The sequence below is a fragment of the Paenibacillus radicis (ex Xue et al. 2023) genome, from assembly GCF_024722015.1.
Classification (GTDB): domain Bacteria; phylum Bacillota; class Bacilli; order Paenibacillales; family NBRC-103111; genus Paenibacillus_S.
The window spans coordinates 230,686-273,936 of record NZ_JANQBD010000010.1 but is presented as its reverse complement, the minus strand read 5'-3'; the positions used below and the strand labels follow the sequence as shown (position 1 = coordinate 273,936).

Annotated in this window: 24 protein-coding genes; 5 read left to right on the top strand and 19 right to left on the bottom strand. The window is 46.4% G+C overall.

Annotation, left to right across the window (positions count from 1 at the left end):
- The first annotated feature begins 759 nt into the window (after nt 1-759).
- A complete protein-coding gene (locus tag NV381_RS15885) occupies nt 760-1,203 on the top strand; it encodes a collagen-like protein (RefSeq protein ID WP_419182270.1) in 444 nt (147 codons plus the stop codon).
- Nucleotides 1,204-1,408: 205 nt separating this feature from the next.
- Here the strand turns inward: NV381_RS15885 and NV381_RS15880 are convergent, their stop codons facing one another.
- The gene (locus NV381_RS15880; RefSeq protein ID WP_258214261.1) at nt 1,409-1,738 is read right to left on the bottom strand and encodes a hypothetical protein; all 330 of its coding nucleotides are present in this window, start codon (nt 1,736-1,738) and stop codon (nt 1,409-1,411) included.
- A 212-nt stretch (nt 1,739-1,950) separates the two neighbouring features.
- Between NV381_RS15880 and NV381_RS15875 the strand changes: the two genes are divergently transcribed.
- Nucleotides 1,951-3,024 carry an acyltransferase family protein gene (locus NV381_RS15875; RefSeq protein WP_258214260.1) on the top strand — a complete coding sequence of 358 codons (1,074 nt, stop codon included), beginning with the start codon at nt 1,951-1,953 and terminating at the stop codon, nt 3,022-3,024.
- A 153-nt stretch (nt 3,025-3,177) separates the two neighbouring features.
- On the opposite strand, the gene NV381_RS15870 is transcribed toward NV381_RS15875, so the two are convergent.
- On the bottom strand, nt 3,178-4,494 hold the full coding sequence (locus NV381_RS15870; RefSeq protein WP_258214259.1) for a deoxyguanosinetriphosphate triphosphohydrolase family protein: 1,317 nt from the start codon (nt 4,492-4,494) through the stop codon (nt 3,178-3,180).
- A gap of 956 nt (nt 4,495-5,450) precedes the next feature.
- On the opposite strand from NV381_RS15870, the gene hisA reads away from it, so the two are divergent.
- Complete coding sequence (hisA, locus tag NV381_RS15865) at nt 5,451-6,212, top strand: phosphoribosylformimino-5-aminoimidazole carboxamide ribotide isomerase (RefSeq protein WP_258214258.1); 762 nt, start codon at nt 5,451-5,453, stop codon at nt 6,210-6,212.
- Between the two features lie 744 nt (nt 6,213-6,956).
- On the opposite strand, the gene NV381_RS15860 is transcribed toward hisA, so the two are convergent.
- The 5 genes from NV381_RS15860 to NV381_RS15840 all read right to left on the bottom strand — a co-directional run bounded on the left by NV381_RS15860 (nt 6,957) and on the right by NV381_RS15840 (nt 14,079).
- Complete coding sequence (locus NV381_RS15860; protein ID WP_258214257.1) at nt 6,957-8,558, bottom strand: response regulator transcription factor; 1,602 nt, start codon at nt 8,556-8,558, stop codon at nt 6,957-6,959.
- 19 nt (nt 8,559-8,577) lie between these two features.
- Nucleotides 8,578-10,302 carry a cache domain-containing sensor histidine kinase gene (locus NV381_RS15855; protein WP_258214256.1) on the bottom strand — a complete coding sequence of 575 codons (1,725 nt, stop codon included), beginning with the start codon at nt 10,300-10,302 and terminating at the stop codon, nt 8,578-8,580.
- A gap of 136 nt (nt 10,303-10,438) precedes the next feature.
- On the bottom strand, nt 10,439-12,085 hold the full coding sequence (locus NV381_RS15850) for an extracellular solute-binding protein (protein WP_258214255.1): 1,647 nt from the start codon (nt 12,083-12,085) through the stop codon (nt 10,439-10,441).
- Between the two features lie 107 nt (nt 12,086-12,192).
- Complete coding sequence (locus NV381_RS15845; protein WP_258214254.1) at nt 12,193-13,065, bottom strand: carbohydrate ABC transporter permease; 873 nt, start codon at nt 13,063-13,065, stop codon at nt 12,193-12,195.
- A gap of 51 nt (nt 13,066-13,116) precedes the next feature.
- Nucleotides 13,117-14,079 carry an ABC transporter permease gene (locus NV381_RS15840; RefSeq protein ID WP_258214253.1) on the bottom strand — a complete coding sequence of 321 codons (963 nt, stop codon included), beginning with the start codon at nt 14,077-14,079 and terminating at the stop codon, nt 13,117-13,119.
- Between the two features lie 216 nt (nt 14,080-14,295).
- On the opposite strand from NV381_RS15840, the gene NV381_RS15835 reads away from it, so the two are divergent.
- A complete protein-coding gene (locus tag NV381_RS15835; RefSeq protein ID WP_258214252.1) occupies nt 14,296-14,892 on the top strand; it encodes a sigma-70 family RNA polymerase sigma factor in 597 nt (198 codons plus the stop codon).
- Nucleotides 14,870-15,880 (top strand): hypothetical protein, encoded by a 1,011-nt coding sequence (locus tag NV381_RS15830; protein WP_258214251.1) that lies wholly within the window; start codon nt 14,870-14,872, stop codon nt 15,878-15,880. Before NV381_RS15835 ends, NV381_RS15830 begins: the two co-directional genes overlap by 23 nt.
- 633 nt (nt 15,881-16,513) lie before the next feature.
- Here NV381_RS15830 and NV381_RS15825 read toward each other — a convergent pair.
- From NV381_RS15825 to NV381_RS15770, 12 genes are all read right to left on the bottom strand, one after another.
- Nucleotides 16,514-23,902, bottom strand: coding sequence for an S-layer homology domain-containing protein (locus NV381_RS15825; RefSeq protein WP_258214250.1), 7,389 nt, complete (start codon nt 23,900-23,902; stop codon nt 16,514-16,516).
- Between the two features lie 312 nt (nt 23,903-24,214).
- Nucleotides 24,215-24,409, bottom strand: coding sequence for a GyrI-like domain-containing protein (locus NV381_RS15820; RefSeq protein WP_258214249.1), 195 nt, complete (start codon nt 24,407-24,409; stop codon nt 24,215-24,217).
- A gap of 49 nt (nt 24,410-24,458) precedes the next feature.
- On the bottom strand, nt 24,459-24,851 hold the full coding sequence (locus tag NV381_RS15815; protein WP_258214248.1) for a hypothetical protein: 393 nt from the start codon (nt 24,849-24,851) through the stop codon (nt 24,459-24,461).
- A 121-nt stretch (nt 24,852-24,972) separates the two neighbouring features.
- Nucleotides 24,973-27,981: a glycoside hydrolase family 2 TIM barrel-domain containing protein gene (locus NV381_RS15810; RefSeq protein WP_258214247.1), complete on the bottom strand. Its 3,009-nt coding sequence runs from the start codon at nt 27,979-27,981 to the stop codon at nt 24,973-24,975.
- 753 nt (nt 27,982-28,734) lie between these two features.
- Complete coding sequence (locus tag NV381_RS15805; protein ID WP_258214246.1) at nt 28,735-33,471, bottom strand: S-layer homology domain-containing protein; 4,737 nt, start codon at nt 33,469-33,471, stop codon at nt 28,735-28,737.
- Between the two features lie 297 nt (nt 33,472-33,768).
- Entirely contained in the window at nt 33,769-35,103 is a 1,335-nt protein-coding gene (locus NV381_RS15800) for an AraC family transcriptional regulator (protein ID WP_258214276.1), read from the bottom strand.
- A 29-nt stretch (nt 35,104-35,132) separates the two neighbouring features.
- Nucleotides 35,133-36,836 carry a methyl-accepting chemotaxis protein gene (locus NV381_RS15795; protein WP_258214245.1) on the bottom strand — a complete coding sequence of 568 codons (1,704 nt, stop codon included), beginning with the start codon at nt 36,834-36,836 and terminating at the stop codon, nt 35,133-35,135.
- Nucleotides 36,837-36,881: 45 nt separating this feature from the next.
- Nucleotides 36,882-37,712, bottom strand: coding sequence for an inositol monophosphatase family protein (locus tag NV381_RS15790; RefSeq protein ID WP_258214244.1), 831 nt, complete (start codon nt 37,710-37,712; stop codon nt 36,882-36,884).
- A gap of 47 nt (nt 37,713-37,759) precedes the next feature.
- A complete protein-coding gene (locus NV381_RS15785; RefSeq protein ID WP_258214243.1) occupies nt 37,760-38,869 on the bottom strand; it encodes an ABC transporter ATP-binding protein in 1,110 nt (369 codons plus the stop codon).
- A 4-nt stretch (nt 38,870-38,873) separates the two neighbouring features.
- Nucleotides 38,874-40,568: an ABC transporter permease gene (locus tag NV381_RS15780; RefSeq protein ID WP_258214275.1), complete on the bottom strand. Its 1,695-nt coding sequence runs from the start codon at nt 40,566-40,568 to the stop codon at nt 38,874-38,876.
- Between the two features lie 99 nt (nt 40,569-40,667).
- Nucleotides 40,668-41,774, bottom strand: a complete 1,107-nt coding sequence (locus NV381_RS15775) for an ABC transporter substrate-binding protein (protein ID WP_258214242.1) — start codon at nt 41,772-41,774, stop codon at nt 40,668-40,670.
- 79 nt (nt 41,775-41,853) lie between these two features.
- Nucleotides 41,854-42,864, bottom strand: a complete 1,011-nt coding sequence (locus tag NV381_RS15770; protein WP_258214241.1) for a LacI family DNA-binding transcriptional regulator — start codon at nt 42,862-42,864, stop codon at nt 41,854-41,856.
- Between the last annotated feature and the right edge of the window lie 387 nt (nt 42,865-43,251).

The following is a 43,251-nucleotide window of genomic DNA, read 5'->3' as shown; positions in this document are numbered from 1 at the left end:
TTGTTTCGTGTATAGTTGCCATGAGTAGGGTTCCTTTCTTGGTGACTTCACTAATCCCGAGAATACCCTACTTTTTTGTTGCCTGACTAGGCTCCAAATTGTGGTACACAAACAATTTTACACCGTCTCATATCAGCCAAAATCCGTAAAATTAGCATGAGAAATTCCAGCTATAGGGCTTGGAATGCGATTTTTCGGAACAATTAACCCGACATTTTCCTGTTATTTGGGAGAGTGGAATTCACCAAGCTGCCTTGCAATGCCTTAACCCGCCCCCCAACCCCCGAACCCCGATACCCGCGAATGGCACGTGTTGGAAGTGACCCCACCATCTTTGCATTCGCTGATAATACCCAAGATCGCTATCTCACAAGACGATACCCTAGTGAGTGAATCCCATAAATGTGCAAAAGAACCCTCACCACAAGAAAAGCTTCTATCCGAAACCCTCTCGATGCGAATTGTACGTTCCCACTCTCCCCCATGCGATGCTCTGTTGCAGCGGCTGCAGCCTAAGCTTAAGTTAACTTAGCGATTCGTATTGTACAATTCACATTTTTCTACCTGCATCACAATTATTTACCAAAACTCCGTAACGAAGGAAGCTCACATATTTTGCCTACCGCACATTTTTTTGTTTTGGCCTTCATGAGTAAAATATTTTATGCAGTCAGGGGCATCCGCCCATATGGGATGGGCATCTGTAACATATATTGTAGGCAAAAGCTTATAGGCAACTTACAGAAGGAGATGTTAACATTGACTCAAAAACAAAAGCAAAAACAGTCCACTGAAAAAAATAACAATCAAAGAGGACTTACTCCTGGCATACCCGGATTTCCAGGCGGGCAGCCTGGTGGCCCTCCGGGTCCTGGACCTGGCGGATTTCCGCCTATGCCGGGTGGCGGCGGGCCCGGTGGACCTGGAGGAGGCCAAGGACCTGGAGCGCCGCAATCGCCTCCACCGTCCTTCATCCCTCAGCAATCGGCTTCCCTTTTTGCAGTGGATCCCGGCAGTATTAGCAGATGTCTCTTCCGTAACGTCTATATTTGGCAGGATAACGGAGATCAATATTGGATGTATTTAACTCATGTAGGAAGGAATTCGATCTCCGGTTACCGCTGGTATGGTTTCGGCCCTACGGGCTTCTGGCTCTATTTTGGATTGGATCTTAGACGCATCAATCAATTTACTTGTTTTTAAATAAATAAAAAATGAGCCTATCCATCACTGAACTACCTAGTGAGTGAGATAGGCTCTATTCTATAGGCAATAGATCTGCGGGGGTGTGCCGTTGCGTTTAACCCTAGCTGACACTACGCCATAAAAATCGCGAAGAGGTCGTCTTCCAACAGCTGGGACATAGTCTCAAAGCTCAAGCCCCAACCCAAGCATCTGCTACACAAGATTATTGGATTTGCAGCAGCAGCCGGGCGATAAGCTGTGTATTTTCCAATTTATTTTTCATGTAATCATATTCTACTTTTGTTTGATCCACGGCCATTTTCGCTTTAAGAAGCGCTCTTCTCAGCTCATGAGAGTGCTGCCAAATCTCAGCGTCCCGCATTTGTTCATTTTTCCCCGTAATCAAGCCTTGACTGAATAATTCACATTCCTTCGCATGCAGTGCCAATTTGGTATCCTCCAACCGGCTTAAAGCGCCATAGTAATCATATTCCACTTCCTTAAGCTGCTCCGGCAATGCCTGTAGAAGCTCCGATACTTCCGTTTTATTCATTCTTCAGCCTCCCTCTTAATGGAGTTACACCCACTTTCTAATCTATGCAGTCCCAGCTTGCAGCATGGCGATTTTTTACAGCTTACATAATTCCCCAAATTTTCAGCATACTTTCAGCTTGCTTTCAGCTTGCTGTCATATAGTTGTCATGAACCTGTGAGATGATAATAACTAAAAGACCCGAGAGATTAGAGAGAAGTGGAGAGAATCCTATGGAACAACGTTTTTCGATCCCTTATATTCAAGCTGCGAGGGGTATAGCGGTCGTGCTGGTCATGCTGTTTCATACGTCCCAATTGGCGACTAAATATTATCCCATTAACTTTCTGGGCGTAAACAGTATGGACCGATCTGGCGGCTATGCGTACTTTTTTGTGCTGACCGGATTTTTGATGGTAACGATATACCGCCGGCACTTCGGCCATATCCAAATGTGGAGAACCTTCATCACCAAACGTCTGATTCGCATTTATCCGATTTATTGGCTCGTCAACGCTGCTGTAATACCTATTTATTTCCTGGTCCCCTCCTTCGGCAACGGTTACGAAACAAAGCCCAAAGAAATCGTGACCTCGCTGCTGCTGCTGCCTTATAGTGAAGTACCCATTCTTGGAGTCGCATGGTCATTGGTTTATATTATGTTCTTCTACCTTGTATTTTCCCTGCTGTTCGTATTGAACAAGAAGACGATGCTATCGTTATTTGCTTTGTGGCTGCTTATTGTCGGCTTACATAGTATGGAATGGATTAAGCTTACGGATAACGTGCTTATCCGCTTTTTATTTGATGCTATGCATTTGGAATTTGTACTCGGTATGCTTATCGCCTATGCAGTACCCCACCTGAAAAGAGGAAGCGGCTGGTGGCTTGCCGCAGGCATGATCGTCTTCCCGGTGGTATGGGTGGCCCGGTATATAAACCCGGCATTCGTTTATTCCAATTTGCTGTACACGGTTGGCTCATCGCTTGTGCTGCTAGGTATCGGATCACTCCGTATCGCTGCTCCGATTTGGCTAAAGCCCCTACAGTTCCTTGGCGACGCATCCTACTCAATCCTTCTCACCAGTCTCGGATTTTTATCAATTTCGCTCAAGCTTTCAAGAGCCATTCATCTTAGCGATTGGTTTGGTCCGACCGTGGTAACCGCTCTTTGTTTTGCGACCGCTCTTGCGCTGTGCTGCTTGTTCTATCATTTCATAGAAAAGCCGCTTATAACGCGCATCAAATCTATTACCACGGCCAAAGGCACAGGCCCATTCATACAACCGCAGACCAAAGCAAGGTGAAGAAGTTAGACTGGCTTTGATTGGGCTGTACATAACAAAAAGACGCGTCAACCAATGCCGTTACAGGCTTCGGAACGCGTCTTTTTTTGTTCCCTGAATGGGGGGGGACTTCGAATCAATTGCACCAATAAATATTAGGCATCGCCCTACAGTTTAATCCATCTCATAAATCGATCCGGATTTACTGGCGAACAGCTCCGCATACACCTTTTCTGCGTAAGCATCCGTCATTCCCGATATATAATCGGCGACCATTCGTTCCCAGCTCCATCTGCTCTTATGCTGCTTATAGCTTTCAATCCAGTCCGGAGGCAAAATGAGCTTGCCTGTTTCATATACCTTGAAGCTGTCCCACAGCCGGTGGATCATGATCTCACTGCGCTTTTGCAGCCTTTGTACCCGAAAATCCTTGATCAATGTAACCCAGGCCAGCTTCTTCAAAATTTCCATCGTGCGCAGCAGCTGTAAATCCTGCTCGCCGTCCTCTACGAAGGTGACCTTCTTCCAGCCCTTTTTCGGATCATCAATGATGCCTACCCGGTTGGCGAACCGGCTTACCCACCGCGCCTTCATTTCCCTTCGCGTTCGTGAGGCTTCACGATTGCATTCCGCGTAGATGGTCTCCCACTGTTCCAAATAATCGGCCAGCACCTGCCGGACCATCGCCTCCATGTCGACCTGCTCCCAGCCCACATCCACGTTGCCCTGGTCATCTACGATCTCTTGAATTAAATTCTCCACAAGCCAATTTTCATCGAAAAAGCTGTGATTCATTTGAATTTTTCCAGCGCGAATCCCATCTTCAATATCGTGGGTGGAGTAAGCAATGTCATCGCATAAGTCCATCAGCTGCGCTTCCAGCGTTGGACAGCCTATTGGCATCTGCCAAGCTTCCCGAAGGTAATTTATCCCTTCCCACTCCATCGCGTATGCCCCTTTGAGCCTTCCTTCTTCCTCCAAGGAATATGGATATTTATTGATGCCGAGCAGCGATGCGGCGCTTAAATCCAACCCGCTCCCGCTTCCCGCACGCTTCTCAAGGAACATTAGAATGCGAAAGTTTTGGGCATTCCCTTCATAGGCAAGACCATGCTCATCCGACAGCAGCTTGTTCAGCACTTCCTCTCCCTTATGACCGAACGGGGGATGCCCCAGATCATGCGCCAAGGATGCTACTTCCACAACAGCCGGGTCTAACATAAGCCCCGGATGCTCCCTGCGCGCCAAGAAGGGATATGTCTTTTCCATCCGCCGCGCAACCTCACGGGCAATCTGTGAAACTTCCAACGAATGAGTCAGCCGCGTTCGATAGTAGTCGCCGGAGCCGGCGCCAAACACCTGCGATTTTCCCTGCAAGCGGCGGAAAGCGGGTGATTGGATAAGCCGAGCATAGTCCTTTTCGTATTCGTCGCGTTCCTCGCTAGAATTTGTATTGGTTGTGTCGAATAGCCGCATTTTTCGTAAATCCATAATAAATCCCCATCTCTTTCGCTCCACCGAGGTTTTTTTATCTACTTTAAATATTGTATGAAAAAACAGCGTCCATAAGGAACGCCGTTTGAGTTCCACCGCCGTCCTGCCGCGTCTATACATCTTCTTCTTATCTCTTCATATTCCGCATATTATCGAGTTTTATTGTATCATTGCATCGTAACGGTTTGCAAAGCCTTCCCAACATTTGCACAGCATTCATCTCTGAAAATCTGAAATTCCCTACAATATATGCTATTCTAGAAGAAAAGCTTCTGATTGATAGCCTTTTGACGAAGATTAGACGGAACTTGGGTACGCTTTTTACTGATATCGGCTTATACTGGTGCGGGAGCGGAACTACAGTGCGTTACTGGCTAAAATCAGCTAATACTGGCGAGAGCGGAACTATAGTGCGTTATTTGGCTAAAATCAGCTGATGCTGGCGGGTGGCGGAACTACAGTGCGTTATTTGGCTAGAATCGGCTGATATGGGTGAGTGGCGGAACTATAGTGCGTTATTTGGCTAAGATCAGCTGATACTGGCGGGAGCGGAACTACAGTGCGTTATTTTACTAAAATCGGCTGATACTGATGCGGGAGCGGAACTACAGTGCGCTATTTTGCTAAAATCAGCTAATACTGGCGGGAGCGGAACTACAGTGCGTTATTTGGCTAAAATCGGTTGATACTGATACGGGAGCGGAACTACAGTGCGTTATTTGGCTAAAATCAGCTGATACTGTTGCGGGAGCGGAACTACAGTGCGTTATTTCATCTCAAACCTGCCTATAAGAAACTTTTGGTGAGAATAAGTGATCGTAGTTCCGTTTAGGTGGATTGATAACGTGTGCAGTCTTAAATAGCGTATCCACGTTCCGCTCCATGATGTTAAACATCCAAATGCTTAATATATTAAAACCTTAACCATATCAAATAACAGGAGAGCTATTATTATGAAATTCAGACCATGCATCGATCTTCACCAAGGCAAAGTTAAACAAATTGTAGGTGAATCGCTTAATGTAGATAATGACAAAGAAGTGATCGAAAACTTCGTATCGGAACAAGAACCCGCTTACTACGCTGACATGTTCAAGCGAGACCACTTGCTGGGCGGGCATGTCATTATGCTTGGCGGAGGCAACGAGGAGGCCGCTCATCAAGCTTTGCAGGCTTACCCCCGCGGGCTTCACATTGGTGGAGGTATTACTGCGGAGAATGCGGCTTCTTATCTCGCAAAGGGAGCATCCCATGTCATCGTTACCTCCTACATTTTCCGTGATGGAGAGCTTAACACCGCAAACCTGGACAAAATTGTGTCCGAGGTTGGAGCCGACAAGCTGGTCATCGACCTTAGCTGCAAAGAACATAACGGCAAATGGGTTGTAGCTACCAATCAGTGGAAAACGATCAGTAATTTCGAGGTTACCGCCCAGAGCTTGCGTTATTTGGAAGCCTACTGTGATGAATTCCTTGTACACGCCGTCGATGTTGAGGGCAAACGAGCCGGTATTCAAGAAAGCCTCGTTAAGCATTTGGCTCAATCCGTTACTATTCCAACTACCTATGCAGGCGGTGCCAGATCGATAGCAGACCTTGAGCTATTTCACAAGCTCACCGATGGAAAGCTGGATATTACGATAGGGAGTGCCTTGGATATTTTTGGCGGGAGCCTCCCATATAAGGACGTCATTACTTATTGCAGCAACCTGTAGCTGATAGACATATATCTGTAAAATAATGGCGCTACAGACAAGAAAGTATTTACGTCTGCACATAAAACCTAGAGAATAGCCGCGAGCCAGAGGTCTTGAAGGATTTGAACGGAACAGAAATTTCCGTTATTCCACCTTTCACCTCCAACTAATGGCTTTAACGGAAGTAGGAATTCCGTTATTGGGGTTAATATGAGCACTAATGGGCAAAAACAGACAGATAACGGAACTGCGAGCTCCGTTATCTGTCTGTTTTTTGTGCTTTTCAAGTGATAAAGGAATAAGGACTTCCGCTATTGTATTCCAATTCCGTGGATGTGAGAGACTTGAGTATGAATACCGGAAGAAAAAGGGAAGCAATACAAAACTCAAATTAAAACAAATGCGGGCGTGGATTTGGGGTGGGGGAACGCCAGCGTCCTCCTGGTTTTCATCTCCGGTGACAACTCGGATATGCAACCTACCTTTGAAGCTAGTTGCCCCCATCTTTCCAACGCGCACGAATCCCGGGCGCACATTGCGGCGTTGGTTGCATAGCGGTCGGTCGAACCCCATGCTGCAAGCCTGTAACTCAAGGAACGTCGCTTCAACAATGGCTGTAACCCTACCCCCATCCTCCCAACGCACAAGCTTAGATCGTGGCGCGCCTTTTGGCATTGCATGGAGGTCGGCCGAACCCCATGTGGGCACCAAAGGCCCGTGAGGTGCTTTTGCCCTCCTTAACTTCCATATAACTCCACGCGTTTACAAATAGGTTTTTCTGAACTTTTGCGGGGGAAGTCCGAAGAAATGCTTGAATAGCGTGCAGAAGTAACGTTCATTCTGAATTCCGACCAGCTGGCTAAGCTGCAGATTGGAATAATCCTTCTCTTTGAGCAAAGCAACGGCCTTCTCTATCTTGCGGCGATTTACATAATCTACGAAGTTTTCGTTTTCGACCTTCTTAAACAAGGTGCTGAAATAAGAAGGAACCAGACTCACGTATTCAGCAACCTCATCAAGGGTAAGCCTCAAAGCGATATTTTCCTCAATGTATTGCTTAGCCTTAGAAATTTCCGACCGGGCCGGTGCTTGCCTTTGCGATAAACATTCATCCATGTAAGCAATCACTCTTTTCCATTGCCCATCAAACTTTATCCGGTCTTCATGTAAAATAAGCAATGGTTCCGGCAGCAGCTTCCAAACTGACACCTTTTGTTTGATATCGCCCATAAATTGGTTAATCAACCCCGTCATTTTCTGCTCCGGAATCCGGTGTTCCAGAGCTTGAAAAGCTATTCGGCTCAAAATCCCCTTCAGTTCCTCGGACTTTGTTTCCGGAGCGAGCCTGCGGATGATTTCCTGAAACCATTCCTTAATCTGCGCTTCGCCTTCGCCAGGTTTAGCCGCCGAGTGGGGCCCACTTACAAAAACCTGTCCCTCTCCTGCAAAATAATAGGCGTCCTGCAGCTGCAGCAATGCTTTCCGGTACGCTGACACCATCGTATCCCAGCTCTGGTGCTTAAGGCTGAAGCTTACATGAACAATTTGCTTCATATACTTTTGAATATTATCAATAAGCTCGCGCCCCAGCTCCATGCATTGCGCATTTAATCGGGAAGCGCTCTCCATGAATGGCAAGGTTACAATACCAAATATGAGATTATCCTTCACTTCACACACGAACCCGCTTCCTCTAGACCCGAGCGTCTCCTCTGCCACATTCAACATACCGTAACGGATCACGCTTTGGTCCGCTTGGTCATACCGCTTCTTAAAGCCCGCATAATCATCCAATTCTATGAGAACACAGCAGTATTCCTTTAAATCAGGAGCCACCTTCAAATCATCGCAATGCCGCGACAGCTGGTTCGGATGCATATCACCCTGCAGCAGCTCCGTAACAATCTGCCTGCGGAACCGGTACATGTTCTCTAGTCGTGAAGTATTGAGCTTCCGCAGCTCAGCTTCTTTAACTTCAATTTCATGAAGCGTTTGGGCTGCCCGATCCAAGGCTTGAAAAATATCATCCTCCGAAAGCGGAACCTTAACTATATAATCCTTTACATTCATTCGTATGGCTTGCTTGGCATAATCAAAATCAGAATAAGCCGTTAAAATAATAAATACAGTGCTGGGAAGCTTGCCCTTTAGCGTATCAATCATTTCTATACCATTCATCCCAGGCATAACAATGTCAGTCAGAATAATATCCGGTTTCAGCTGCAGCGCCGCATCTATCGCTTCTTTGCCGGAATATGCTTTTCCCACCAGCTCGTAACGATCGGTATGAAACCCGAAAAACTGCTCCAGACTGCGAATAATTAGATCCTCGTCATCTACGATTAAGCATCGGTATTTTTTCACAATATCCCTCCTAACCGGTTTAGTTCCCGGGAAACTTAGCTGTAACGCATGTGCCGCGGTCCGGCTCGCTGCTAATTTCCAGCCCGTAGCTCTCACCATAATTCAGCTGTATTCTTTGATGAATATTGATTAAGCCGATGCGTTTGCGGTTATTCGGTTTAGCAGGGCGGCCGGGCAGCAATAGTTGTTCAAGCTGTTTGTTAGTCATACCCGCACCAAAGTCCTGCACCTCTACTATAACGTGCTCACCCACGCGTGAGGCTTTTATAATAATTTGACCAGAGACCCTTCCGCCTCGATAGCCGTGGAACATGCTGTTCTCTACTATCGGCTGCAGCAGCATACGGAATAAGGGAAAGTCATACAGCTCATCTTCAATCTGCTCCACGATCTCAAACTGGCTGCTGTACCGGATATTTTGAATAAAAATATAATCGCGCACATTCATCAGCTCATCGCGCAGTGTTACCTTCTCAGCTACGTCTCCAATGCCGTATTCCAAAATTTTGATCAACGAACGGATAATGGGGTCCACTTGATCATGCATACCCAGTCTAACGACATTGCCAATGGAGCCTAGCGTATTATAAAGGAAATGAGGATTGATTTGCGACTGAAGAACCTGAATTTCCAGCTCCCTCTTCAGCTCCTTGTTGCTCCTCAAGCTTTCCACCAATTCATTAATTTGCTTAATCATCAGATCAAAGGTTCGCGACAGCTCCCCAAACTCATCTTTACGGTCCATAATAATCGGAATATCAAGGAAGCCCTGCTTGACCAGCTTCATCTTGGTCATTAAATTGCCGAGCGGTTTACGGATAAACCTCGTTATCAGGCCTGCTACCGCAGCGCTAAGAAGAAGTCCAATGGCCAGCATCCCGAAATAATAAGGCTCAATATGCTGCAAGGAACGCTTAGTTAAGGAGTCGTTATACAACGAAATAAGGGTCCAATTAAAATGTGAAGCCGGATACTTGCGCGCCGTCCAGTTCTGATTGCTGCCCGATTTGAACTGCATCACATTGCCGCTGCGGCTGAGCAGCTCTTTGGACGATATGTCACCCAATTGAAAGGTGTGATCTTCGAGGTTCAACTTGCCTGCATCCCCCAAACTCCCTGCAATCATGCTTCCGCGCTCATCCATAATTACGATGCTGACAAGATCATCACGATTAATTTGCAGCAACGTTTTCTCCAAAGCTTGAAGATCCATGTCTAAGGCTGCTACAGCAGGCGGCTGCGAGCCATGTAAAAAGCGGGTTAGCGTTACCGTCCAGCCGGACTGCTTCGATCGATAGGGCAGGCTCACCAAGGTTCCTACTTTATTAGCGGCGGCCTGCTCAAGAAAGGACCGTCTCTCCGCATTAGGATTATCGAACGCAGGCGATAGAGGACTGCCCCCGACACTGCTCGTGTCTTCTTTTATAATGTAAACATTCGTTATGGAATTAAAATTCAAATTGTACAGCTGCTGGAGCTGCGGTTTCATCGTTTCAACGGTATCCGTTTCGGGAACATAGGAGGAGTCTATGGCCGATAATATCGTTTGAAGGGACGAAAAGCTGAGCGTAACGTATTGGTCAACTTTAGAAAGCATTTGGCTTATAAAAAAGTCATTATTCGCCCTCACCTCATTCTGAATGAACCGGTAAGAAAGCTGGCTGACCAAGGTTACCGTACCGAACATAAACAAGAAGCACAGGGTGAACAATTTGAAAGGCAGGCTGCTGAAACGAAAGCTCATCTCTGATCCCCCTGGGCTTTTTCTTATAATAATAAGAGACTTCCGGCGCTTTCGCCAGCCAGTCTTTCATACAAAGAACTTTCATACAAAGAACGAGAACCACGAGGAATCGTAATCCCCGCGGCTCGCTCACTTATTATGGCTTAACACCTGCGTCATTTAATTGCTTCAGCACATCTTCTTTGTATTTCTTGTAATTGAACTTGGTATCAAGCGTGTTGACATAATTGTCCCAATTGCTAATCGGTTCCCTGCCTACAATGAACTTAAGCAGAGTTTCATTGACATATTTGATACGGTCATTGTACAGCGTGTCATTAGCGTCCACCAGAACGTAAGGGTTCACTTTATTCGGTTTGATGTACTTAAGATTAAGTTTATTGTAGCCATCTGTTTTATCGTTGGTAAAATTGAAGTACAGCGCATCATTCGAGCGACGGGGAAGGAAGTAGTTCCCCTGCCACTGCCATTTCTGAACCAGGTCCTTGTTTGCCATATTTTCTTTTAATCTCGCTGGCTTACCATCTACCATATCCCACATAATGCCTTTTTGACCATATGAGAAATAAGGAAGCGCCTCTTTATCCGCATACCAGTATTGCAGCAACGACATTACCCGCTTCAGCTTTTCCGGATCTTTAGCGGCTTTTTTGGAAACGGTCCATGAGTTGCTTTGGAATTGTGAGAAACTAACCCACTGGTCTCCATGTGGACCTTTCATCGGTGGAATGACGGTCCATTCCGGTACCTCCCCTGCTACATCCTTCATCTTTTGCTGTGAGCTAAGCTCCATCGATCTCCAGTCTCTATAAACGATTCCGTATTTACCGGTTAGCATTTTCTTCTCCAATGCAGTGACATCATTAGTCGTTACCCAGTCCGGATCGACCACATTGGCAGCGACCATTTGATTCATGTAAGCCAATGCTTCTTTCATACGCGGGTCCGTATTATCAAATGTAATTTTACCATCAATACTGTCAACCATATTAGGCACGACACCAAACATCATCATAATGGCATCCCAGCCGAAGCCGCTGTTACCGGGATAGCTGAAATTACCGTCCTTCAAAATCCCTGTCGCAAAACCATACGTATCGTTTTTTCCGTTCCCGTCAGGATCTTTCTCTGTAAAGGCTTTCATTACATTTAACAATTCCTCGGGTGTAGTCGGTACTTGAAGATTCAGCTTTTTCAACCAATCGTTGCGAATCCACCAGCCATTAATGCCGTTAACAAGCTCGTAACCTGGCATACCTATCGTTTTGCCTTTATACTGCATAGCGCTCCAGGCCTCTTTATCAAATCGGTTGTACAGCTCAGGATAATCCTTCATGACACTATCCAAATCAGCCACAATACCTTGGTCATAATATTGGACAGCAGTCAACCGGTCGGTCATAAAGATCAGGTCAGGAATATCGCCTGAAGCAACCATCGTGTTCAGCTTCGGCTTGATTTGATCTGCTGGAGGCACAGTCATCTGCAAATCGATATTAACGGCCTTCTCCAGCATCTGCCGCAGCGGGTCGTCTTCCCTATTGCTAGGCGGTTGATTGTTCGGACTAAATCCACCCGCATTATACATCGTAATCGTCATCTTCTTGTCAAAATTGGACGCAGCCGGTGCGCTGGTTGAATTTGAGCCGCCTGTACCCGGTGTAGTTGCAGCTCCCGTCCCTGTCGATGTTCCGGAACTGCCATTTCCTCCGCATGCCGATAACAAAGCGCCGAAAATCAGCATCATGGAAACCGTCGAGCCTACTGCACGCTTGCTTTTCATAGTGACCTCTCCTTTATTTTCATACTGTTTATGGTACCAGCTCAAGGCGTCTATGCGTTGAAACCAACCCGCGGGAAGACTCCCTCACCAGAATAAACCTGCTTAAATCAGCCTTTGACGGCCCCGATCATAACACCCTTGGTAAAATGCTTTTGAATAAACGGATACACACATAAAATCGGTACTGTCGATACGATAACGGATGCCATCTGAATGGCCAAGGAACTAACTGTCGCATCATTAATCAGTTCCAGATTTTGTTGGTTTTGTGAGCTTAGCAGTATATTTCTCAAAATAACCTGAAGCGGCATTAAGCTCGATTTGTTTATATAAATTACAGCATCAAAATAACTATTCCAGTGGCCGACTGCATAAAAAAGACCTATAGTTGCGATGGATGGAAGCGAAAGCGGTAAAATAATTTGGACCAGCACCTTCAGCTCTCCCGCCCCATCAACCTTCGCCGATTCCTCCAATTCTACCGGCAGCTGCTCGAAGAAGCCTTTGACCACAACCAGATTAAAAACACTTACCAAGCCTGGAACGATAAGGGCCCATACCGTATTGGTCAGCTCCAACGATCGTACCACGATATAAGTTGGAATCAAGCCGCCGCTGAACAGCATCGTAAAGACAACAAACATCAACAGCCCACTTCTTCCAGGCAACGCCTTTTTGGACAAAACATACGCACCCAGCACGGTAAAAACAAGATTAAGCATAGTCCCGACAATCGTACGAAACAGAGTGATCTGATAGGCGCCCCAAATTCCTGAACCCCCATTGAAAACCGACTTATAGGCGTTAAAGGTTATTTGCTCCGGGATGAGCACGATGCCTCTTCGGATAACCTCGGATTCCGGTGTGATAGAGATAATAATGACATAGAGGAATGGAAACAAGGTTAGAACTGCAATCAGAGAAAGAACGATATAGATAGTTGAACGGCCTACTTGTTGGCCGAATGAAAGCTTGTTCATGGTGCTCCCTCCTGAGAGTTTCGTTAGATAATAAGCTTGGCAAGCATCGTCTTACCATATTTGTCCGTCGAATTTTTTGGCGAGTTTGTTAGCGGACAACACCAACACGAAAGCTATGACCGATTTGAATACCCCGACAGCTGTAGCCAAGCTGATCTGCATTTGCTCAATCCCTTGACGGTATACCCAAGTATCGATAATGTCTGATTTGTCAGCATTAAAAGTGTTGGACATCATGAAGATCTGATCAAATCCTGCGTCCAAAATACTGCTGAGCCGGATGATAAGCAAAATGATGATGACATTACGAATCCCCGGCAGCGTCACATGCCACAGCTGCCTCCACTTCGAGGCACCGTCCATTCGGGCCGCTTCATACAGACTAGGATCGATTCCCGCCAATGCGGCGAGATAAAGGATAGCTCCCCAGCCTACCTCCTTCCAAATATCGGAGCCAATAATAAGCGGACGAATCCATCCGGGCTCGGTCAAAAAGGAAATCGGTTGAAAGCCGTACTGCTTCATTAGCAAATTAACGAAGCCTTCCCCCGGCGACAACAGGGCAACCATCAAGCCGTAAGCGATAACCCATGATATAAAATGGGGCAAATACGTTACCGTTTGAACGCTTTTTTTGAACCAGCCTACCGTAACCTCATTGATTAGCAGAGCCAAAATGATAGGCGCCGAAAATCCAAACAACAGCTTGCCAAGCGAAATGGTGATCGTCGTGTTCATGATGTCCCAGAAATAAACACCATTAATGAAGTTCTTGAAATTATTAAAACCTACCCATGGACTATCCCAGAAGCCTAACCCAATGTTGTAATTTTTAAATGCAATGACAATGCCAAGCATTGGAATGTATTTAAATACGACAAAGTAAATTAGTTCGGGAAGCAGCAAAAGATACAAAATTTTAAAACGCATCACGCGTCTCCAGCTGTTGTACAGCTTGGTACGCAAGGAGGGTTTAGGGACGTCTGCTGCTGTTGCGATTGAGTTCATCATCATCACCTGTGCATTCTAATTTTTCTTGATGTAATCATCATAAACGACAAGCGCAAGGCCAGCCTCCAATATTTTATTGAATTACTCCAATATTTTGTGTTCTGGGAGGGTAACTAACAGCCTTATGAGCCTTATGATAGACTGAAAAAAATGAACTTTTTATGCTCATGGAGCCAATATAGGTTGAACATGTCATTCAGAAAGGAGAAACAGTCGACTATGACAGAAGATGAGCTGCATGAATGGATCGGAAAAGTGAACCAGGGCAATAAAGAAGCGTTTCGAGTGCTTTACGAACAGAGCAAGCAGCATGTGTACCATACGGTTTCATTTCTGGTCAGCAACAAAAATGATGTGTGCGATGTGGTAAGCGAAGTATATGTACAATTGTTCAAAGCGCTGCCCGGCTACAATTTTCAAAAGCCTTACCGCTCATGGTTAAATGGCTTGATCATCCGACAAACGCGGAGCTGGAACCGGAAGCTCTGGAGACGATTCAGAATAATCAACCGCAGTAAGCTTCTTGAGCCGTTAGAACCTACCCCGGAGGATATGGAACAAATTCATTTAAGAAATGAACAAGGCAGCGAGCTAGCCGAGCTGGTCCAAAAGCTTTCCTACAAGCACAGTGAAGTGATCGTATTAAGGTATTTTCAAGATTGCTCCTTTGTAGAAATTTCTGAGCTTCTCGGCATTCCGCTCAATACCGCCAAATCGAGACACCGTGTTGCTTTGGAAAAGCTGCGTAAACAAGCAAAAAATGTGATGAAAGAAAATGAGGAGGCGCTGCTCTATGTCCATCGAAAATCAACTTAAGCTAGATTTGAACCGGACTGCCGGAAAACGAAAGTACCCCAGTGAACTTGATGATCGGATTTACCGCTTGTTTGATAAGCATTGGGAGAAAAAGGGGCCTTCTTTTATTAAACCATGGCGAAAAAAATACGGCAGTATCGCGGTATTGGCTGCAAGTCTACTGTTGTTCTCGGGGGTTGCTTATGCTTCAACCTACCTCTACAATCTGCATGCAAATAACATAAGCATAGAAGTATCCGCGGAGCCAAATTTGCAATTCTCACAAGCTCAATTGAATGAAATCCAAGCTTCCATTCATGAGGTCAGACAGCAGCTGTCTTCGGGCGAGTCCGCATTCGTCTATATTAACGAGCTGGATCGAGTAAAGCTTCCTGGGGCGCCGACGGGTATGGGCTTGACCAAGGTGAATCAGCCGAAGTCATATACAGATATCAGGCAGTGGAAGGAACTAGTGAAGGTGAATTTCGCAGGCGTCAAAACTCCGGAGGAGCTGCCGAAGGGCTTTATATTCAGCAGAGGAGAGCTGGAGAGTCCGATAGGCATGTTGGATGCCGCGAGCATGGCGAAGTATTACAAGCCGTTGCAGCAACAAGCAGCTGCAGCCAAGCAAAACATGGCATGGCAAAAGGCCTCAGCTCAGGATAAGGAGGCTCCTAATGATTTTATTTCGGAATCGCCACGTCTGGTTTACATAAATAACAGCCGTGACCAAATCGAGATCAGTTATTCAGTTGTGCCCTCATCAGATAAAAATACGGATATGAAGATCAAGACCAGCACATCATCTACTGCAGATCATGTCAAAGTTGCCGGAGTCGATGCTTACTATACCGTAAACAGCAACAGCTTTTTGAGTGAAACCGGTATAGTTAAGGATATTAATTGGTTAGAGCAGCAAAACGGGCGCACCTTAATTTATCACGTTACTTCGCCATCCATAAATGTCAGCAAAGAGGATCTGCTGTTCGTTGCGAATCATATGAGATAGGACTGTCACTTCCGAAAGTGATCAGGCTTACTCGTCGTTGCGCCGCTTCCTTACTTCCCTAAGTCGTTATTGATAGCAATGCAGGTGTTCCATGTACAGTTAGCTTCGCTATACTTTTAGCGCAGAGATCACCTACATATAATCCTAAACAACACGTCAGTACTGCAGCCACAGAAGCGAACGGCACTGCGGAAGTAATTGTTCCTTTATCACCTGAAAAGTCCAAAAAACAGAGTGATAAAGGAACAGCCCGTTCCGTTATCACTCTGTTTTTGTGCGTAAATGCCCGATTCGACCAACATAACGGAATTTCCACTTCCGCTAGCGCCCCAGATTGGCGGCGGCAGATGGAATAGCGGAACTTTCAGTTCCGTACAAAATCCTCCAGGACTCATCGCTGCTATCCCTATAAAAATCCTTCTTGATCATGGGGTGCATTAAAGATCTTAAGCTCTAATGTAGCTCAAATCTAAGCAAGGTAGGCAGGTTACTCGCTCATTTTTCATGTCTTGCGAGATAATAGGGTATCCTCGGCACTTATATTAGAAAGGGTATTCTACTTTAGTACTGTAGGGCACTTAAACTTTCTTGTAATTGAAGAAAGACCGCCAAGCTTGGCGGTCTACTTGTGAATCAGTTAATAAATTGTAGCGCTTGCAGCATACGCTTCAGGATTGTGGCAGCTTGTGCACGTGTTGCAGGCTCATTCGGCGCGAAGGCGTTGTCCGACACTCCTTGAATGAGGCCGGCGGTCAGCGCTTGCGAGACGGCTGCTCTCGACCAGCTGCCGATATCTGAACGGTCATCAAACCGATTCAATACCGTGTTGTCGGCCTGGATTTCCTTGTCGCCGACCTTCATCGCCCGAATCATCATCGCCACCATTTGCTCGCGAGTAATGTTCGCGCCTGGCCTGAAGGTACCGTCTTCATAACCGTTGATCAATCCCGCTTTATTGGCTGTGCCGATAGCTCCGGCGAACCAGTCGCCCGGTTGTACGTCACGGAATCCATCTGCCTTCACTTCAAGCAATCCAAGAGAACGAACCAGCATGGCCGCAAACTCAGCTCGTGTAATGTTGATCTCCGGCGTAAACTGCTGGTCGGTTGTACCGTTTATGATCCATTTGTTCGCCAGAAGCTCGATATCCGCTTTTGCCCAATGCCCTTGCAAATCGGCAAACGATTTTTCGGATTGGATGACCGTGTAGATACTGTTGTGCGGCGAATGAATCGTAATCACGGTTGAACCGTTCTTCGTTGTTATAGTGGCTGGAACGAAGTGCGGTTGATTGCTCGAATCCATCCATACTGCCGTTACCTTGCTCGAGTCTACCGTTGTCCCTAAGCTAATGGTTCGATTGACATATACACCGCCGAAGTCACTGATTTCTTTACCGCTGACCCTGATCGTAAATTCGATCGGGTTTGATATCACTTGCTTCGCGTTCAGGTTTTTCACCGCTGCATCTATATCGGCTCCGGCTTTACCTGATACTTCAGAAATCGTAACACTTACTGTCGAGTCCTTGGGAATGTTTTTAAACACGCTCACAGGCAACTCATACGTTGTACCATTCGTTTGAATTTGAATAACCGTGCTGCTTAGCTTGCTGATCGCGTTTAGGATTGAATTGCTTGGCAGCTCAACGTTAACCGCGAAGTCGCTTCCCTTTGCTTCGATCCTAACAATCGGATTCAATAAAGCTTTATCCAGCTTATCAGCGTCCACGATCACCTTCGTTACCGTCTTTCCATCCGCTGTTGTTTCTTTGGTTACTTTTGCATCTTTTTCAAGATCAATGGTACCCGTGTTGCCGGAAGAATCGGGTGCTGGTGCCGTAGCATTTCCAGCCCCTGTTGAGGGTGCCCCCGTGCTGCCAGATCTCGATCCCGAGCTGGTAGAATTCGTTCTAAAATTAACCATCGGTCCGTAAACACTCCGTGTTCCATCGGAGTCAATCGCTTGGATTATATAAGTATAATTGCTGTTTGGCGTCAAACCTGTCAACTCATACATTTGAACATTTCCAAGCGACGCAATTTCCGTATAAGTGCTGTCAGTTACACTATAAATCTTATACCCGGATAACCCCCTGCCAGCTTCTGCTGCGGTCCAAGTCAGAGTTGCTGTTCTTGGTGTCACACCAGAAACGGTTAAACTAGAACTACTTGGCCATGTAGGCTGTGTGACCGTAACCGTTGCTCTAGCCTTAATGGAAGTACTCGCAACGGCTCCTTGAACTGTAAAGCTTCCTGCCGATGCATATTGGGATGCGACAATTTGATCCCAGGTTACAGCAAGCTGTCGGGTTGTGTCATTGCTGTAAACTGCGGTTACAACCGTTGGCAAGACAGGTGCTGCTCCTGCTTTTGTTGTGATGCTTATCGGCTGAATGTTTACAATTACAGGAACAGGGATATCCGCTGCCGTAACTGTAATGTTTGCCAATGCCTTATAAGTTGTGCTCGTAACGGTCCCTTGAACCGTAAAGCTTCCTGCAGATGCATATTGGGATACAGCGATATTGTCCCAGACTACACCAAGCTGTTGGGTCGTGTTATTGTTATAAACTGCGGTTACAACCGTCGGCATAACAGGTGCTTTTCCTGCCTTTGTTGTGATGTTTTCCGGAGTAATCCCAATAATCACTGGAAGTACTTGCGGGTCTCCCGGTAAGGCCGGAGCGGAAATCATAAACTTACGGGAATACGGGTCTGTTCCTTTAGACCTTACGGTGATTTGGGTCAGGTCCGTTATGTTGACCGGTATCGTATAGCTCGTTGTACCTTTCGGTAAATCGGCTAGTACCGTTGTGCCATTATAAACCGTGTAGCCTTCGCTTAAATCATTGGAATCCCATTTCAGATTTTTAGCTGAGACGCCGACTTCAACTCTAAGATTCTGTGGAGGGCGCGGCGCATTAAACACTTGAACTTGAGTAAGGCGTGGAGGCCCTGTCAGATCCGTGCCCGTATTGCCACCCGATGCGTTCTCCACCGTTACCTTAATATATCTGGAATGATAGGTGTTACCAAGGTCTATAGGGTACGAACCATCTTCTGTATCCGTACCGCCACTAGTGTTGCCGGTAGCGTACGTATAACCTTGGGCCGTCCGTTTATCCACTTGTTTAAATATCATAGCGTCAAAATCTGCAGCCGCTGTATGGTTTGCGAAATCATCCGATACATAAACGGTCGCACCTTTTAACCTGTTGGATTTTGCAAATAGTCTCATTTGGCTAAAATCCATGGCCTGACCAAGGTCTATGACGAAGCTGCCCTTTCTATCTCCATCGGTACCTAGCCATGAATAATTTCCAATTTGATTCAGACTGGTGACGTTGGTTACAGCCCATTTGGTCGGGTCTTGCAGGACACCGTTAGTCAGTTTGTTGGCATTACCGTATTCATTCGTATTTGCAGATTGCATCTGGATCAGGTTGGCGCCTACTGTCGGGCCTACGTTATACGCTTTTTTATTAAGCGCAAGGTTAACAGAGGATACACCCGATGCCGCCTTGCCTATGGTGATGTCGGCAAGCTGAAGCTCAGCGTCATATGCAGAGTTGGTACCGTTAGCGGAGCTGCGGTAAATGCCCCACTTGGGACGCTCATATTGATCAAAAGTAGCTGGATACTCCGTCTCAAAGCTGCCGGTTCTTTCCGGTCTTCTCCATAGGTCTTTGACACCGTCGCCTGCACCTTGATTGGCAAACGCTTGATAAACATCCGGGCTGTCAAAGGTGTATACCTTACCGGTGACCGTATCTGTTATTTTCACGGTGAGCCAGCCGCTATCGGAAATAAGGGCGTTAAGCTCAACCTTGATCCAGTGGCCGTCGATTTCTTTTAGCGGAATTTTCAAAAGGGTTTTATCGCCGTCATATCGGTTATGATTCACTACAAGATCCCTGCTGGTCGTTCCGGAAATCGACATAGCGACAATGTAGGCGCCGTTCTCACCTCCGGTGTTTCCGCCCGGCAATGTATCAGCCACTTGGGCATTCACGGCCTTCAACTGGAAGATATGCCTGAAGTTCGGCTGATTCCACTGATTGCCGTCCGGAATATTCCAGAGCCAATTATAGGAAACCAAGTCGCCTTCATAGGCTACAAAATCACCGGTTGAATCTTCGCTTGGGCGAATTTCAACCCTTTGCCTGTCCGTGGTAGCTGCGCCGTCAACAACATAGCCTAAATTCCAGTCAAACACACCTTTGTGACCATACTCTCCATCACGAGTTTTATCCAGGAATTCATTGTTCAAGCCTCTGCCGTATTCAAAGATCTTGAACACATTTTTCTTCAATGTGTTGTCCCAAATGCTCTGGATATGGTCATCGGCCGCAGTAGCCCGAGGCTGATCCCCGTAAAAGGCGTGGTAAGCGTCTCTTATCCTCTTGGTCACGCCTTCCACCGATTCGTCAGTTCCCATTGCGCCTCCCAAAATGTTATATGGAGATACGCCTTCAATTGCATTCATCTTGATTGTCTTGGTATTCCCTCCATAACCGCGCGCTGTTACATCCAATGCGAATATGGAGGGGTCGCCGTTGTTAAAATGAAACGTAAATTCATTGGTGCCAAGCGGCAGTTTGGCCAGATATGAGGGTGCCAAAGTAACGGTATTGCCGGATAACGAGTAATCCGTACCCAGCCGAAGCGTAGTGCCGCCTTTGATTATGCTCGTAAGCGTCTGCCCGCCAGCAAGGTTTATTTGGGTAGATATAGGCGAGGCCTGATCCCACGTACTGTAGGTTCCCTTAGCCGGTACCAGTGCAGTTGCGTTTGTTACCGAATCCTTGCCGTAAATAGCCAAGCCGGATATACCCATCAACGATTTGTTATCATCTGTGCGCTTATCACGAGGGCCAACCAGTACCGTGTTTACCATCACATACCGGGCTGTAAACGGGTATAAGAAAGTTTTGGTATCATAGCCCCATTTTTGTCCGTTATAGGTTACATAAGACCACAAGCCTTCCGTTTCCGTACCGCCGGCGAGCATCCAGCCATTAGCTTTCCAGTCATAATTGTCCGCCTTAACAGGGCCGGAAGCCACAGGCGCACTTGCCCAGGATTTGGGGTCATTGGAGTAATACACCTCAAATCTTGTTGCATTGCTTTGAATATTAGAGATGATGTTGGGGATTTCAAGGTAAAGCTTATCTATCGTTTTGGGAGTGCCTAAATCAAGGGTTAATGCCAAGGAGGATGGCGAGTAGTTACTCATATACACATCCGAGTTTGAATTACGCCAATATCCGCTGCCGCCTGATTTCAAAGCATCTACCCCCGGATGATCGGAAGCTTCTGAACTCACCTTGATATTCACGCCTGCTTGCGGTGTAAAACGGGACGGTGCCAACAGACTGACAGAGCCTGAAGGTATACCAGGTGCATCCGATACCGTAACCGTGCAAGTTTGGCTCAAGCTCCCAAAGCTTGCGGTTATCACGGCCGTACCCGCGCTTTTACCCGTCACTACACCGTTCGTATCTACAGCAGCCACTAAGGGATTGTCCGATGCCCATGTTATTTTCTTTTCCGGCGTTTCTCCAGGCAATGCTTGGGCTTGAAGAGACTCTGTTTGGCCTACCTCAAGACTAAAGCTATTTTTGTTAAGGGTTAATGAACCGAGAGACTCTCCAAAAACTCTGAATACATTGCTTCGTATTCCAACACCGCTGCCACTGGGTTTACTTTGATTAACATCGGAAACGAGCAGCACATATTGAGCCGCAATCGGTTTGTCCAAAGTTAGATCAACCTTTTCGTTATTAGCAAGAGGTGTCGTCTTCCCTGCTCCCGATATTGGAATCCATGAGGCTCCAAGTACAGTCTGAAGCGGCTTTTCCGTTCCCTTGGTACTGGTAGAAAAGTTATTGCCCTCCACAAGCTCATCATAAGCGGCAGCATCATTGGTGTAGTACAACTGGTAATTATTCAAATAGCTGCTGTTATTGGTCCATTCAATTTGAATTTTGCTAACTTCTATTTTCTTTTCCAGCTGTACAGCCGCCCAATATTGATGATTGCCTGCATCCGGGGTAACCAGCGAGCTGTTTGCCTGCCAATAATTGGTTGTTTCATCATCAATAAAGTATTCTTTGGGGTTACTCGTTCCTGAAGAGACAACCTTTATTTTAGCCCCTGGAGTTACCGCCCAGTTTTTATAATCAGTAAGGGTGACCTCAATGTAGGGCTGAATATTTTGCGTGTTCGTAATCCCTGTGCCGTTAAATTCACCATAAATCTGATTTATACCCGTGCTATTTGGCTGATAATTGGCCGGATTCCAGGTTACGTTCACCTTCTCTGTTTTCCCTGTGCTCAAGGTAGCATCAAGCTGTGAAGGTAAACCTAAGCTGCTGAAAGCAGCACCTTTGGAAGCCGTAATCCCACTCGGCCTTGCCCATGCCACAACATTCTTAGGTTGTACATTGGGATTCCAGCCATCAGGAAAAATGTAATGCTCTTCATCCCTTTTGATTAAGTGAACATCGGCCAGATACATGGTTGCGGCTTGGAATTCATCTGCATAGGCCGCGTCTCTCTCACCATTATACAACCCCCTATAAAGCCCCCATTTGGAACGGTTTTGCTGACCTGATTCTACAGGCAGATCACCTCTTTCGTCTCTCCCTGTTGTTGGATTTTTCACTTCAGGGCGTCTGTATGTTTCTGCCGTCATGCCGCCTTCGAACATCACGGTATCTGTTTCCAGATCGACTAGCTTACCATAAACATAACCTTTATCGGCTGTTAAAATCGTTACTTCCAAATCAAGCCAACGGTCAACTACCTTGTCGAATGGAATCGTGAACAACGGCTTTATTCTGTCCGCATAATTGCCGTCAGGATTGTTCCTGAATTCAAGCTGCCCCTTGCCTCCGCTTGAAACCAATGTAAGGGTAGTCACCGGTTGTCCAGCCGCGTTGCCTGCAACTTCTTTCAACTGAAAAATATGCCAAAATCGATGTGGTTCAATAAAATCTCCGGCATGCTTATCGCCCACATCATGCTGAAACCTTAAGGTTTCCGATGGGAGCATAAACCTCCAGTGATGGGTCATAATGTCGCCGCCCACACTATTAGCAGCAATATTGGCTGCGCCCGTGTTGCTTTTAATCTCCAGCCTCTGCCGATCACTATTGACTGCGCCGCGATCTCCATCATCCCTGCTTACACCATCCGGGGTAACAAAAGGTAAAAATTCGTGATAGCGCAAAATATCGGAATTGAGTTTACTTGCGCCATGTACATTGGCAATTCCATATTTCGTTAGAGCATTTAAATCATTTTTACCTATGGTCTGCAAATACATATTATCTCCAAGCCATGATTCATTCACTGTCGAAGCCGCAGGATAATCTCCTGAGCGTTCATAGACGGATTCCGACCATGCTTTTCCACTGTAAGAAGAGGGCGTGCCTGGACCTTCTATAGAACTTGTAGTACTGCCGTTGCCGATTTTAGAGGCGCCCATAACATCCCATGCGTTTTCGCCTGCATGAATATTTAGCGGTGAAAAATTGTCATTGGGTCCCATAGGGCCCGTTATATGAGGCACAACATTATCAACACTAACTGTCACCGTATATTTTTTACTGTTGCTGCTGTTATTCTTATCGGCCACTTGCAAATAATACAACGTAGTTCCGTTTGTTGAAAATTGGTCCATTTTGGCATCACCTTTGTTAATGCCGCTGGCAGCAAAGGAAATAGCCGTAGTTCCGTTGCTCCTATAAAGTGTCGCAGTAGCGCTTGGGTTTGTTGTTACATTCAACATCTGGTATAAGGTGCCATAGGGCAAAGATATATGAATGGTTGCAAGGCTAAGATCAACTACTGCGTTTAGTGGCTTGTTCACCTTTATTTCCAAAATACCCAAGCTGTCTCCCGGCGCTGCATGAACTGTGGATGATGGAAAAATAGATAAGTTAAAAAGTGAAAGTACAAGTGCAAATATAAGAACCAGGCTTACTATCTTCTTCAGAACTTGTTGCTTAAGCATCTTAAAGCCTCCTTTGAGCATCACTCATATTCAAGGAAAATTGTGTGTCAGCTTCCTAATGACGGGAGCTTCTTGCTTTCAAGTGCTTTTGGCATCGCTTCCAATACTTCTTCTTAGGATCCTCTCCTCCCCAGCAACGATTTTATAATTGTAAAGTAAATTTTTACTTCCTTATATGGAAAAATTTATGTTACATGTTGTTTTATTTATCATTCGTACAAGTAGGCTACTATCCACATAGAGCAATAACAAAAATAGGCTGTCAAGGGATATCCCTTAACAGCATGTATTTTTATGACTTGTATAGCTGGTTTACTTTAGCTCTCTTACAGGAAGCCGCAGGATCGTCTTAAGTACCGTCGGGTCAACCTTACGCGGATCAGATAAATAGATTTCATGATGCAAGCCGCTTTGCACAAGTTTCTTCGTTTCCATAAACGCATGAATTTGGTTTATCGTCTCCGGTTCCGTAGAATAAGGACCTACATGCATCATCTGTACGGACATTCCCTCCTCCATAGCTTCAAATGTGACATGTTGAAGTGTGTCCATCCCTTTATTTTTTGGCTATTGTTTGCCTCCTTGCATCCTCAATTTGATCTGATTGAGCAAAATCCGGCAGCCGGATGAGCAGTTTCCAATGCCATTCTTCCCTCGGGACTTCGAGCGCGTTTTGTTCGGATTCGACCCACCATAACCCCTCTAACTTGGGTACCGTAAAGTCGCACCCATCGGCTTTGCATATGGCTTTCACACTGTAGGCCAGCTTGTATAATGCTTCCGTAGCACGTGCAAAGATTGGACTGTCCGGAGAACCCTTATCCGTAACGGCCAAATAGGTCAGCTTAGGCAAGGTTACTATCTGCGGATGATTAGGAGCTGTATAGTAGGTCTTATCTGTTTTCGCTAAATCTAACTTTGAATTCAATTGAATGGCTGCGGCTTTCATGCATTTACCTCCTGTTTAAGCTTTTATTTGCTGTATATCCTTCTGACCGGAATCTCGTTTCATTATTATATATAAACAACCCTGACAGCTGTCTGTCAGGGTTGCTTGGATCTATTGCCGTTTATTCATCCTCTTTAAACAAAGGTTTGATGCTCAGCTGAAATTCGAACTCCGTCTCATCCAAACGGTACGGCAGCAACAACTCCGGTCCGCATGAATTGGAGCCGACTCCGCTCATTTTATAATCAAGATAGACGATTGTTTCCTTCCGCTTCACTAGCTTGTGGGCATGCGGAGCAGCTGTCAAATCTTCGGGTGTGTAGTGCGCAGCATTAAAGGAAAAAGCATCCGGGCCGGAGAACTTGAGGCCCATACCCTGCTCATTGGTAAGGATAGCCCATTCCGTTCCGTAGCGGGACCCGTTTTCCTGCGGCATGATGTAATTCTCAAACATTTCATCAACCGTCAGCAAATATTTGCCTTTTTTAACACTTTGCCGCTTATCTATGTAGCTTTCATGCGGTCCCAGACCGAAGTACTCCACCTCTTCCGTTCCCCGGGGCATCGTAAGCTGCAATCCAAAACGAGGTAAAAACACCAGCTCTTCTCTTACCTTAACCTTCACCTGGAGAGAGATCTCTCCTGAAGCATCTACCCGCCAGAGAGCTTGTCCGTGCAAAATCGGACGTTTGATATATCCGCCTAATGAGAAATCTACGGCAAATTCCACAATGCGATCCGATTGCTGTACAAGCTCAGCCCGGTATACATGGGTAACCGCTCGCTCATATCCTTCATCCATCCATTTATGCTTGACGTTACGGTCGTTATCCGTAGGGGCTCTCCAAATGCTGAAAGCAGCCGGTGCTTGAATCATATCCACGCCATGCTTGGAAATCTTAGTAAACGTTCCGTCGTACAAATCAAAGACATGCAGGAAGTCAAAGCCTTCCACAACCACCTTATGTCCTTCTTGCTCCACCCGGATAGCAGACAGTACCGGGGATTCTTGCTCCGTGGTCTTGGCAACCGGCAGCTCAAATTGTTCAAATGTGATTTCGTGTCCAGCCTCGGCCCATGGAGTATCACGCTTTAGGTAGCATGACAAAGTAAGAAAATACCGGCTGGATGATGCTTTGGGCAGCTCATACGGAATCGCTATCGTTTGAGTGGTATGAGGAGCCAAGTCCGTGCTGCCGATTTCACCTTGCTGATCGGTACGGCCGTCCTTCTCCACCTTCCAGCTTATAGAAACGTGAGATAAATCGGTAAAATCGTACAGATTGGTCAGTTTAACCGAGCCTTCGACCAAATCATCCGCTTCAAACCGAATGGGCGCCATAACTTTTTTGAGCTCCAACAATCCTGTATGCGGCTTTCTGTCAGGTGAAACGAGTCCGTCAATGCAGAAATTGCCATCGTTCGGCTTATCCCCGAAATCACCGCCATACGCGAAGTAAGGCGTTCCTTCTTTCGTCTCCGTTCGGATACCATGATCGCACCATTCCCATACACATCCGCCCATCAGCTTCGGATATTTATAAATGACGTCCCAGTAATCCTTCAGATCCCCGGGGCCATTCCCCATAGCATGGCTGTATTCGCACAAAAATAATGGCTTCGATGTACGGTCATCCAAAGCATAATTTTCAATGTATTCAACGGATGCATACATGTGGCTATCGACATCCAGACATTCCGTATTCGGATTGCCGTTGTATCTCAAGGCTGCTCCCTCATAATGGACAGGTCTTGAGGCATCTCTTACTTTGGTCCATTCTGCCATAGCTATATGGTTGACATCATACCCCGACTCGTTCCCCATGGACCACATTATAATGGAAGACTGATTTTTATCCCGCTCTACCATACGTTTGGCACGATCGACAAAGCTTTCCCGCCATTCCGGATTTTTGCTCAGCATATGAAAATCCCCTGCCCGTTGAACGCCATGGCATTCCAGATCAGCTTCATCCACAACATAAAAGCCGTATACATTGCAAAGCTCCAAAAACCGCGGATCATTCGGGTAATGCGAGGTTCGGACTGTATTCACGTTATGCCGCTTCATCAGCAGCAAATCTTTGATCATGTGGTTGATTGAAATTGTCTGCCCGAGCTCGGGATGAGAATCGTGACGATTGACCCCTTTTAGCTTCACCGCTTTGCCGTTAATGGTAAATACACTGTTAATAATTTCAACCTTCCTGAAGCCAACGGAAAAATGCAGCACTTCCTTGCCGCTATATAGGTACAGATTGTATAAATAGGGCTGCTCGGCATTCCAAAGAACAGGATCGTCAATCTCCAGCCGCACTGTGCCTTTACCGTCAACAGATGCTTGTCCTTCGCTTATTTGAGCACCTCTGTCGTCCTTCAATTCAATCTTAACTTCCGTCCGGCCAGTTGTTTCTATCTCACAGTTAACTGCAGCTTTACGGAAATCGGCCGACAACTCTTGCCTGTTAAATACATCTCTGATATGAGCATCCTCTCTAGCCAGCATATACACATCTCTAAAAATACCGGAAAATCTCCATAAATCCTGATCCTCCAAATAAGTGCCGTCACACCATTTCAGCACCATTACCGCCATTCTGTTTTTACCCGTGCGCAGATAAGGAGTTAGATTGAATTCGGCAGGCACACGGCTTCCTTGGCTATAGCCGACAAAGCTTCCGTTGATCCATAAATAGAAGCAGGAGTTCACGCCTTCGAATACTACATAATTTTGCTTGCCTTCCCATTGGGCGGGAAGATTAAACTCCCTTACATACAATCCAGCCGGATTTTCGTTAGGAACAAAAGGAGGGTCGCACGGAATCGGATAATTTACATTCGTATAGTGAAGCTGATCATAACCGTTTACCTGCCAGCAGGAAGGTACAATCAAGTCGTCCCAACCACTGACATCCGTTGTTTCTTCATAAAATTCGTCCGGCACCTGTTTTACGCTGGGATGGTATTGAAACTTCCAGCTACCATTCAATGTTTGGTAATACGGGGACCGCCCCCGCTTCTTCGAGAAAGCGCTCTCACAATCACGGTAAGGAATATAATAGGAGCGGGGTTCTTCCCGATTTACCTGGAGAACATTTAGATTCTCCCAATGCTTATCGATCTTAATCACGTGCCACTCTCCAATCTTATTATGGTATAAACATATTTATATTTTAAATGATCCCCATTTAGTTTTCTATCAGACAATATTCTTTAAAGTATAACTATATTCACATAGTGCTTTTCCAACGCACGCGAATCCTGGGCGCGCGTTGCGGCATTGCATGGCGGTCGGTCGAACCCCACGCACGCCCCAGCGGTACTTCTTGCTTGTAAAAATAACCTTCAAGAAATGTTGGCCCTTTTATGTGCAAACTCATACGTGTGTGGGGAGGGGATCCGGTGTGGGGTATTGAACGCTCTTGAAATCGTGTTCCTTCAAAGCTACGGAGGTGGCGTGTCTTCATCCCCTTCAGCGCTGCAATCACTCGCTTAGACGGAAGTAAGGTGCGCTATTTCATTGTTTTCACGTTATTATTTAACTGAAACGGAACTAGGATCACTTATTTGTTTAAAATAGGACATTTCAGTCTATTAAAGTCGAAATAACGTATCGTAGTTCCGCAGCTTCATGAAATGTGCTGAGTTTTCAAACAATAGAGCATTGACGTTCCGTTAGTCAGCAGCATTCATGTTAGACGGATCCGAAGACATAGCGTAGGATGGATGAAAATGTTCATCATGTTCCCACACACAAGAAAGCCTTCCCTATAGTGTAGCACCTCACTTTAGCGCTGTAAGGCAATTAAACTTTCTTCTATGTTAAAAAAAGGGAGAAAACGAGCATCCCCGTTTTCTCCCTTGTCACCGTTCCCATATTTGATTAAGGTTGAACATGCTGCAGCATTCGCAACAGGGTTACCGTCACTTCCGCTCTTGTCGCGTTATGATTTGGCGCAAACATATTATTCGCTTGTCCGCTTACGATTCCTTGTTGAGACGCAGCTGCGATTGCGCCTTTGGCCCATACCGGAATGGAAGCATCGTCGGCAAAGCCTGTCGCAGACAGCCCTTTATCAGATACCTTGAGCGCACGCGCTACCATCACCACGATTTCAGCTCGTGTTACTGGTCGATCAGCACGGAACGTGTTGTCCTCATACCCTGAGACCAACCCGATATTCACTGTCCGGCTCACGCCTTCCAGAGCCCAATCCGGAATTTGACCAGCATCGGAAAAAGTCAGCTTCGCGCCATTCCCTTGCAGCTTCAAAGCTCTGGCTAGCATCACAGTGAACTCAGCGCGAGTGATGGTGCCGTCTGGACGGAAGGTTCGGTCCGCATACCCATCGATAATGCCCTTATCAAATGCTTCCTTGAGTTTAGATTCCGACCAGTGGCCTTGGATATCCGTCCAATTGTTTTTCGGCACTTCGTTTTTAGGATTTGGGAGTTCATGGTCTACAGCTAAAACGGCGAACTTGGTGAAATGATCCACCGATACGGTTACTGTATCTCCACTCACTGTTCCGCCAACCTCAATCCATTGCTTGTCTTCTTCTTTGTAATAGAAAATCGCCACCTTCTTATTACCGGCTTGCGTGACATCATATTTCAAACTGAGGGTTACCGGCTTCAGGAAATTGCCGCTGACATTTTTGAGCAGCTCAAAAACCGGACTAACAAATGACATCTGCTTAGGTTTTAAATTATCACTATTCATAATTTTTTGTAAGGTGATGTTCAGCACCTCGGTCGATGCGCCTGCCGGTACAGTCAGCTTAAACTCTTCGCCCAAATTCACGCTGCCAGAGGCTCCCGCCGGGATTGTAGCGCTGCTTTGGCTTGTGGAAGCTGCTGCCGATCCGCCGCCGCCTCCACGACTAGGGCGATGAGAAGCTTCTTCTTTTTGGGCTGTAAACTTGAATGCTGTCAAAGAGTGAGCCGGGAATGTGTAGGTTAGCCCATTGGAATCAGCGTTCAATGTACTGACCTGAATATCGACCGCTTTCGGATTAGCATCCGTGTTATACGTAGCATGGGATACGGAATTCAGAGACCATACTTCTGCAGTACTTGCCGGTTTATAGCCGGATAACTGCACACTAGCTGAAACATCATCCGATTCATCCTGGTTCAATACAGTTAAGTAAACATCGCTGCCTTTCTTGGATGCAACCACCTTTAATTTATTTAAAGGCTTGCCGTTATAGCTCGTTCGGGATGGATTATTGTCGATCTTCGCATCTATTTGTTTATCCCCCGTCATATGGGTGAATAGCTTAAACATCTTCGCCGAGGCCGATTGCAAATAAGTTTGGCTGGAGAAGAGTGCAAGGTTGCCAGCAATATTGGAGCCCTTAGGACCATCGACAAAAAAATCAACCAGAGAATGCCGCTGAGCTATAGGCAATCCCATATCAATAAAGCCCATCTGCATACTAGCCGTGTATAAGGCGCTGCCCATTGATAATTGATAGTTTTTCGTACCGTTAGGCCCAGTTGGATCAATTAAACCGTGCTCGCTTGGAAAAGGATAAACCTTGCTGTTGCCCGAGCCTTTAACCATGGCCTCCTGCAATGCGCTGACTTCTTTGACTTTCGCTTCAGCCTCTTGCATTATCCCTTCATAGTAATGATCCATGTTGCCAGTAGGTATAACAGCCGTTCCTTCCCCAAAATTAACATAGGAATAGGGATGAATGACCATACCATCGTATGGAACCTTATTACCGAACTCCTGGATAGCTTGGGCATCATACAAGCTGCTGTAAATCTTGATCGAAGGATCTACCAGCTTCATCTGCTTGTAATAATCTTTAAACCCGTCGTGCGTGCTCTGGTAGGAGATCGTTATTATGCTTCCGGCAGCAGGAATGTTGCCATTTACCCCATCGCCGAATTGAATAATTCCTATGCGTTCATCTAATACGTACACATTTTGGCTGCCGGCGCCTTGAAGAGAATTAACCTTAGTCCACGTTGTACCCCCTACTTTGATGACACCCGTCGCCGGATTGACCGGCGCATACTTAACGTATTTCACCTGATTGGGTTTTCCATCACTCTTGGAAGCAGGCTCTCTCCAATCATCAATAAGGCCGACCTGCTGATCTGTGATTGCAACCGTTCCTCCATTAATATACAAATTACGGTATTCGCTCTCAGGCTGACCCTCCATCCAATAGCGCTCACCGGGATACCAGGTTTGATTTCCTATTTCAAAATGCTTTACATTGTAAGGCTCAAGATGCCCATTCTGAGCACGCTTCGCCGCCCATGGATGCTTACCATCGTTAGGTGAGTTGTAATATTCCACCAAATCGGCAGCATCCTGAGCATTGCCAACTCCGATCCCGTAATCGATCACAAGCGTGGCCCCCTGCTTTTCCGCAAACCTAGCTGCCTCGTCATAGCCAAAAGTCGCCGTTTCCGGGGCGTTACGATTAATGGTTCTAACCTTTTGACGGTCCTCCAGTGGTCCTATTGCCCTTTTCCAATGGAGTGTATCGGCGGAAGTCCCTCCCGGATAGCGAATTGACTTTAACCCCACATCGCCGTATTGCTTATCAAATTCCGGAAACACTCGGTTGTTCACGGCATCCCACATGTTAACTCCATTGCTGTAGTAACGATGATTGGTTCCGAAAATGTCGGAGTTGATGTCGCGTAATACTTTACTTGCATCCAGTGAAATTTTCGCAGCTGGCCCCCCATCCAATGTAAACTTGAATGCTGTTAGGGAATGTGCCGGAAAGGTGTAATTTACATTGGACGAAGTTACCGCCATCGTTTTCTTTTGAATATCCACGGCATTGGGATTGCTGTCCGTATTGTAGGTTGCATGGGTAACCGAATTTAAAGTCCATACTTCCGCTGATTTTGCAGCATGGTTGGCCAGTTGCACTTTGGCCGTTACTTGATCCGATTCATCTTGGTTCAATACCATCAAATACAAGTCATTTCCTTTCTTGGAGGCAACCGTTTTTAATTTATTGAGTGATTTACCATTGTAGGTCGTTTTGACCGGATTGTTAGCGATCTTGGCATCGACTTGTTTGTCACCGGTCATATGCGTAAACATTTTGAACATTTTGGCTGAAGCCGATTGCAAATACGTATCGCTGGAAAGCAGCGCCAGATTATTGCCAATCGTCCCCATATTCCGCTCAGCCTTGCGGTAGTCGATCAAGGAATGCCGTTGTGCCAGAGGAATCCCCATATCGATGATCGACATTTGCATACTTGCTGAATACAGCGCATTGCCAAGCGATAGCTGATAGAATTCAGGACCGTTATTGTCCAGCATACCGTGCTCGGTTGGAATGGCGTATAAATTGGGGTTGCCGGTAGCCGCTACCATTTTATTGGTCAATGTTTGAATGTCATTGATTTTACTTTCTGCGTCCAGCATAAAGGTTTCGTAAAATTTATCCGGGTCGTTGTAAGGAACCGCCGGACCTTGACTGCCATTAAGGAAAAATGCAGTGTACGGATGGATGACCATGCCGTCATAAGGAATGGTTTTACCGAATTCGGAGATCGCTTCGTCTTCATACATATTACTGTAAATTTTGATCGACGGATCAACCTGTTTCATCAGCTTGTAATACTTATCGAAGCCGTCATGCGTCGTTTTGTACGTAATCGTGATGCGGCTGCCTGATGCCGGAATGTTGCCGTTCACGCCGTCCCCGAATTGAATGACTCCATTCGGTTCATCGATCGTATATACATTTTGCGCACCCGCGCCTTGCAGCGTGTTCACCTTCGTCCAGATTACATCATTTGCTTTAACCACACCGGTGCCCGCATCGACAGGCGCATATTTCACGTACTTCTTTTGATTAGGCTTACCGTCACTGTTGGCCGCAGCAGTCCTAAAGTCATCGATCAGCCCGACGCCCTGATCCGTAAATTTCACAGTTCCTCCGTGAACATACAGCTGCTCAGGCGATTTATCGGATTCACCGCCCATCCAATATTCCATCCCCGGAAGCAGGAAAAATTCGTTGCCGATCTCAAAATGCTTCACGTTATACGGTTCCGGATGGCCATTCTTCGCTCGCTCTGCTGCCCATGGATGTTTTCCATCGTTCGGTGAGTTAAAATATTCGACCAGATCCGCCGCATCCTGCGCATTGCCCGAACCTGCTCCGTAATTCATCACAAGCGTAAGGTTGTTCTTCTCTGCGAATCGGGCCGCTTCGTCGATTCCATAGGTCGCCACCTCAGGCGCGTCCCTGTTGATCGTGCGGACTTTGGTCCGTTGCTCGATCGTTCCGATAGCCCGCTTCCATTGCAGCAGGTTCCCTGAAGTGCCTCCCGGGTAGCGGATCGACTTCAGGCCGATGTCGTCATATTGCTTCTCAAACTCGGGAAACGCACGGTTGTTGGCCGTATCCCACATATTGACCCCATTGCCGTAATATCGGTGATTCGTTCCGTAAATATCCGGATTGATGTCACGCAGCACCTTACCCGCATCCACTGATATTATCGCAGCCTGTGCCGGCGCCGTTTCTGCTGCTTCAGCGGTTGTCATACCTAATCCGCCAAGCATGGATGTACACATTACAAATGCGGTGAAGCCGCTCAACATCATTTTCGCTTTGTGCATGAACTGGATCCTCCTTAAAGTTTATAGAGCAGCAAAATACCGCTATGTCCTTAATCTTAAAGGGGATTGCTCATTTTGTTTTTCCACATCTTCGGTAAAATTATCCATATTTTCACCAATCTTATGCTGCATCCACGGTAGTGTTGAACAATAGCGGAATCACTCTTCCTCAATCACTTGAAAAGCAAAAAAAACAGAGAATTAACGGAACAATTACTTCCCGTCTCTCTCTGTTTTTGTACAAAGCACGCCTATTCGCCCGCCAACATAATGGAATTTCTTATTAATTCCCGTTCCTCAAAGAGAGGACCGGGATACTGCCGGAGAATGCAAATGTTTTTGATGTTTTGCCGATTGTTTGAAATCAAGCGGGGTCATGCCCATAATTTTCTTGAATACTCTCGTGAAATAACTGCTGTTCGGATATCCGACCCGCTCGGCCAAATCGCTAATTTTATAATCGCCCAATAAAATGAGTTCCTTCGCTCTCGAAATCCGCAGCCGGGTCAAATAATCGGTGAAGCTGATTCCGGTTTCTTTTTTAAACTGCTCGCATAAATAGGTTTTGTTCAAGTGCACCATATGCGCTATTTTCTGAAGGGACATCTCCTCTTCAAAATGACTTGCGATGTAGTCATGAGCTTTTTGAATCGGCTCGGTATAAGGCTGCCTGGGAGAGGAGACTGCCTCCAACCACTGCTCCAGCCAGCTTCTCATCCACCATTTCACCTTTTGAAAGGAAGACAGCTGGAGAATCGCTTCGTGCAGAGCTGTTCCATCACGATGCTCCAGCACCTCGCCTGGGAGCGGCTGCTGCCGCTTATGCTGTAGAAGCAAATACACGATATCGAGGCAAAATGCTTTAACTTGCTTCTCAGCCAGACGCTGATCGACCTCGATTTGATCCAAAAACTGACTAATTTCATGCTGTATGCTCCCGTATTCCCCCATTTCTAAACGCTTGGATACATGAGAGATTAGCGTGAGAGCCGATTGGTATTCGTTCTCCTGTTTGGCTATACGGCTATCTTGACTCCACGAAACGGTCCTCCTGCCATAGAACTGCTTGGCACTGATCGCCTCCACACCTTGTTCGTACTGCTGTCCAAGCGTATAAAGATCTGAATGAGGCAACCCAATATCAATAGAAACGGATATATTCAAATACTGGAGCAAATGGCTGGTTATTCGAGACGCACAATGAACAAGCGACTCACGAATCGACCTCGTACTGGTATGCATTCGATTGAAAAGGACGACATACGTGTCATCTTTGTATTGAAAGCTGCACCCGTTATTAGCCTCCATCCGTAGAGTTTCATCCATAATGTTCATCATCGCCAGATCGAGCAATTCTCTGGATTGAATCTTAGCCTTGAGTAAGGCTTGATGGAAATCGTCAAATCGGATCACCATCATTATCAAATGCTTCTTTTGTAACGGGACGCGGAACAGCTCCATCAGATGGTCAAATTGCTGAATCGCCCGAGGATTTCCTTTCAGCAATTGAGCGAAATAGAATGAACGCAACTCATACTGATGATCGTTTATTGAATAGTTTAACGAAACGACTTCCCGATCCTGATCAGGTTCCAATGTGACGTGAGACTGCCCAAGTACGTCCCGTATCATTTCCACAGTCGTTCAGCTCCCTCACTTTCCTAAATCTTAAAGCCGGCCACCAACTGCTGCAATTTATGCGATATGTCAGTAAGGCGCATTACGGAAACACCAATCTCTTCCATCGATGCCAATTGCTCCTCAGACGCCGCGCTGACGTTTACCACTCCGTTCGAAGCGGCATCCGTTACGCTTGCGATTTGTTCAATAGAGACAATGATTTCATCTGCCCCAGCTGTAAGCTGTTCCGCTGCTGCCGAAACTCCATGCACCTGATCAGACACTTTTTGAATCGAGCTTTGGATGTTGTTGAAGGACTGTTCGGCATTTTGCATGACTTCAATCCCTATGAACACCTCTCTTGTCCCGTCGGCCATGGAAGCAATGACTTGTTCGATATTTTGCTGAATTTGTTGAATGTACTCCGATATCTGATGGGAAAATAGGGAGGTTTGCTCAGCCAGCTTTCGCACTTCGGCAGCGACAACCGCAAACCCCCGGCCATGTTCTCCTGCTCGTGATGCCTCTATCGCCGCGTTCAGCGCGAGCAGGTTCGTCTGTCTGGATATATGGCCTACCAACTGTATGATATTGTCGATACGTTCCGTCTTCTCCGCTAACGAATTCACGGCGTCCGACGATAGTTTCACACTGGAGCTGATATTCTCCATTTGCCCTAAAGCTCTGCGGATAGAGAGGCTTCCAGCTATAGCATCGGAGGAGGTTTCACTCGCGAGATCAGCAACTTGTATCGATGATACGGCTATGTTACGCATTCCCGTCACCATCTCTTTGACTGTTTCTTCCGTCTGACCCACACTGCGAGCTTGCCGGTCGACTCCGGTCGTTAACGTCTCCATCACACTGACCGTATGCTGAACGGTCTGTTTTATCTCGCCAACACTTGCGTTCAACAAAACGGAAGTGGCGCCTACCCGTTCCGAGGTCTCCTTAATCTCAATAAACATGAGCCGGAACCCTTTAATTAATTTATTAAAAGAGTCCGCCACCCTGCTGATCTCATCTTTAGTAGAAATATGCAGGGTACTATGCAAATCCCCGCCTCCATCTGCGATCTCCAGAAGCTGTTTATTGAGCTGACCGAGCGGCCTAATCGAACGAATCAACAGATAGGCTTGTATGATGGAATATAACATCGCGATCATCCCGACCGATAACAATGTATTTCTTCGTACTTGCTCCTCCTGTTGAATTTCCGTTGTCCGATCCGCAATCTCCTGGCTCTTTCTATCCAGAAACTTCTGAATCAGTGGATCAACGGTTTTCCGGATGTTGCGCTGCTCCAGAAATGGGGATGCAATTGAAGAGTAGGAAACCGGTCCTCGTTGGCCTGTACCATACCCTGCTGCATCCATGACACGCTGAATGGCAGCTTCATACTTTTCATAAGCCTCTGTGACTTGCCTGATGTCCATTAGATCCTCGCCATTAAGAGGCAGCAGCTGGATAGACCCGAAATCTACCTTTAGCGTATCTTGTCTGCTCCGCATTTGCTCCACATAAGTCGGAAGGCCTGTCAGCAGGTAGCCTTGTTCGTCATTCGATATTTCCGCCAGGATATATTGAATAGAGCGAATATGGAAAGCGATTTGTTGATCCGTGTAGATCAATCGCTCGTAAGCCTTCTCTGTTTTTGAGGATGAGAACATGGTAGTAAGGACAAACCCTAATGTGACCGAAACAAACACTACTGAGCTCAAAAAGATTTTCGTCTTTATATCCATGTACCGCACCCCCTGCTGAAAAATAACCGAAAAATGCCTCCTGTGCTAGGCCGAACTAACTTTTTTGGGATTCAAATGATTGACCAGATCATGATGAACTCCTATATTCGAAGCCAACATGTTTTCCGTAGACAATGCATACGGACTTCCATCCACATCCGTCAGTTTTCCTCCGGCTTCGCTAATCAGCACCGCCCCCGCGGCAATGTCCCATACCTTGAGCCCCAAATCCCAGGAGGCATCCAGCTTGCCGGCTGCTACATAAGCAAGCTGCAGCGCTGCCGAGCCATACACGCGAATATTCAGACAGATCGGTCCAACCGATCCGATATGATCGATAACGGCATGACGGTCTCTTGCTATATTAGATGGGAATCCGGTGCCGATGATGCTTTTTTCCAATTGAATAGCCGTAGAAACTTGGATGCGTTTGCCGTTCAAATAGGCGCCTCCGCCTTTTTCGGCCCAATACATTTCATCAATCGTCGGATCGTAGACAACCCCTGCGATCAGCTCTCCCCAATGAGCTAATGCGATAGATACCGTATATCCGGGTAGACCATGAATGAAATTATTAGTCCCGTCAATAGGATCCACAATCCACAAATATTCTTCGGACTTAATTCTTTCCGCCATATCGGACACTAGCACCCCGTCATGAAAGGCCTCTTCTTCTCCCAAAATCCGATGTTTGGGGAAAATCTCTGAAAGCAACTCCCGAATCATACGTTCGGCCGCTTGATCCACTTCCGTGACCAAATCATACCGGGAAGCTTTTTCCTGAACCACAATGCTCGTACCGATTCGTTCTTTTATCATAAGTCCCGTTGCTCTGGCTATCCGTTGTGCCACTTCGATGTAATCGTGGTTTGTCAATATGATCTCTCCTCATAGGGTCTAGGGCTAAACGATCCGAAACATAATCAGGGCAATATGCTGATGCGTTCCTTCTTTAGGCTCAGCTGTACGTCATCGCCTTCCCGATAAAACCCGTAGCGCATATAGTGCTGGTAGTCGACGACAACAATCGTTTCCTTGTTCAAGCTCACCTCGTACTCAACGTAGTTGCCCAAATACGTCGCTCTCGTTACCTTCCCTTTCAGCTTCCCTTCCGCATCGATATGCCAAAATTCCGGACGAATGACGCAGGTTACTTGATTCCCGTTTTTAACCGGAAAGGTCTGATCCTTCTCCACTTCCAATATTTCACCCATCAAGTCCAACACGAGCTTGCTCGGCTCCACCTGTCGAACAGTAGCTGGGAGAAAGTTCGCTTTCCCCATAAAATCAGCAACGAAGCGGCTTGTTGGCTTGGCATAAATCTCCCATGGGGTTCCCATCTGCTCGATTTCCCCTTTGTTCATAATGACGACTTTATCGGATATAGCCATGGCCTCAGCTTGATCATGAGTAACATAAAGGCTTGTGATCCCAAGACGCTGCTGGATTTTGCGCAGCTCATCCCGCATATATTCACGCAGCTTCGCATCCAGATTCGATAATGGCTCGTCGAACAGCAATACCTTGGGTTCAGTGACCACCGCCCGTGCAAGGGCTACCCGCTGCTGTTGACCCCCTGACAAAGAAGCTGGCATACGATCCTTGAGCTCCAACAGGTTCATGATCATAAGCACTTGCTGAACACGCTGCAACAGCTCGGTTTTACTCACTTTTTTGACCTGCAGCCCGTAAGCTACATTTTCAAAAACAGTTAAATGCGGGAATAAAGCATAGCTCTGAAACACCATCCCAACATTGCGCTTGTTAGGCGGTGTGTGCGTGACGTCCTGGTCGCCGATCATAATCTGGCCTGAGGTCGGCATCTCGAAACCAGCCAGCATACGCAGCGTTGTCGTCTTGCCACAACCCGAAGGCCCAAGCACCGTGACGAGCTGACCTGGCTCTATGTTAAGAGTGACATTTTTGACGGCAAAAAAATCTTTTTGACCGGAATGGGACACGAATCTTTTTACGATATTATTAAACTTGACCGGAATAGACTCTGACTGCAATGTTTTTAAATCGGTTGCCATTATGTTACATCCTCCTGTTCTTCGAACCCAGCCGATTGACGAGCAATTGTAATATTCCAAGCGCGATCAATACCACCACAATCAGGATGATACAATACGCTGCTGCGACACCGAACCGACTTGCCTCGATTTCCGATAAAATCGAAACGGTCAGCAAGCTCCAATTGACTGAGATTAAAAAGATGATGCCGCTAATCGAAGTCATGGATCGGATAAATGAATAAATAAGTCCTGAATAAAGCGCCGATTTCATTAATGGCAGTGAAATTTTCCAGAAGGTAGTCAATCCGTTGGCACCCAAATTCGTTGATGCTTCCTCAATAGACGGATCGACCTGCCGCAGACTGTTCGTTCCCGCCTCAATCCCCACCGACAGATTCCGGAATGTGAGCGCAAGAATAATAATTAATGCTGTTCCTGTCAGCAGCAGAGGGAGCTTGTTGAACGCAAGCACGTAGCCTATACCGACGACCGTGCCCGGTACGGCAAAGGTCAGCATGGAGCTGAACTCCATCAGCTTTTTGCCGAAGAATTTTTTGCGGATTATCAGGTAGGCTATGACCATCCCGAATAGTGCCGTAATTGGCGTAGCAATAACCGAAAGTACTAATGAATCTCGAATCGAATGGAAACCACGAGTGAATATATACTTGAAATTGTCCAGAGTAACCGTGTTGTTGACCCCCCATACCTTAACCAGTGACACCCAAACAACCGTACCGTAAAAAAGGAGAACGGATAAGGTGATCAAGGCGCAGAAGGCAAACAACGGCCAGACAATATATTTTTCGCGAATTCGATTATTGGATGACGTTGGTTTCCCAGTGACTGTGACGTAGGATTTTTTACTAATCCAATACTTTTGAAGAAAGTAGACTATGAGTGCCGGAAACAAAATGGAGATCGCTAAAAATGAGCCCGAACGAAGATCGTACATACCTGTAATCTGCATATAGGCTTGCACAGCCAGTGTAGAATAATCCCCAGCAATGACCATTGGATTTCCAAAATCCTCTATTGATTTAATAAACACAAGCAATATAGCACTGAAAATGGCAGGTATCGCTAACGGAAAGGTCACCGTACGGAATACTTTCCACCGCGAAGCCCCCAGATTCAACGCCGCATCCTCTATCGATCCGTCCATGGATTCCAGTACACCCCGGATATTCATATAAGCGATCGGATAAAACGCCAGCGTCTGAATAATGATCAAGCTCGTCAGACCATATACGTCTGTATTGTCCCACCCCAGCAAGCCATTGCTGATGATGCCACGGCGTCCGAACAGCAAAATGACCGAGAGAGCAATCACAAAGGGCGGGGAAATGATCGGCAATAACGCGATAAGATGAAAAAATGTTTTTCCTTTCATGCTCGTTTTGGTGATAGCATAGGCAAAAACAAACCCAATCACCGTAGCAAGCACGGCAGCGATCACACCCAGCTTTACGCTATTCCATAAGGAGTGAATGAAGTAACCGCTTGTAATGGCTTTAGCGATGACGTTCAAATCAAAGCCGTAGTCACCAACCACCGTCACCTTGATCACTTCATAAATCGGATATAGCGAAAATGTAAATAACGATAATAGAATTAAAACTATTATTGCGAATAGCCACGGTTCTTTGAACATGATCCATTCGTGTCGCCGTTTGTAGATCGGTACCGACTGCTGCGAGCTATCTGTAGTATCCACGGTTGCCAATATCTGTTCCTCCCCTATTGATTTCCCTATGAGGGCAGCCGTTCAGCTACCCCATAGGTAAAGCAGCACTTTTTGTATAGCGCCCTCTTATTACTTTGCGCTTTCTTTGCCTTTGATTTTCGAATCGAATTTACCGAGCAAGTCGCTGCGATGCTCACCGGCCCATTGTGCATTGTAGGAAATGACTTTGATGTCGGATAGCTTCAGAGCACCTTTTGCCAACACAGCCTCAGGGTTGACCGGCAGCCTGAAGGAATCCTTCAATAGATCTTGCGCGCCTTTGCTGATCGACCATTCGATGAATTTCTTGGCATTCTCCACTTCGCCCGCAGGACCGCTTTTGATAAGAGCGGCTGCACTCACTTCATAACCCGTTCCTTCCTTCGGGAACGACATCGTAATCGGGAAACCTTGTTCTTTGGTTGACAAGATATCTTGGGTAAAGCAAATGCCTACCCCCGTTTCGCCCAAGCCAGCCATACGGACCGGTGCGGCGCCTGATTTCGTGTACTGACGAATGTTCTTATCCAGCTTCTCGAAATATTGAAACCCTTGATCCTCGCCGCCCTTGAGTTGAATGAGAGTGGCCAGTGTTGTAAATGACGTGCCTGAAGTGGCAGGATGCGCCATTGTGACATTGCCTTTAAACTCCGGCTTCAGAAGGTCCTCCCAGCTTTGAGGAGGCTGCAAATTATTTTTGGCCAGCCAATCGGTATTGGAAGCAAAAGCAATCGCACCAATGGATACAGGTGTCCAGTTGCTGTCCTTGTCCACATATTCTTTGGGCAGCTTATCCGAGCCCTTAGGTGTAAACTTTTCAAGCAGGCCGTCTCCTGCTGCTGAGATGAACGTATCTGTCGAACCACCGAACCATACGCTGGCCTGCGGGTTGTTTTTCTCCGCCTTTAAACGGGTCTGAATTTCACCGGCGGACAACCGGACAAATTTCACTTTGATACCGGATGTTTTCTCGAATTCTCCGAAAATCCTTGCGGCTTCGTCTTCCAGAAATGCCGTGTATACCGTCACCTGCCCCGTACCTTTGAAATCTTGTCCTTCTTTGGGCGTCTGAGGGGTTGGAGCTGGAGCCGGCTCCTTCCCAGCCCCCGTACTTTGTGAACTGCTACTCCCGCAACCAACTAAAAACACACTAAAAGACAGAAGTAACGCCAATACAAATAACAACGGTTTGCGCATAAACATAAATCCCCTTTCTCAACTTTTGGTAAACGCTTACATTACGGGTGGCAATCGTGTGCAGCACCGCAGGCTTCCCTTAGTAAGCCTGCGGTTTTAAGAAGCTCGCGCTTCGACGTTCAATTAATCGGGTAGGCAAAGTTATTGATTCCGGCTGCTCATCCCGCTTCAAGATCATTTCCAGAAGGAGCTGAGCCGCAACTCTTCCCATTTCCTTACGAGGCTGTTCCATGGTCGTTAATTGAATCCAGTGCAAATTAGTGAATTCGATATTATCGAAGCCAACCACAGAAATTTGCTCAGGCACCCGAATCTCATGAATAGCTAAATATTCGAGAGCCCCAATGCCCAAAATATCATTGGCTGCAAAAACAGCTGTCAAGCTCGGGTTTGCCGCATAAAGCCTCCCCATTGCTTCGCGGCCCTCCTCGATGGACCTTCCACCAATGACGACACTTTCCTCCGATACGGACAACCCATGCTTGCTCATTGTGTCGATAAAGCCTTGAAAACGTTTGCCCCCGATTGACGTTGATAAATGAATAAATCCGATTTTCGTATGACCCAGCGAGATAAGATATTCGGTTAAGGTGCAGGCTCCTTGATAATGGTCCGCATCTACAAAAGGAATGTTTAAGCCTTCAGGAGTACGACGACGCAGTAACACGACCGGGATTTCCATTTTCTGAATCATATCGATCAGCTCTTCATCAAAATAATCGGGAGTGATGATAACACCGTCCCAGCGTCGCTCAACCGCACTAGTCAAAAACCGTTTTTCCTCTCTTGGATCTCTGCCTGTACTCGCATAGACGACACGATGATCGTGCTGCACCAGTACTTCTTCTACACCGCGAGCATTAACGGAAAAGAAGGAATCCGCAATATCCGGAATCATCAAGCCAACGACATACGATTTCTTGTTAATCATGCTCCTGGCTACGATATTGGGGGTAAAATTTAACCGCCTGCATTCTTCCAATACGCGCAGCTTTGTTTCTTCCTTGACATCGTGGTAGTTGTTAAGCGCCTTCGACACGGTAGAAACGGACATGTTTAAATTTTTTGCGATATCTTTGATTGTAAGCACCCTTACCTCCTTCTACGTATTCCGAAAACGTTTTCGGAAGTTGATATTATTGTAGCAAATAATGTTTCAGCTATCAATAAGTTAAAGCTTTTCCCGAAAAAATGAACAAAAATCGTTCACAGGCGCTTGCAGCGGTGGGAATACATTTTGCGCCAAATCAAGGCCTGGCGAAAGTAACAACTAGGTGCTGGTGCTCCCCCCATAACTACCATGATGAACGGATTTACTTTCATGCTCTGTGGTGCAGTCTGAAGGATGCATAGTTGGCTAACGGGAAATCCTCCTGTTAATTATAGGCCGAGAGGGGATTTTTAGGGGGATAACTGGAAATCCTCCCGCTAATTCCATCATTTAATGCCTATCTCCCCATAATATCTACATATAGAT

Bases quoted from the DNA above. Each gene is read 5' to 3' on its own strand.
- NV381_RS15880 (WP_258214261.1), bottom strand. From the start codon at position 1,738: ATGAATAAAACGGAAGTATCGGAGCTTCTACAGGCATTGCCGGAGCAG.
- NV381_RS15875 (WP_258214260.1), top strand. From the start codon at position 1,951: ATGGAACAACGTTTTTCGATCCCTTATATTCAAGCTGCGAGGGGTATA.
- NV381_RS15870 (WP_258214259.1), bottom strand. From the start codon at position 4,494: ATGGATTTACGAAAAATGCGGCTATTCGACACAACCAATACAAATTCT.
- hisA (WP_258214258.1), top strand. From the start codon at position 5,451: ATGAAATTCAGACCATGCATCGATCTTCACCAAGGCAAAGTTAAACAA.
- NV381_RS15855 (WP_258214256.1), bottom strand. From the start codon at position 10,302: ATGAGCTTTCGTTTCAGCAGCCTGCCTTTCAAATTGTTCACCCTGTGC.
- NV381_RS15850 (WP_258214255.1), bottom strand. From the start codon at position 12,085: ATGAAAAGCAAGCGTGCAGTAGGCTCGACGGTTTCCATGATGCTGATT.
- NV381_RS15845 (WP_258214254.1), bottom strand. From the start codon at position 13,065: ATGAACAAGCTTTCATTCGGCCAACAAGTAGGCCGTTCAACTATCTAT.
- NV381_RS15840 (WP_258214253.1), bottom strand. From the start codon at position 14,079: ATGATGATGAACTCAATCGCAACAGCAGCAGACGTCCCTAAACCCTCC.
- NV381_RS15835 (WP_258214252.1), top strand. From the start codon at position 14,296: ATGACAGAAGATGAGCTGCATGAATGGATCGGAAAAGTGAACCAGGGC.
- NV381_RS15830 (WP_258214251.1), top strand. From the start codon at position 14,870: ATGTCCATCGAAAATCAACTTAAGCTAGATTTGAACCGGACTGCCGGA.
- NV381_RS15825 (WP_258214250.1), bottom strand. From the start codon at position 23,902: ATGCTTAAGCAACAAGTTCTGAAGAAGATAGTAAGCCTGGTTCTTATA.
- NV381_RS15820 (WP_258214249.1), bottom strand. From the start codon at position 24,409: ATGTCCGTACAGATGATGCATGTAGGTCCTTATTCTACGGAACCGGAG.
- NV381_RS15815 (WP_258214248.1), bottom strand. From the start codon at position 24,851: ATGAAAGCCGCAGCCATTCAATTGAATTCAAAGTTAGATTTAGCGAAA.
- NV381_RS15805 (WP_258214246.1), bottom strand. From the start codon at position 33,471: ATGCACAAAGCGAAAATGATGTTGAGCGGCTTCACCGCATTTGTAATG.
- NV381_RS15800 (WP_258214276.1), bottom strand. From the start codon at position 35,103: ATGATACGGGACGTACTTGGGCAGTCTCACGTCACATTGGAACCTGAT.
- NV381_RS15795 (WP_258214245.1), bottom strand. From the start codon at position 36,836: ATGGATATAAAGACGAAAATCTTTTTGAGCTCAGTAGTGTTTGTTTCG.
- NV381_RS15785 (WP_258214243.1), bottom strand. From the start codon at position 38,869: ATGGCAACCGATTTAAAAACATTGCAGTCAGAGTCTATTCCGGTCAAG.
- NV381_RS15775 (WP_258214242.1), bottom strand. From the start codon at position 41,774: ATGCGCAAACCGTTGTTATTTGTATTGGCGTTACTTCTGTCTTTTAGT.